Origin of the sequence: Microcoleus sp. B4-C2, from assembly GCF_036705265.1 — a bacterium.
Taxonomy (GTDB): Bacteria; Cyanobacteriota; Cyanobacteriia; order Cyanobacteriales; family Microcoleaceae; genus Microcoleus.
The window spans coordinates 1-51,475 of the sequence record NZ_JAUBUB010000041.1; the positions used below are offsets into that span (position 1 = coordinate 1).

44 protein-coding genes and 1 pseudogene are annotated in these 51,475 nt (G+C 46.2%); 27 read left to right on the forward strand and 18 right to left on the reverse strand.

Going from position 1 to position 51,475, the window contains the following annotated elements; genetic code table 11:
• Positions 1–236 precede the first annotated feature (236 nt).
• Complete coding sequence (psbC, locus tag QUB20_RS13955; RefSeq protein WP_333102538.1) at positions 237–1,616, forward strand: photosystem II reaction center protein CP43; 1,380 nt, start codon at positions 237–239, stop codon at positions 1,614–1,616.
• Between the two features lie 569 nt (positions 1,617–2,185).
• Positions 2,186–6,043: a GAF domain-containing protein gene (locus QUB20_RS13960; RefSeq protein WP_333247017.1), complete on the forward strand. Its 3,858-nt coding sequence runs from the start codon at positions 2,186–2,188 to the stop codon at positions 6,041–6,043.
• A gap of 454 nt (positions 6,044–6,497) precedes the next feature.
• Here the strand turns inward: QUB20_RS13960 and QUB20_RS13965 are convergent, their stop codons facing one another.
• The 4 genes and pseudogenes from QUB20_RS13965 to QUB20_RS13980 form a co-directional block, all read right to left on the reverse strand.
• The gene (locus QUB20_RS13965; RefSeq protein ID WP_333247019.1) at positions 6,498–12,515 is read right to left on the reverse strand and encodes a response regulator; all 6,018 of its coding nucleotides are present in this window, start codon (positions 12,513–12,515) and stop codon (positions 6,498–6,500) included.
• A 352-nt stretch (positions 12,516–12,867) separates the two neighbouring features.
• Positions 12,868–13,209, reverse strand: a complete 342-nt coding sequence (locus QUB20_RS13970) for a hemerythrin domain-containing protein (protein ID WP_333247021.1) — start codon at positions 13,207–13,209, stop codon at positions 12,868–12,870.
• Between the two features lie 18 nt (positions 13,210–13,227).
• Positions 13,228–14,241 carry a PleD family two-component system response regulator gene (locus tag QUB20_RS13975; protein ID WP_333245251.1) on the reverse strand — a complete coding sequence of 338 codons (1,014 nt, stop codon included), beginning with the start codon at positions 14,239–14,241 and terminating at the stop codon, positions 13,228–13,230.
• Positions 14,242–14,754: 513 nt separating this feature from the next.
• Positions 14,755–14,931, reverse strand: a pseudogene (locus QUB20_RS13980) (IS701 family transposase); the annotation flags it as partial.
• A gap of 156 nt (positions 14,932–15,087) precedes the next feature.
• Between QUB20_RS13980 and QUB20_RS13985 the strand changes: the two are divergent.
• The 5 genes from QUB20_RS13985 (at position 15,088) to folP (ending at position 18,789) form a co-directional block, all read left to right on the forward strand.
• Positions 15,088–16,041: a hypothetical protein gene (locus QUB20_RS13985; RefSeq protein ID WP_333247024.1), complete on the forward strand. Its 954-nt coding sequence runs from the start codon at positions 15,088–15,090 to the stop codon at positions 16,039–16,041.
• Positions 16,042–16,140: 99 nt separating this feature from the next.
• A complete protein-coding gene (locus tag QUB20_RS13990) occupies positions 16,141–16,326 on the forward strand; it encodes a PCP reductase family protein (RefSeq protein ID WP_006633749.1) in 186 nt (61 codons plus the stop codon).
• Between the two features lie 75 nt (positions 16,327–16,401).
• A complete protein-coding gene (gene tpiA / locus QUB20_RS13995; RefSeq protein ID WP_333057405.1) occupies positions 16,402–17,127 on the forward strand; it encodes a triose-phosphate isomerase in 726 nt (241 codons plus the stop codon).
• Positions 17,128–17,256: 129 nt separating this feature from the next.
• Positions 17,257–17,817: a Uma2 family endonuclease gene (locus tag QUB20_RS14000; RefSeq protein ID WP_333247026.1), complete on the forward strand. Its 561-nt coding sequence runs from the start codon at positions 17,257–17,259 to the stop codon at positions 17,815–17,817.
• A gap of 102 nt (positions 17,818–17,919) precedes the next feature.
• Complete coding sequence (gene folP, locus QUB20_RS14005) at positions 17,920–18,789, forward strand: dihydropteroate synthase (RefSeq protein WP_333247028.1); 870 nt, start codon at positions 17,920–17,922, stop codon at positions 18,787–18,789.
• On the opposite strand, the gene QUB20_RS14010 is transcribed toward folP, so the two are convergent.
• Positions 18,780–19,616: a stomatin-like protein gene (locus QUB20_RS14010; RefSeq protein ID WP_333057376.1), complete on the reverse strand. Its 837-nt coding sequence runs from the start codon at positions 19,614–19,616 to the stop codon at positions 18,780–18,782. The genes folP and QUB20_RS14010 overlap by 10 nt on opposite strands.
• A gap of 191 nt (positions 19,617–19,807) precedes the next feature.
• On the opposite strand from QUB20_RS14010, the gene QUB20_RS14015 reads away from it, so the two are divergent.
• Positions 19,808–20,563: a tetratricopeptide repeat protein gene (locus tag QUB20_RS14015; protein ID WP_333247031.1), complete on the forward strand. Its 756-nt coding sequence runs from the start codon at positions 19,808–19,810 to the stop codon at positions 20,561–20,563.
• A gap of 96 nt (positions 20,564–20,659) precedes the next feature.
• On the opposite strand, the gene aroB is transcribed toward QUB20_RS14015, so the two are convergent.
• Complete coding sequence (aroB, locus tag QUB20_RS14020) at positions 20,660–21,754, reverse strand: 3-dehydroquinate synthase (RefSeq protein ID WP_333247033.1); 1,095 nt, start codon at positions 21,752–21,754, stop codon at positions 20,660–20,662.
• Between the two features lie 77 nt (positions 21,755–21,831).
• On the opposite strand from aroB, the gene petL reads away from it, so the two are divergent.
• Complete coding sequence (gene petL / locus QUB20_RS14025) at positions 21,832–21,933, forward strand: cytochrome b6-f complex subunit PetL (RefSeq protein ID WP_006633742.1); 102 nt, start codon at positions 21,832–21,834, stop codon at positions 21,931–21,933.
• A gap of 151 nt (positions 21,934–22,084) precedes the next feature.
• On the opposite strand, the gene QUB20_RS14030 is transcribed toward petL, so the two are convergent.
• The 3 genes from QUB20_RS14030 to QUB20_RS14040 form a co-directional block, all read right to left on the reverse strand.
• Positions 22,085–22,426, reverse strand: coding sequence for an HNH endonuclease (locus QUB20_RS14030; protein ID WP_333057379.1), 342 nt, complete (start codon positions 22,424–22,426; stop codon positions 22,085–22,087).
• Between the two features lie 29 nt (positions 22,427–22,455).
• Positions 22,456–22,776 (reverse strand): hypothetical protein, encoded by a 321-nt coding sequence (locus tag QUB20_RS14035; protein ID WP_333247035.1) that lies wholly within the window; start codon positions 22,774–22,776, stop codon positions 22,456–22,458.
• A gap of 335 nt (positions 22,777–23,111) precedes the next feature.
• Positions 23,112–23,345 (reverse strand): hypothetical protein, encoded by a 234-nt coding sequence (locus QUB20_RS14040; RefSeq protein WP_333247037.1) that lies wholly within the window; start codon positions 23,343–23,345, stop codon positions 23,112–23,114.
• 132 nt (positions 23,346–23,477) lie between these two features.
• Here QUB20_RS14040 and QUB20_RS14045 point away from each other — a divergent pair, with 132 nt between their 5' ends.
• The 9 genes from QUB20_RS14045 to QUB20_RS14090 all read left to right on the forward strand — a co-directional run bounded on the left by QUB20_RS14045 (position 23,478) and on the right by QUB20_RS14090 (position 35,616).
• The gene (locus QUB20_RS14045; protein WP_333150720.1) at positions 23,478–23,690 is read left to right on the forward strand and encodes a helix-turn-helix transcriptional regulator; all 213 of its coding nucleotides are present in this window, start codon (positions 23,478–23,480) and stop codon (positions 23,688–23,690) included.
• 452 nt (positions 23,691–24,142) lie between these two features.
• Complete coding sequence (locus tag QUB20_RS14055; protein WP_333057383.1) at positions 24,143–24,733, forward strand: chromophore lyase CpcT/CpeT; 591 nt, start codon at positions 24,143–24,145, stop codon at positions 24,731–24,733.
• 111 nt (positions 24,734–24,844) lie between these two features.
• Positions 24,845–25,993 carry an NAD-dependent epimerase/dehydratase family protein gene (locus QUB20_RS14060; RefSeq protein ID WP_333057384.1) on the forward strand — a complete coding sequence of 383 codons (1,149 nt, stop codon included), beginning with the start codon at positions 24,845–24,847 and terminating at the stop codon, positions 25,991–25,993.
• A gap of 683 nt (positions 25,994–26,676) precedes the next feature.
• A complete protein-coding gene (locus QUB20_RS14065; protein WP_333247039.1) occupies positions 26,677–27,810 on the forward strand; it encodes a glycosyltransferase in 1,134 nt (377 codons plus the stop codon).
• A 582-nt stretch (positions 27,811–28,392) separates the two neighbouring features.
• Positions 28,393–31,053 carry a GAF domain-containing protein gene (locus QUB20_RS14070; RefSeq protein WP_333247041.1) on the forward strand — a complete coding sequence of 887 codons (2,661 nt, stop codon included), beginning with the start codon at positions 28,393–28,395 and terminating at the stop codon, positions 31,051–31,053.
• A 151-nt stretch (positions 31,054–31,204) separates the two neighbouring features.
• The gene (locus tag QUB20_RS14075; RefSeq protein ID WP_333247042.1) at positions 31,205–32,347 is read left to right on the forward strand and encodes a hybrid sensor histidine kinase/response regulator; all 1,143 of its coding nucleotides are present in this window, start codon (positions 31,205–31,207) and stop codon (positions 32,345–32,347) included.
• Between the two features lie 430 nt (positions 32,348–32,777).
• A complete protein-coding gene (locus tag QUB20_RS14080) occupies positions 32,778–33,614 on the forward strand; it encodes a GUN4 domain-containing protein (protein WP_333247044.1) in 837 nt (278 codons plus the stop codon).
• A 710-nt stretch (positions 33,615–34,324) separates the two neighbouring features.
• Complete coding sequence (locus QUB20_RS14085) at positions 34,325–34,915, forward strand: YdcF family protein (protein ID WP_333247046.1); 591 nt, start codon at positions 34,325–34,327, stop codon at positions 34,913–34,915.
• A 161-nt stretch (positions 34,916–35,076) separates the two neighbouring features.
• Positions 35,077–35,616 (forward strand): GAF domain-containing protein, encoded by a 540-nt coding sequence (locus tag QUB20_RS14090; RefSeq protein ID WP_333247048.1) that lies wholly within the window; start codon positions 35,077–35,079, stop codon positions 35,614–35,616.
• 109 nt (positions 35,617–35,725) lie between these two features.
• Here the strand turns inward: QUB20_RS14090 and QUB20_RS14095 are convergent, their stop codons facing one another.
• Positions 35,726–36,364 carry a lysophospholipid acyltransferase family protein gene (locus tag QUB20_RS14095; protein WP_333247050.1) on the reverse strand — a complete coding sequence of 213 codons (639 nt, stop codon included), beginning with the start codon at positions 36,362–36,364 and terminating at the stop codon, positions 35,726–35,728.
• Positions 36,365–36,498: 134 nt separating this feature from the next.
• Between QUB20_RS14095 and QUB20_RS14100 the strand changes: the two genes are divergently transcribed.
• Positions 36,499–36,639, forward strand: coding sequence for a hypothetical protein (locus tag QUB20_RS14100; RefSeq protein WP_333291420.1), 141 nt, complete (start codon positions 36,499–36,501; stop codon positions 36,637–36,639).
• On the opposite strand, the gene QUB20_RS14105 is transcribed toward QUB20_RS14100, so the two are convergent.
• Positions 36,620–37,564, reverse strand: a complete 945-nt coding sequence (locus QUB20_RS14105; protein ID WP_333247052.1) for a phosphate ABC transporter substrate-binding protein — start codon at positions 37,562–37,564, stop codon at positions 36,620–36,622. The two genes, QUB20_RS14100 and QUB20_RS14105, sit on opposite strands and share 20 nt — an antisense overlap.
• A gap of 369 nt (positions 37,565–37,933) precedes the next feature.
• Between QUB20_RS14105 and QUB20_RS14110 the strand changes: the two genes are divergently transcribed.
• Positions 37,934–38,140, forward strand: a complete 207-nt coding sequence (locus QUB20_RS14110) for a transposase (RefSeq protein ID WP_445299402.1) — start codon at positions 37,934–37,936, stop codon at positions 38,138–38,140.
• A gap of 596 nt (positions 38,141–38,736) precedes the next feature.
• Here QUB20_RS14110 and fabD read toward each other — a convergent pair.
• The 4 genes from fabD to QUB20_RS14130 form a co-directional block, all read right to left on the reverse strand.
• The gene (fabD, locus tag QUB20_RS14115) at positions 38,737–39,618 is read right to left on the reverse strand and encodes an ACP S-malonyltransferase (RefSeq protein ID WP_333177985.1); all 882 of its coding nucleotides are present in this window, start codon (positions 39,616–39,618) and stop codon (positions 38,737–38,739) included.
• Between the two features lie 497 nt (positions 39,619–40,115).
• Positions 40,116–41,117 (reverse strand): beta-ketoacyl-ACP synthase III, encoded by a 1,002-nt coding sequence (locus QUB20_RS14120; RefSeq protein ID WP_333247054.1) that lies wholly within the window; start codon positions 41,115–41,117, stop codon positions 40,116–40,118.
• 164 nt (positions 41,118–41,281) lie between these two features.
• Positions 41,282–42,331, reverse strand: coding sequence for a phosphate acyltransferase PlsX (gene plsX, locus QUB20_RS14125; RefSeq protein ID WP_333057397.1), 1,050 nt, complete (start codon positions 42,329–42,331; stop codon positions 41,282–41,284).
• A 386-nt stretch (positions 42,332–42,717) separates the two neighbouring features.
• Positions 42,718–43,791 (reverse strand): RNA-guided endonuclease InsQ/TnpB family protein, encoded by a 1,074-nt coding sequence (locus QUB20_RS14130; protein WP_445299401.1) that lies wholly within the window; start codon positions 43,789–43,791, stop codon positions 42,718–42,720.
• Positions 43,792–44,119: 328 nt separating this feature from the next.
• Here QUB20_RS14130 and QUB20_RS14135 point away from each other — a divergent pair, with 328 nt between their 5' ends.
• The 7 genes from QUB20_RS14135 (at position 44,120) to QUB20_RS14165 (ending at position 49,355) form a co-directional block, all read left to right on the forward strand.
• Complete coding sequence (locus tag QUB20_RS14135; RefSeq protein WP_333247058.1) at positions 44,120–45,454, forward strand: D-alanyl-D-alanine carboxypeptidase; 1,335 nt, start codon at positions 44,120–44,122, stop codon at positions 45,452–45,454.
• Positions 45,455–45,535: 81 nt separating this feature from the next.
• Positions 45,536–45,820 (forward strand): 30S ribosomal protein S16, encoded by a 285-nt coding sequence (rpsP, locus tag QUB20_RS14140; RefSeq protein ID WP_006633724.1) that lies wholly within the window; start codon positions 45,536–45,538, stop codon positions 45,818–45,820.
• Positions 45,792–46,295, forward strand: a complete 504-nt coding sequence (locus tag QUB20_RS14145; protein ID WP_333057401.1) for a KH domain-containing protein — start codon at positions 45,792–45,794, stop codon at positions 46,293–46,295. The genes rpsP and QUB20_RS14145 overlap by 29 nt, the downstream gene beginning before the upstream one ends.
• Before the next feature lie 374 nt (positions 46,296–46,669).
• Positions 46,670–47,623: a PhoH family protein gene (locus tag QUB20_RS14150; RefSeq protein ID WP_333157196.1), complete on the forward strand. Its 954-nt coding sequence runs from the start codon at positions 46,670–46,672 to the stop codon at positions 47,621–47,623.
• A gap of 123 nt (positions 47,624–47,746) precedes the next feature.
• Complete coding sequence (locus tag QUB20_RS14155; RefSeq protein ID WP_333057403.1) at positions 47,747–48,151, forward strand: ChuX/HutX family heme-like substrate-binding protein; 405 nt, start codon at positions 47,747–47,749, stop codon at positions 48,149–48,151.
• 254 nt (positions 48,152–48,405) lie between these two features.
• The gene (locus tag QUB20_RS14160; RefSeq protein ID WP_333247060.1) at positions 48,406–49,191 is read left to right on the forward strand and encodes a DUF6816 family protein; all 786 of its coding nucleotides are present in this window, start codon (positions 48,406–48,408) and stop codon (positions 49,189–49,191) included.
• Positions 49,188–49,355, forward strand: coding sequence for a hypothetical protein (locus tag QUB20_RS14165; RefSeq protein ID WP_333247062.1), 168 nt, complete (start codon positions 49,188–49,190; stop codon positions 49,353–49,355). The genes QUB20_RS14160 and QUB20_RS14165 overlap by 4 nt, the downstream gene beginning before the upstream one ends.
• A gap of 203 nt (positions 49,356–49,558) precedes the next feature.
• On the opposite strand, the gene QUB20_RS14170 is transcribed toward QUB20_RS14165, so the two are convergent.
• The 3 genes from QUB20_RS14170 to QUB20_RS14180 form a co-directional block, all read right to left on the reverse strand.
• On the reverse strand, positions 49,559–49,783 hold the full coding sequence (locus tag QUB20_RS14170) for a type II toxin-antitoxin system HicA family toxin (RefSeq protein ID WP_333058538.1): 225 nt from the start codon (positions 49,781–49,783) through the stop codon (positions 49,559–49,561).
• 2 nt (positions 49,784–49,785) lie between these two features.
• Entirely contained in the window at positions 49,786–49,995 is a 210-nt protein-coding gene (locus tag QUB20_RS14175) for a type II toxin-antitoxin system HicB family antitoxin (protein ID WP_293133322.1), read from the reverse strand.
• Positions 49,996–50,056: 61 nt separating this feature from the next.
• Positions 50,057–51,364: an NB-ARC domain-containing protein gene (locus QUB20_RS14180; RefSeq protein WP_333247064.1), complete on the reverse strand. Its 1,308-nt coding sequence runs from the start codon at positions 51,362–51,364 to the stop codon at positions 50,057–50,059.
• Between the last annotated feature and the right edge of the window lie 111 nt (positions 51,365–51,475).

Consider the following 51,475-nt stretch of genomic DNA (forward strand, 5'->3'; position numbering starts at 1 on the left):
GCTTGGATGGCTCCGACAGACCAACCTCACGAAAACTTCATCTTCCCTGAAGAAGTTCTGCCTCGCGGTAACGCACTTTAAAAAAATCAGGATTTGGATTTCAGATTAATTTAGTTTTTTTAAATTAATCTGAAATCCAAATCCCTACTCCCTGGCGCAGGCGCGGTACTCCCGTGCCCTACTAGGGAACAAAAAACCCAAAATCCAAAATCTAAAATCGTTGGAGGTTCTACCGGGTGGTAACGCTCTCTAATTCCTACGCAAGCGGTCGCGACCAAGAATCCTCCGGGTTCGCTTGGTGGTCTGGCAACGCTCGTTTGATCAATCTCTCCGGCAAACTGCTGGGCGCCCACGTCGCTCACGCTGGCTTGATCGTGTTCTGGGCCGGTGCAATGACTTTGTTTGAAGTCGCTCACTTTATCCCAGAAAAGCCCATGTACGAACAGGGCTTAATTTTGATGCCCCACGTCGCTACTTTGGGTTGGGGCGTAGGCCCCGGCGGTGAAGTCACTGATATCTTCCCGTTCTTCGTAGTCGGCGTTCTTCACTTGATTTCATCTGCTGTTCTCGGTTTGGGCGGCATTTATCACGCCGTTCGCGGCCCGGAAGTTCTCGAAGAATACTCTTCGTTCTTCGGCTACGACTGGAAAGATAAGAACCAGATGACCAACATCATCGGCTATCACCTAATTTTGTTGGGTGGCGGTTGCTTGCTGCTGGTAGCTAAGGCCATGTTCTTCGGCGGTGTCTATGACACTTGGGCTCCAGGCGGCGGGGACGTGCGTATTATCACGAACCCCACCCTGAACCCGGCTGTGATTTTTGGCTACTTGGTTCGCTCTCCTTTTGGTGGCGAAGGCTGGATTGTCAGCGTCAACAACATGGAAGACATCATCGGCGGTCACATCTGGCTTGGCCTGATTTGTATCGCTGGCGGTGTTTGGCACATTTTGACCAAGCCTTTCGGCTGGGCTCGCCGCGCCTTAATCTGGTCTGGCGAAGCTTACCTGTCTTACAGCTTGGGTGCTTTGTCCCTGATGGGCTTCATCGCTTGCTGCTTTGTCTGGTTCAACAACACTGCTTACCCCAGCGAATTCTACGGCCCGACGGGCCCGGAAGCTTCTCAAGCGCAAGCTTTGACCTTCCTGATCCGCGACCAACGCTTGGGTGCTAACGTCGGTTCTGCACAAGGCCCCACCGGTCTGGGTAAATACCTGATGCGCTCTCCTACTGGCGAAATCATTTTCGGCGGTGAAACGATGCGTTTCTGGGATTTCCAAGGCCCTTGGTTGGAACCCTTGCGCGGTACTAACGGTTTGGACTTGAACAAAATCAAGAATGACATTCAGCCTTGGCAAGCTCGCCGCGCGGCTGAGTACATGACTCACGCTCCTTTGGGTTCTTTGAACTCTGTGGGCGGTGTGGCGACTGAAGTTAACTCGTTTAACTTCACTTCTCCTCGTTCTTGGCTGTCCTGTTTCCACTTTGTGATGGGTTTCTTCTTCTTGGTCGGTCACTTGTGGCACGCTGGTCGCGCTCGCGCGGCTGTCGCTGGCTTTGAGAAGGGTATCGATCGCGAAAATGAACCAGTGCTGGCTATGCCAGACTTAGACTAATCGATCGAATTTATTTCTGATTTGATTGTCTAGTTGAAAAAGGCTCCTGCTTAACGGCAGGAGCTTTTTTTTGATCTAAAAATATCTCAAAAAGCTGCGGATTGTCGATCGACTGTTCTCCGAACCCGCTAGCTGCAGATACAATCCTAGACCTAGAAACCCGGTTTCTGAGTTAACCTGTTGAATTCCATGCTGTTTCTTTCCGTCAGCTCGTTCCTCAGCCAGGTTTTGCATCCAGGACTGAGATATTTCGGTGCCACCTTCATCGCTGGCGGTGAATAACTCTACAAGTCTTGAAACTTGACAATTTTAATCTTTTGGGGTATAGAGCTTGCAACGCAGGCTCTACAAAGTTTATATTTAAAGTACCAAAGTTTTAATCCCACACAAATGGAAAGTTGCACTGAAAAGTTGCAATTTTAGGGCAGATCGCTACAGGTGCAAAACTAATCGACGATCGCCATCAGGATATTTATATTTTATTAAATGGCTGTGCTTGCCGAATTTTTTAACAGGCACAAAACTTTTGGGCCGCTTACTATTATTGCTAGGAAAGCAAAAGATTAATAATGGACTCATTAAAGATCGAAAATGTCAAGGTGAGGTTCGATCGAGCAAATTTGCTCGAACGCATCGCCAACCGCATTCGCCACTCTCTAGAACTACCCGAAATTCTCAGCGCAACAGCAGCCGAAGTTCAATCCTTCTTGGGAACAGACAGAGTAAAAATCTACAAATTTCATAGCGACGGTAGCGGTGAAGTGATTGCCGAATCAATTAACGGCAACCGCTTGCCCTCCCTATTGGGTTTGCATTTTCCAGCAGACGATATTCCCCCTCACGCCCGCGAACTGTTCGCCCAACTACAGGTGCGATCGATCGTCGATATAGATTCCGGGCAGCTAGGCCAAAGTCCGCGCCGCGAGGCGGTTTCCGGCCAACTGCTGCCCGACGAAATGTACTTTCGTGCAGTTGACCCCTGCCACGCTGAATACTTGACTGCACTGGGCGTCAAGGCTTGCTTAGTAGTACCAATTTTTCACGGCGAAGAATTCTGGGGGTTGTTGGTATCTCACCACTCCGAGTCCCGGAGTGTGGCAGAAAACGAACTCCAAGGCGTTCAGATGGTGGCAGATCAGCTTGGCGTCGCCATAACCCAATCAACCCTCCTCGCCCGAGCGATGGCGAAAGCTCAACGGGAAGCTGCCGTCAACCGCGTGGCCGCAGCCCTTAACTCCCAGCCAGCGATTGAACTCCAAACAGCTTTGGCAGAATCGGTAGCAGCACTAGATGCAGCCGGCGGCAGGCTGTGCATTTTCGCCACGCCATTCATTTCCGACAGCAGCCCGGTTACGAATCTAGTTCCCTATTCGGATAACTCCACTGGCGAACTCACAGTCTACACTTGCGGCTCAGGGCCGAAGATGCCAATTTCGGCAAAATACCCGCAGGTTGAGCAATACAGCGTCTGGCACGAATATTTTAAATCCGGCCAGCAACAGGTTTGGGCAATTCCCGACTTGTACCAAATTAGCAGTTTGAGAAGCCTGCAACCTGCATTTCGATCGACCAAAATTCGCAGCATTTTAATCGTACCGCTCAGAGCCCGCCAGCAAATATTCGGTTACTTGACCATTTTTCGAGAAGAATTTGACACCGAAACTCTCTGGGCTAGACAGTTTGATAGCGACGCGCGGCTCGCCCAATCTCGGATATCTTTTGAAGCGTGGAAAGAATCAAAAACTGCCCAAATTCGCGAATGGAAGGGTGAAGAAATTGAATTGCTCCAAATTTTGGGCACGCACTTTTCTAATGCTATTAACCACTACCAACTCGATCAACAAATAGAGGAACTTAACACAAACTTAGAAAATCAAGTTCAAAAGCGCACCGCTCAACTACAGCAGTTGACCCAACAGCAGCAAGTGCTGTTTGAAGTGGTGGCTAAAATGCGGAAATCCCTCGACTTGAACAAGATTTTTAGCACGATGTCCCAGGAAGTGCGACGAGCTTTAAATGCCGATCGAGTGGCAGTTTACCGCTTCGATTCCGCATCAGAATTTAAGGACGGCGAATTCGTTGCCGAAGATGTTTTGCCAAATTTTGTGTCAGCAATGGCAGTCAAAGTGGACGATCGCTGCTTTGGAGAAAACTACGCCAATCTCTATTCTCAGGGGCGAGTTCACGCCATGTCTGACATCAGACAGGCCGGACTGCAAGATTGCTTTCACAAAGTCTTGGAGCAATTTCAGATCAAAGCTACTTTAGTTGCACCGATTATGAAAGGCAACGACCTTTGGGGGTTGCTGTGCGTACACCAATGTTCGGCTCCCCGCAACTGGGAATCTTCCGAAATTAAGTTTGCTACCCAAATTTCCGCTCAGCTCAGTATCGCCATAGAACAAGCAGATTTGCTCGCTCAAACTCAGCAGCAAGCAGTTGAGTTGCAGCGGGTAGCAGAGCAGGAGCGAATACTGTTTGAGGTAGTTGCTAAGATTCGACAATCTCTCGATTTAAATACAATTTTTCGTACTACAACTACAGAATTGCGACGGGTATTAAAGGCCGATAGAGTTGGCATTTATCGCTTCGATCCTAGTTTAAATTTTAATGAAGGCGAATTTATTACCGAAGATGTTTTGCCTGGGTTTTGTTCGGCAATGAATGTAAAAGTTCGCGATCATTTTTTTAGCGAAAAATATGCCAAGAAATATAGTCAGGGACAGATACAAGTGCTACAAGATATCGAAAATGCTGGACTTTCCGACTGCCATGTTGCTCTTTTAGCTCAATTTCAAATTAGAGCTCAGGTGATTATGCCGCTGATGAATGGCAGCGAACTTTGGGGTTTGCTGTGCGTGCACCAGTGCAGCGGTTTGCGCCATTGGAACACTTCGGAAATTCAGTTTGCTACGCAAGTGGGAATTCAGTTGAGTGTAGGATTAGAACAAGCAGATTTGTTGGCTAAAACGCGGCAGCAATCAGTTGATTTGCTGTGGGCATCCGAGCAACAGCGGATACTGTTTGAAGTGGTGGCTAAGATTCGAGAATCTCTCGATATCAACGCGATTTTTAAGACGGCTACTCAAGAAGTTTGTCAGTTTATGCAAGTCGATAGAATAGCGGTTTATCGCTTAAATCCTGATTTTAGCGGTCAATATATTGCCGAGTTTGTAAAAAATGGCTGGATGAAATGGGTAGGGGAAGGTATCAATACGGCTGGGCAAGATACTTATTTGCAGTCAAACCAAGGCGGCAAGTATCTGAATAATGAAACTATAGCCGTTGACGATATCTATCAAGCTTGTCACTCCGAGTGTAATGTCGGTATTTTAGAGCAATTTCAGGTGAAGGCTTATGCGATCGCGCCGATTTTTGTAGGACAAGAACTTTGGGGTTTATTGACAGCATATCAACATTCTGGGCCCCGCTGTTGGGAAAGTTCAGAAGTTAACTTTTTAGCTCAGATTGCCAATCAGTTAGGCGTAGCTATCCAACAAGCCGATTTGCTCGCTCAAACCCGACGCCAAGCAGAACAAATCGCTCAAAGTTTAAAGGATTTGCAGCAGACTCAAGCTCAATTGATTCAAACTGAAAAAATGTCTGGTTTGGGGCAACTGGTAGCCGGGATTGCTCACGAAATTAACAATCCGGTTAATTTTATTTACGGCAATCTCAATCACGCTAGTGAATATACTGCTAGCTTACTGAGCTTGCTGGAACTTTACCAGCAGCAATATCCCGCTTATAGTCCTGAAATAGACAAATTGAGTGAAGATATTGACTTGGAATTTCTGCTAGAAGATTTGCCAAAATTGCTATTGTCAATGAAGGTGGGAGCCGATCGCATCCGTCAAATAGTTCTGTCTTTAAGGAATTTCTCTCGTCTTGACGAAAGTCAAATGAAGGCGGTTGATATTCACGAGGGCATTGACAGCACGCTGTTAATTTTACAGCACAGGCTGAAATCTAATGCGGACAGTGCAAACATTGTGCTAGTGAAAGAATACGGCATTTTGCCTCGAGTTGAGTGTTATGCGGGACAGTTGAATCAGGTATTCATGAATGTAATTGGGAATGCGATCGATGCTTTGGAATCGCACAAGTTGCGCGCTGGTCAATCTGTAGCTCCTCAAATTAAAATCTCGACTGCTGTCGGTCAACTTAATGGTACTATTCCTAGCGCGCTGATTCGGATTTCTGATAACGGTACGGGAATTTCGGAATCTATGAGACAACGCATATTTGACCCTTTTTTCACGACTAAGGCAGTGGGAAAAGGTACTGGATTGGGACTGTCAATTAGTTACCAAATTGTGGTAGAGAAACACGGCGGTGTTTTAAAATGCCATTCGGAAGTGGGGAAAGGTACTGAGTTTGCGATCGAGATTCCGCTTCGACAGCAGTCATTAGTCATTAGTCATTAGTCATTAGTCATTATTGTTGTAAAATCCAGCAAACAGTCAACACTCAACAATCACGCAGGGTGCAGCCGGAATTGATATAATTCATCTGGGTGCATCTGTGTTTATCTGCCCTCATCTGCGGTAAAAAAAAGAGAATTTATGAACCGCCCCGGACAAGGGATGCACGCTGATTCACGCAGATGCAGAGAAGAGATATATGATATCCAATCCGTTAGCATTGAAATAGTAAATTCGAGTTCACTGTTCACGGCGTTGACTGTTAACGGCGTTGACTGTCAACCGTCAACAGTCAACATCATGTATGAGTGTTACCAAAAATGATATGAATAATTCCGATGCTAAAAGATTTGGAATCAGGATCGATCGTGCGTATGCGATCGCATAGCCCGGTTGCGGCATCGCGGATGACAGTTGCCTAAGTCCTGGTACAAAAAGATGCCTATTTAATTGAGTTTCATAGATTAGTTTCCCTCTTTTGTAGTTCTTGTTGGAGAGTATTCTTGACACGATCGTACTCATCCTCGATTTCAGCCAATAGGGTTGAGGCTTGATCTAGTTCACCAGAGGTACTCATAACTTCTAACCTGCTACAAAGCTCGGCGAGAGGAGCTGCGCTTAGATTTGCACTACTGCCTTTGAGGGTATGAGCCACTCGCTTTAGGGTTTGAGTATCCGCTTGAGCGATCGCTAATTTCATAGCTTGTAGCAACTTTAGAGATTCCTCAAAGTAGCAATTCGCCAGCAAGCTCAAAATCTGGCTTGAATCTTGATCGATGCTGCTACAGAAGGCTTGCAGTTCTGTGAGGTTAACCGCTGGCATCTCAATTTCTGGCTTGTTGCTATCTGATTCCTCCTTTTGGGCCTCCTGCTGCGGTTCCGGGCTGGGTGGACACTGACTCAGCGCTTGGTGAAGAACCTCTACTCGAATTGGTTTACTGATATAGTCATTCATGCCAGCATCAAGACAAACCTGGCGATCGCCCTGCATGGCATTCGCCGTCATGGCAATAATCCTGGGACGAGTATGAGCCGGCCACTCCTGGCAAATACGACGGGTGGCTTCTAGTCCATCCATCTCTGGCATTTGTACATCCATCAGCACGACATCATAAGGCTGGCGATTCAGGGCTTCCAAAACTTCCAATCCATTGGCCGCAACATCGGCCCGGTATCCCAAACGCTCTAACAGCAGCAGTGCCACCTTCTGATTTACCAGATGATCTTCTGCTAAAAGAATTCGCAGTGGGAGTCTCTGGGCCAGTTTCATATCATCCTGAACAGATATAGGAAGTTGTTGTTGAACTTTTTTCGGTTGAGCTTGTAGCACATGGATCAGTATTTGATAGAGCTGGGATTGTTTGATAGGTTTGCTTAAAAAAGCGGCAAAGTGGGTGGAAAGCGCTGAAGAACTCGCTTCTGGGTAGCCCATTGAAGTCAGCAACACGAGGGGTAAACGGTGGCACTTAGGATGCTGGTGGATGGCTGAGGCGAGTGTGAGACCGTCGATTTGTGGCATTTGCATATCTAAAATAGCCACATCAAAGGTTTCTCCACTCTCAAGCCAGTTGAGCGCTTCGACAGCCGATTGGGCAGCTAGACTCTGCATCCCCCAAGTCTCTGCTTGCAACGTCAGAATTTGTCGGTTAGTGGGCTGGTCATCCACGATTAATAAACGCTTGCCAGATAGTTCTGGTACCATTTCCATCGGTTCCGCTAACTCAGTAGCCACAGAGGATGCCACAATCGTGAAGTAGAACGTAGAACCCATTGTGACTCGATTAAGGTTAGCGGCTTGCCATTTTTGTGAAGGGGTTCCTCCGATGTTGCCTCGGCTTTCAACCCAGATCGTGCCGTTCATCGTTTCACTAAGTCGCTTACTAATCGCCAAACCTAAACCAGTCCCTCCATACTGCCGAGTCGTCGAAGCATCTACTTGACTAAAAGACTTGAACAGTCGATCGAGCCGATTGGCTGGAATACCAATGCCTGTATCTTGAATGGCAAACTGGATTTCATACAAGCTTTCTGACAAGTTCCCTGGCTCAGAAATTGTTTTGTCAGAATCAACTAGAGAGGCTTCTACGGAAATGGTAACTTCCCCAGTTTCAGTAAACTTAATCGCATTGTTGAGCAAGTTAACTAGAATCTGACGCAGACGGGTGACATCACCCAAAATCAACTTAGGAGTCTGGGGCTGGATGAAGTAGCCCAACTCAATATCCTTCTCATCTGCTTTAACTGCAAGTTGGTCGATCGCACCTTCTATGCAATCTCTCAAGCTCAAGGGATGCTTTTCTAGCTCCAGTTTGCCCGACTCAATTTTGGAGAAGTCCAGGATGTCGTTGATGATACTCAGAAGCGTATCCCCACTATTGCGAATCGTCTCGATAAAGTCTCGCTGTTGAGCCTTGAGTTCTGTATCCAGCAGTAGTCCCGTCATACCAATAACCGCATTCATGGGAGTGCGAATTTCATGGCTCATCATCGCCAGAAACTCACTTTTGGCTCGGTTCGCAGCTTCTGCTTCCCGTCTAGTTTGCTCCAGGGCAAAGTTTTTGAGAGTTAATTCTTCTCGTTGTCGAGTTTCTTGCTCTAGTAATTGGGCTTGAGCTAGGGCAATTCCTACTTGAGCCGCGACTGATTCTAGCAACTCGATTTGATCGGTAGTCCAATGACGGTAGCGATCGCACTGGTGCAAACAAATGGCACCATTCGGTTCTCCTTGGTAAGAGGTTCGCACTGCTAATGTCGATCTCAATTTGAGACTGGTACAAATTGAATGAGCACAGGTGAGCAATGATTCGCAGTAGACATCCGGGGAGGCGATCGCTTCATCTTGAGCCATCAACCGTTTTGTATAAGCAGGACTGGCCACCAGAATGTCATGCTCCCCGCTGGGGGCACATCCCACTGCTAGATACTCTGCAACGACAGGAAACTGAGGCAGTGGATTGTCCTGGTATGTGCTAATTAAGCAGCGACTCACCCCAAAAGTTTGCCCAATCTGAATAGCAGCCGTTGCAAATATCTGCTCAGCATTAAGGCTTTGACGAATTTCTTGGGTAATTTGCTTCAGCAGTAGGGCTTTTTGCAACTGTCGTTGTAGTGCTTCTTCTGCCTGCTTGCGATCGCTAATATCCTTCATGAAGCAATGATGTCCAACAAACACATTTTGCTCGTCATAAGCAGAGACCATCACCACTTGTTTATAGAAGCTAGAGCCATTTTTTCGCATTCCCCTAGCTTCGGCTTCGACTCTGCCCTCTCTCAACATTTGCTCATAAGCAGCCCCCATCTTCTCAACATCTTCAGGATGAACGGTTCTTTGCCACTCCATCCCTAGCATTTCCTCGGGCTGATATCCACAGATGGCAGCATAAGTCACATTGACAGAGATATAGCGTCCTTGAGGGTTCAGCCGAGAAATCCCTGCCACGGCATTTTCTAGCGCCGCACTCATTTGTTGCAGTTCCGCTTCGGCTCGTTTGCGATCGCTAATTTCAATTAGAATGCAACCCACTGCTATAGGATGCTCTGCATCCTTGAAAATGGGAAACTGAGAAACGAGCCAGTAGCGCTGGGCACCTGTTCGACTGGTTACTTCTGTGCTAATTTCCAAGTTTATGGAAGGTTTTCCTGTCGTTAAAACCTGTTGTAACAGTGCATTTACACCAGGAGCAAATTGCCCCAATATCTCATCGGTTGTCTTACCTAAGTGAGCCTCCACAGAGAGGCCATTAATTTCAGCTAGTGCCTCATTGATTTGTAAAAATCGAAACTGCCGATCGTATATACACAGCCCCACCCCTGCTAGGGAAGCTCCTTTAAAGAAAGCATTCAATAATTGCTCTCTGGCTTGAATTTCCTGCTCTAACTGTTTGCGGTTCGTAATATCGCTTTGAGAACCAGTCATGCGGACAACTCTGCCCGCTTCATCCGAAAGCGCTTGCCCTCGAGCCAAAATCCATTTGTAGCTCCCATCCTTGCAAAGCACTCGATGTTCTGTAATATAAAAGGGAGTTTGGCGCTGAAAGTGATCTTGAATTGCTTGCATCACCCATCCGATATCGTCGGGATGAACTCGCTTGCTCCATTCCTCTAATTGATTGGGAATTTCATGATCCTCGTAGCCCAACATCTCTTTCCAGCGAGCCGAGAAGAATACTTCATTGGTGTTGACGTTCCAATCCCATACCCCATCATTACTACCGCGTAGGGCGAGTTCCCACCGCTCTTCACTCGCTTGCAGAGCGACTTCTGCCTGATGCCGTTCAATTTCACTACCAATCCATTGAGCCATCAGCTTCAATAATTCCACATGGGCAGATTTAAAGCTGTCTGCACGGGGAGATTTACTAGAAAAGCTGAGGGTACTGTAGACTTTGCCTGCAACTAACACTCGTGTTCCAATATAAGCTTCTATGCCAAGGGCAAGATAGGCAGGATGGTAATGCCATTTGGAGATTCCTATATGTTCGATGTTTAGGGGTTCATTTGTGTCTAAAGCTTCACAGCACAAAGTTTCCTTAATATCAAAGACATCACCTGGTTTCAGGACTCGATCGGGCGATCGCGCCACCATCACCTCATAAGTATTATCTTGCACACGAGCCAAGATGCCACTTTCTAGCCCAAAATTCTGACATCCCATCTCAATCAACGCTTGGATGCGCTGCTCAAAATTGAGATTTTGGGTAGCAGTGACTTCATATAAAGCTCGTATCGCCGCCTCTCTTGTTCTTAGTTCAGCTTCGGCTTGTTTACGTCTCTTAATTTCAGCTTTCAGGGAGAGATTGATTTTGGATAATGTTTGTGTTCGTTCTTGAACCCGCTGTTCTAATGTAGCGTTGGCGTGTTTAATCTCCCTAAATTTTTGATTAAGCACGATTCCCATCAATTGAAAATTTCTAGCAAGCTCATTGATTTCTGTAACAGAGCTATGTTTCCATTCAAATGTTTCTTCTGAAAGCTTGTTGGGTAAGTCAGTAGTCGCAATAGCTAAATAGGATAATGGCTTTACCAGTCGTTCGCTCACCAGCGTGGCAAACAAAAATGCCAACATTGTGATGACGAGTAGAATGCTAAAGTCAGCCTTGTAACGATTTTGTAATTTTTTTACATAGGGAGCGGCTGGAATTTCTAAGCGTACTCTCCAGTCCAGCTCGGAGCTAATTGTAAATTCCTCTATATACAGAGAGTTTTTCCAACGGATCATCGGATTGTTGCCATTGCTAGGAAGCCACTGCTGCAAGGTTCCCTCTAAGGTGCGAGTGCTGCCGTTCTTTGACTCCTCAAGACTGGTCCAAAGCTTTTGGTCGGATTGATTACTCGCAATGACTTTGTTGTTTTGATCTAGCAATGTAATGCGAACTTTCTGATTGTTTCTCTGGAAAATGTAGAGAGATTTTATCTTGCTCAATCCTAATGAACCGTGGATCACTCCAATAAAACGACCTTGAACTTGCAGGGGAACATTTAATCCTACATGAGGTTCATCCATTAATAAATCTTTGTGGATAGAAGTCATCCAAGGTCTCGATCGCTCTTGAGCCAGGGTAATCAGATATTTATGTTCTCTGCTTTCTTCGAGCAACCGCCGACGGGTTGGATTAAAAGGAGAAGAAGCCGCTAAAATTGTTCCCGATTCATCGGCAGCATAAATTTTGTCGAAATCTGGCAACAACTGCTCGATCAGGCTAATTTGTTGTTGTAGCTGTTCGGATGATTGAATCCCTGTATTAGCAGCAGTGGTGGCTTCAGGTATGAGCGATTCTTCAGCTAATGTATTCAAAGCTAAGAGATGTCGCTGATGCCATCTAGATATGGCGCTAGTGATAGTTTTTGCGTTGGTTTGTAACTCCGTTTGCACCGTGGTTTGGATTTGACTAACAAAGTACCTACCATCAAAAACTAATAGTATCACTCCTGGAATAAATACAAAAGCTACCAACAAATGAAAAATTGTTTGTTGTAAAGAAAGGGCGATATATTTTGAATCACTAATCCACCGATAAATCGGCGCATAGGAAATGATTAAACTGGCAACTAAGGCATTGAAAATGCCGTTTACTGCTTGTTTGCACATAACGAGGATAGCCTGATTCGCATCCATCTGCATCATTTGACCGTAGAAAACCCAAACGAGGGGCATTCCAATTAAGAACCAGTAAATTCCATCGAATAACAGGATATTTGGCTGTTTGCACTTCTTGCAAAGAAACCCTACAAACAGAGTCTCCATCACCAAAATAATCGTGGCGTATGGATGATGCCAAAGGATATAAGTATAGCTGCCTGCAATTAGACCAGCCAAGCCTCCCCAGCCCCAGCCGAAGTAATAAGTAATAATTAGTATGGGAATACTGCCAAAGAGGAAATCAACCCCAAAGAAAAGAGACAAATTGCAATGGTTGCCCAGAAAACCGGCAGCAGTGAGAAGGGCGATCGCACCAAACCATCTTTGATCACGCACTCAGATCGACCCTCCCATAAACTTCTAGAATTGCTACTTGCTGAATATGAACTGATTCTGATAAAAAATCTTCGTAGAGGCACTCTCGTTATTTCCCTGACAGTTTCCATGAAGGTCGCAGAACCGCTTATTTAGGCTTTAAGACTAAAATCAAGGCTTACTCATGTAGGAGTTGAGTTCTCGATCGACTTTTTTTAATATGGTTCACGAACCAATCTATAGCAATCCTAAATGATTCGTGTAATTCTTGTAGGGGCAAACCCCCCGTGGTTGCCCCGATGCAGGTTGGGGTAGGCACGGGGAGTAGGGGTAGCACTACCCCTACATATTTTTACAAATGATGCGAGGATTGCTATAGCAATTGTTCATTAAGCTTAATGACTAACGAAAGGCTCGATCCTTTGATTTTCAGCTCTTGTTTAACTTCACTCAGTGCTTTAATAAATTTGGTATGCGCCGCTGCATTGTTAGATGCAACCGGGCATTTGTATCTTTGCCTAAAAAAATCTTCAAACTCTAATTTTTGTGCTATGTACAAGTCTAAAAAATCTACAATACCTTTTATTTCTTCCTTGCCACGGTTTGCCAACATGGCATTCACTAAGCTATTGAGTTGCTCAATCAATTGTTTATGGTGGTGGCAAATTTTTGGAATAACAATTATTAAGCAATCCTTCCAAATGACGAGAGGCATAGTTTTTACCCTGATGATTTAACGGGTGAATTCATTGACTGTATGAATCTTGGTGCAAAAAGTATTACGACCTTTGTCTTTGGCTTGATAAAGTGCTGCATCGGCAGCAGCAATTAAAGTTTCAGGCCGACTCTCTTGGGTAGGAATTACACTGGTAATACCGAAGCTGAGCGTAATGCAATGATGCGGAGAACTCTTATGGACTATTGCTAAAGCTTGGATGCGCTCCTGCATTTGCTTAACGATTTGGACGGCTCCCTCAAGCTCGGTGTCGGATAAAATCACTACAAATTCTTCACCTCCATAACGTGCTACTAAATCTCCAGCTCGATTAATACTGCGATTGAGAGTTGCCGCAACTTGCTTTAAACATAGATCCCCTGCTTGGTGTCCATAAGTATCGTTGTAAGGCTTGAACAAATCTATATCACACAAAATCAGTGACAAAGGAGTTTGCTGCCTCGTCATGCGTCGCCACTCCTCCTCTAGCTGTTGGTCAAACTGACGGCGATTGGCAATCTGAGTCAAACCGTCAATTGACGCGAGGTATTTTAATTGTCGATTGGCGGCTTCTAGCTGTTTGTAAAGTAGGGTTTGTTGCTGTTGCAAATGGAATTGCTGAATCAACCGTCGTACTCTCTGTCGCAGAACAGCCCAGTGAATGGGCTTAGTGATATAGTCAGCCGCTCCCGCTGCAAACGCTCGATCGACAGATTCTTTGTCTTCTAAGCTAGTAATCATCAAAATAGGTGGGCGATCGCTCTCAGGCACTTCAGATAATTTTTGACAACAAGCAAAACCATCCATAGTAGGCATCACTGCATCTAGCAGGATCAAGTCTGGATGTACTTCCTCATAAGCTGCTAGCCCTGTCAACCCATCCGTAGCTTCGGCCACTCGGTATTTTTCCTTCTGTAAATACAGTCGAAGTTGTAAACGCATCAAGGCATCGTCATCCACAATCAGAATTAGAGAGGACGGTTCCGTAGATGGGTTAGTTGAAATGGCTGACTCTTCTAATGATTGATACATACGTCATGGTGTATCTCAAGCTTTGGAAACATTCTAGCCTAGCATATTTTGAGCTTGGGATGGAAAGTGAAAAATTGACCAATATGTCATAAATTATACACCAGCTAAGCGACCGCAACAAAATTATAGGGAGTGTCGGGTTTGTTAAACTAACAGCCACAGTCTACTTAAAATTTATCGCTTTTTTTGGGGATATAAAGTCTGGTAACTTGCGCTAATTTTTGTAAATATGTAATTATTTTTGGGGCGTTAAACAGTTTTTACAACGCCGAGCGAGCTTTGACGAACGATCGCCTGTTATCCCGCGATCGCTCGTGGGATAATATGCTATATTTCTCAACTTAATTCAGCCTTTTTCGGGTGCATCAAATTCCTCCGTCCCACGAGCGATCGTCCGAGCTATTTTTGGGGAATACATCTGATGGTCACACGATCCCGTATAGATTCGCCCTTGGTTGAGCGTTTGTTCGCACCAGGCAGCTCTGACTGCAAAAAGGCGTAAGCTTTGTTAAGAAACATTTATAGCGTTTTGCGCGCTCTCGGATAGGTTGTTTCTCTGCTTTCTCCCAATAATCGCCCCAAATAGTGTCTAAACTCCTGTCTTTGGGCTTGAGTAGGAAACACATCGTCAAAGCGTTGACACTATCTTTCAAAGCATGGGATCATGGATGTCCCAAGTGTTGATCTCATCAGATTCCATCAGGAAAGACACTAACCTCAAAAGTTGACTCTATATATCTTAGCTTTATTTCTCACTCTATTTTGGGCTAAAGTCCCACTATTAAAAATAGAAGCTATACTATAATCACTGGAAACAGTAAATTAACTTAATGGAGCTCACTGACTATGGAAGTAGCACTGCCTGATTTTTCTCAAAGCTTTCAAAAAACGAAAGAAGTTTGGACTGAGCAAGTCGAAAAAGCAGTGAATTCTACTTCAGAAGCAACAGCACAAGCTAAATATTCTCTCTCCGAAACTGCGTCTCAGGCAAAAGAAGCTCTTACTCAAACTACAAATTCTGCCGTTAATACTGTTAATCAAGCTACGAACAATGCTTTAGGTACTGTAGCGGAGAAAACCGAAAAAGCCAGACTTTCTATATCGGAAGTTGCGAATCAAGCAGTTAGTCGCCTCAGTGAAAGTACCAACAAAGCTGTTAATGCTGTTTCTCAGTCCGCGGCAACTGCTAAAGAAACTATTAATCAAACTACTAACTCTGCGCTCAATACTCTGAATCAAAGCACTAGCCAAGCTGTAGAGAGTGTAAATCAAGCTACAGAAAAGGCTAAGGCTTCATTAGAAGATAGCATTAACAAGGCGGGAAATATGAGCGATGCCGCTTCAGATGCCATCAAAAATGCTATCAATGGTACTGTTAAAGATTGGATTGACTCTCACCCTGTAGTCTTCTGGTTGGTGAGTCATCCGCTGATATTTTTAGCAGTGATACTGCTATTTGTATTCATTATATTGGGTCTTTTTCAGGCTTTAAGTAGATTTTTTGCTGGAGGATGGTTATTTGTTCTGCAAAGCCCTGGAAAATTTATGCAAGGGGTTTTGAGTGTCGGCTCTAAATCTGTAAGTAATGTCGGTGGAGTGGCTGTAAACTCATTAGTTTCACAGAATCCCGAATACAAAAATAATTCAGGTTTACAATTGAGGGGAGTTGCATCAAACAGTTTGGAGTCTCAAGAACGACTTGCTAATATTTTGACAAGGTTGGAGGCAATTCGAGAAGAGCAGAATCAGCTTTTACAAGAAGCGTCGGCTATTTTAGGCAACAAATTTAAGGCAGAGTGAGAAGGTGTGGGCCGATCGCACTTATGGTAAATTTAATACATCCAGGCTTTCCATCAAAGCCAGATCCATGAAGGCTTGTAGTCGATCGCTCAAAACGCCATGCCCGATTCCGAATTTTCCGATGATTTAAAATGGACGCCAGAAGCCAAGGCGAAGCTGAAAAATATTCCCTATTTTGTCCGGGGACAAGCTCGCGTCCGCATCGAGCAGTTGGCGCGCGAAGCCGAAACCGAAGTCGTCACCGTTGACTTAGTTGAGCAAGCTCGTATTGAGTTTGGGCAATAAGGGCTCGAAATGTACCCTAAAGCTTTACACTATAATTTGCCTGATTTTGATGTTCACAGAGCTACTGAGTCACCCGTGCGGAAAATAGTTATTGCTGGCAACTGGAAAATGTACAAAACTAGGACTGAATCCCTAGAATTTCTTCAAGGATTCATGTCCTGCCTGACGGAAACCCCAGAGGAACGGGAAGTCGTGCTTTGCGTTCCCTTCACTTCCTTGGCTGTCCTCTCGAAAAATTTGCACGGCAGCCGGATTAGACTCGGTGCTCAGAACGTTCACTGGCAAGAGTCTGGAGCTTTTACTGGGGAAATTTCCGGGCCAATGCTTAGTGAACTTGGTGTCCGTTATGTCATCATCGGCCACAGCGAACGGCGCCAATATTTTGGGGAAACTGACGAAACGGTGAATTTGCGGCTGAAAGCTGCTCAGAAATACGATTTAATTCCGATTCTGTGCGTTGGGGAAACCAAGCAGCAGCGAGATGCAGGGGAAACTGAATCTCACATTTTTTCTCAGTTGGCAAAAGATTTGGTTGGTGTTGACCAGCAGAAATTGGTAATTGCTTACGAACCGATTTGGGCCATTGGCACTGGCGATACTTGCGAAACGAAGGAAGCTAACCGAGTTATTGGTTTGATTCGCAGTAAATTGACTAATCCTGACGTGCCAATTCAGTACGGTGGCTCTGTTAAACCGGAGAATATTGATGAAGTTATGGCGATGCCTGAGATTGACGGGGTTCTGGTAGGCGGTGCGAGTTTGGAAGCTGCGAGTTTTGCTCGAATTGTCAATTATCAGTAATTAGGTAATTGCTAATTGCTAATTGGTAATTGTTAATTGGTAATTGGAACAAGGCAGCGGGAATTAAACAGCGATCGCCTACAATTGTGATGTGCCGTTCAGTGTTTCTCGGATCGGGAGAATTAACCTATGACTGCGATCGTTAAACCCAAACCCGCCTTAGACGAGTTCCTCAAACTTCCTGAAACTGAACCGGCCTCAGAATTTCTTGAGGGAGAAATCATTCAGAAGCCGATGCCTCAAGGTGAACACAGCGTACTTCAAGGTGAACTCTGCAAGACTATCAATCAAGTAGCGAAAACTCGGAAAATTGCCAATGCTTTTCCCGAGTTGCGCTGCACTTTTGGCGAGGCATCAATCGTGCCAGATGTAGCAGTATTCCGATGGGAAAGAATTCCTTTTTTGCCGTCGGGTAGAATTGCTAACCGCTTTGACATTAATCCTGACTGGTCGATAGAAATTCTGTCTCCAAACCAAAGCCAAACAAAAGTGCTGAGTAACTTACTCCACTGTTCGCAAAACGGCACTGAGTTGGGGTGGTTACTAGATCCAGAAGAAGAGAGTATTTTGGCAGTATTTCCAGGACAAAAAGTAGAACTGTACAAAGGTGCAGCTCGGTTGCCAATAATTGATAAAATTGAATTAGAATTGACAGTTGATACTGTTTTTAGCTGGTTGAGTTTTGGTTGAATTAAAAGTTGATAGTGTAGGTTGGGTTGAGGAACGAAACCCAACACTCTCAAGATGAAATTATTGTGAGACGGTTGTCCCGCCTGCCAAAAAGTATAATTTATGACAAATAACCCAGAAAAAATTACCATTAGAAATAAAGTTTTCGAGTGGGGAAAACGCACTTATTTAATGGGCGTTTTGAACGTAACCCCTGACAGTTTTAGCGACGGCGGAGATTTCAATACCCTAGAATCTGCTTTGGCGCAAGCGGAAAACATGGTAAAATGTGGAGTTGATATTATTGATATTGGCGGTCAATCTACTCGGCCCGGTGCAGTGGAAATATCATTAGGAGATGAGATCGATCGCGTTATACCTGTAGTACAAACACTGCGACAAAAAGCCGATATTTTTGGCTCAGTTCCTATTTCAGTCGATACTACCAGAGCGCAGGTTGCGAAAGCTGCGGTAGAGGCGGGAGCGGATATAATTAACGATATTTCGGGAGCGACTTTTGACTCGGAAATGCTGTCAACGGTTGCTCAGTTAAAAGTGCCAATAATTTTGATGCACATTCGGGGAACTCCCCAGACGATGCAACAACTGACAGATTATCGGGATTTAATCGGGGAAATTGGGGAATTTTTCGAGAGTCGAATTGCGGCGGCAGTTGCTGCGGGAATTGACAAATCTCAAATAATTCTCGACCCTGGTATTGGCTTTGCCAAGACTTACAGTCAAAACTTAGAAATTCTGCGAGAGTTGCGAAAATTCCGTGTTTTAAACTGTCCGATTTTAGTCGGAGTATCGCGAAAAAGCTTCATCGGTCACATTTTGAATCAGCCAGAAGCGAAACAAAGAGTTTGGGGGACAGCGGCGGCTTGTACAGGTGCGATCGCAAATTTGGCAGATATCTTGCGAGTTCACGATGTCAGAGAAATGCACGATGTTTGTCTGGTTGCCGACGCTATCTTCAGAAATCAGTCTTGAGAAGTGGGAGTATCAATAACTTTCATTTCCCCGCCCTCAGAATGAATCACATCGGGCATAGAACCCATCAGCTCGCCCAAAGCTTCTGTCATGCTCCTGGGGTCCATAAACAGAATTTTGGCATTGTCGCTTTCGCCCAATTTTTGTTGAGCATCCAAGTATTTTTCTGTTACTAAGTAATTCAAAACTTGCTTGCTATTGGGATGGGAGTCTAAAGCTTCAACTAAGAGCCTCATATACTCCTTAGTGCCGATCGCCTTATTGACCATTGCTTGCCACTCGCTCTTAGTGGCGCGCTCCAATTCCATAGCTTCTTGCACCCTTTTCGGAGGTGTAATGCTTTGAATTTCTACGCGAATTACTTTGACGCCCCAAGGTTGAGTAGCTTCGTCTAACTTCTTGAGTAACTTTTTATTCATGTCATCTCGGGAACCCAAGATGTCTTGCATTGGCAATCGACCAATTTCAGCGCGAAACGTGGTTAAAACTAAGTTGGCGATCGCATTTTCAATTTGATCTATTCCATAATAAGCTTTCTCTAAAGTCACAACCCGCCAATACACCACGGCATCGACTTCTAGAGCCACATTATCTCCCGTGATTGCTGACTGAGGTTTAATATCTAAAACTCTTTCACGGGTTGTGTCCACGCAGACGACTTTTTCGACCAGGGGACTGATAAAGTGGAATCCTGGCTTGAGGGTGCGCTTGTATTGACCCAAACGTTCCACTAAAGCTTCGTCGCCACCGCTGACTATTTTGACGCTTGAGTTAACAGCGTAGCCGAGGATGAGCGCAAAGAGCATGGTAAGAATAGACTGCCCCATTTCTATTTTCCTGCTAAGGTTGACTGAGAATCGATCGAAATTCTACTCTAATTTAACTCAAACTCGGCCCCGCAGTGCTAAAATATCTCGACTGTTAATAACTAACTATTTCATCGGGTGGGCCCCATCGGCTCCGACTCTTACGGCCCTAGTGAAACCCAGGATATCAACAACACGTTTCGACAAAAGACATGAAAAACGATCGAGAGTTTCCCTGGTTAAAACCTTTGAGGTGGATTGCCCCAAGCATTTTGGTGGGTGCAGGAATCTGGAGTGTCGCAGTGGCCGAACCGGCCGGGGCTGAGACAATCGCCCTGCAACTCTCGCAAAACTTGCAGCCCCCGCGCCGAGGCCCTGCTGTTCGGGAAGTTATGTCCTACGAGATGAAGGGAGACGAACTCAGGATTTGCAAGCAGGAAGGCAACTCCGAGAAAAAGTGCCAAGTTGTAGGTAAAGGCTACACCGTGGGTTTGAGAACTGCCAACGACCTTTACGGTCAAGGAAACGCTGTCAATGCCGAAGCTTTGTACCGACAACTAATCGCTCGCTATCCCAAAGAAGCGGATGCTTATTACAAGTTGGGAACTATGCTGTCGGGGCAAGGTAAAATGAGCGAGGCGATCGTTCTATTCCAAAAAGCAATTGAAGTAAACCCCAAGCACGCCAAAGCTCACAACGATTTAGGCGTGGCGATGGCAAGTCAGGGGCAGTTGCCCGAGGCAATTGTTCAGTGGAGACAAGCCGTTAAAATTAACGATCGATATCCCGATGCTTTAAACAATTTAGGAGTCGGTTTGTACCAGCAAGGAGACAAGGAAAACCAAGCGGAGGCGGTAGCCAGCCTCAAAAAAGCTAAGGAGTTATTTATCAAGCAAGGTAGAACTCAAGCTGCTAACAGAGTAGAGAAAATTTTGGAGGAAATTAATTCGCGATCCAGCGAATCCTAAACTCAACCGCCGATCGCCGATTGAAAGAAAAAACATCTTGGGCGATCGGCATGAATCAGCGTTCAGCGGCGGTTAAACACCCCCAAAAACGAGAATCTAAAGCATTTCCTTCAAAACTTGTATAATCAAATCCCCATCCACCCGATCGCTCACAGCAGCCTCACCCAAGCGCACCGGCAGCACAAACCGCACCTTGCCATCCTGCACCTTCTTATCGAGTTGCAAAGTATGCAAAATTTCCTCAACATCCACACCCGCCGGCAATTTGGCAGGTAAACCCGCTTTTTCAATTAAAGCAGACTGGCGGCGATCGCACTCTTGCTCCCACATTCCCAACTCCACAGCCAATCGACTTGAGGCCGCCATACCGATAGCCACTCCTTCCCCGTGATTGATCACCTTGTAATTGGTCAAACTTTCCACAGCATGACCGATGGTGTGTCCGTAATTCAAAATCGCCCGCAAACCCGATTCCTTCTCGTCTTTGCTGACCACCTCAGCCTTAGCTTGGCAAGACCTGCTCAAAATTTCTGCCAACAAATCCGCCTTCACATAGCGCATTTGATCCAAACGCTTGCAATTCTCCAACTTCCCGAAAAGTTCAGCATCCCAAATCACCCCGTACTTGATGACTTCCGCCATCGCCGACCGAAACTCCCTCGCCGGCAGAGTTTTGAGTACATCCGGGTCAATCAAAACCAAACGTGGCTGGTGAAAAGCCCCGATTAAATTCTTCCCTAAAGGATGATTTACCCCCGTTTTGCCGCCGATAGAAGCATCAACCATCGCCAGCAGCGAAGTCGGAACCTGCACGACATTAATTCCCCGCAGCCAAGTCGCGGCCGCAAAACCCGTCATATCGCCAACCACCCCGCCGCCCAAAGCCACCATGGTCGAGGAACGTTCTAAGCGGTTTTCCAAAGCCGCACCGTAAATTTTCTGTACCGAATTTAAAGTTTTGTACTGTTCTCCCGGTGGTAAAATGCAGCTACTGACTTCCAGACCTGCTGATTCGAGGGCTGCTGTTGCTCTTTCGCCGTACTGCCGAAAAATCGACTGATTCGACACCAGCAGCACTTTTTTGCCCAAACTTAAATCGCCCATCAGACTGCCGAGTTCGTCTAAACCGCCCGATCGCACGCAAACATTGTAAGATTGTGGCCCCAAGTCAACTTTAATTATGGATTGCATATTTATCTAATTTAGATATTAGATTTTAGATTATAGTTCTTATATGTCTTTTTATTGATTGTTTTGGAGAAATTGCAATGACTCTTAGCGGAGCAATAACTTATTTCGGGATTTTTGGCGGCATGATCGGCTTGGCGACAGTGCTGATGTTTGGTCTGCGGGCTGTCAAACTCATCTAATTTGCTAATTTAGATGTCTCAACCAGAGGATTTAATCTCTGGCAAAAGTATCAGTTCGACAACGTATTTGCGCCAAAAATCTCTAGGTTTATCTGTAGATTGACGGCGCAAATGCTTCATTTCATAAAACTTTTGGATTGAACGATCGTGCTTATTCTAATTGACGAGCATCTTCAGCAGGTGGATGCCAACCACCTTCTACCCAAAACCTGCGCGATCGCCGAATCGAATCCTCTTCATCATAACGTTCATCATTAAGGTCAAGCCGATTGCAAGTTGCTCGACCTATGGGAGTTTTAGGGACAATATTTAGGCCATCTGCTGTCCAGATAAAATGTTCTGACCACTGCTGCTGACGAGGATTAAATAATAAACATTCTTGCTGAGTTTCCTGGTCAATTCCGTTGGTAAAATTGTAGTGGCGTTCGTTGCAGCGACGGCAAGCTAATGCTAAATTTTCACTGTCATCAGATCCGCCTAGAGATTTGGGCATGAGATGATCTATGGTAAAGCGATCTGGGCTTAGATATTCTGGAGAGTGGCAGTATTCGCAGAGATATTTAGCTCGTTGTCGCATAAATTGTCGAGTGCGATCGCACACCATTTAGCTTGGGTGGAAAGTTGGGCGTTAATCAAGGTAAAAATTCGGGATAGTTCGATGATGCCAGCTAATTCTGGAATTTCATCGACAGTTAACAAATCTAGTCTTTTTCTCTCTAGCAGTTCTTCCATGCGAGATTGGAGATCGTCGGTAAATCTGAATAAGTAAATATTCCCAAATTCTACCATTTTGATGCCTTGGGGCATCAAAGAAGAAGGTTTTACCATTAATTGAGTATTCATAGGAATAACAGATCTCAGATCCTCGTGGAATATTGTAGCTTATCCGTTGTTAAGGAATGAGAATTAAATAACTTACAATGCGTGATGGTTCTTGTGGGATGGGCGTCCCGCCCGTCCAGCAATGGCGGGCGGGACACCCCACAAACCTGTGTAAATTATTTAATTCGCGCTTCTAAGTAATTTAAGGAAAGAGCGATCGCACTTGCTATAAAACACGATCGCTCCTGATTAAGTAATTGGACCGAATTAATTACACACTGATTCTTTGCTGATTCTTTACTAGACAAGGCTTGTAGCCGAGAGTGTTGTGTAATTAATTGTGTCCTACTACTTAATTACAACATTCGTTCTAATGGAGTCGATCGCACTTGTGGCAATTTCTCAGCCCCTGTGGTATCAAAAACGATCGCGTGTTTAGCCTGCGGCAACAACCCCCGTAAAATCTGTATGTATCCCTCCGCATCGCCCCGACGGTGGAACCGAGCAACCACCAATCGCTGCATATTTGGCAATTGTCGCACGATACACCAGGGATGAGTGTTTAATTTGGGCTTGGATGTTGGTATCATAGGGTAATCGTTCCCCGCAAACGCGGGGTGTGATAGAAAAGGCGATCGCCCTTAAGTTTTCGAGGCTAGGAGGGCGATCGTTTTGAATTTTTTACAGTTTAAGGTTAAATCTAACCTGTTGTCAAGGGCAAAATGGGGCGAGTTAGACTAAAGATTCGAGAGTTGGCAGAAGAAAAGGGCTGGACGCTGCAAGACGTGGCAGATCGCTCAGGGGTTAATTACAACACGGTTAAAGGGTACGCTAGACGCGATGATGGGATGAGTATGGTCGATCTGAGTGCCGTTCAGAAGATCGCCCTTGCTTTTGATGTCATGATTGAAGATTTGGTCGAGTTTTTGGAATAGTAAGGGCGCTCGCGCTAATGGGATATGTTAGATTGCGGATTCGAGAACTAGCTGAGCAAAAGGGTTGGACGTTCAAAGAAGTTGCCGATCGCTCGGGAGTCAACTACAACACTGTCAGAAGCTAGGGGAGGCGCGATGCTTTGAATACAGTCGATCTTTCTGCTGTCTACAAAATTGCCCGCGCCTTCGACTTGACAATGGAAGATTTGGTCGAGATTTTGGAAGATTGAAGGCGCACCAATGGGGCGAGTTAGACTAAAAATTCCAGCGCTGGTAGAAGAAAAGGACGATCTCGCTAATGGGATACGTTGATTAATGCCGTACTTATCGCCACCTTTTCTTTACTGGTTCGTAAAGCATATAACTACCTTCTATAGCCGATCGCCCGCTATCCCCTAAAATAATTTCTACTCCCTCAATCCAAAATCTAAAATCTAAAATCGAAAATCGATATGTCTCATTCCACCGATATCGTCACCCTCGCCCGCTGGATGGCCGCCGACTTCAGCAACCAAGCCCAAGCCTTTGAAAACCCGCCATTCTTCGCCCACATCCGCGTCTGCATGAGGCCTTTGCCGATCGAAGTTCTGGATGGGATCAGCTTGTACCTAGAACAAGCCTACGATATTGAACTGCACGTACCGTACCGAGTCCGAGTTTTGAAATTAGTCCCAGTGGGCGATCGAATCGACATCGAAAATTATGCCATAGAAAACGAAGAACAATTCTACGGCGCGGCCCGCGACCCGCAACGGCTGCAAGAAATCAAAAAAGAACAACTGACTCTACTTCCTGGCTGCACCTTTATTACGCAGTGGACGGGCAACAGCTTCAAAGGGTCTGTCGAACCCGGAAAAGGCTGCATGGTGGTCAGAAAGGGCAAAAAAACCTATCTAGACAGCGAATTCGAGATTGACCAAGACAAATTTATTAGCCACGATCGCGGGCGCGACCCAGAAACCGACGCCCACGTCTGGGGAGCCCAGGCTGGCCCCTTTGAATTCACCCGCCGGGCCAGTTTCGCCGACGAAATTCCGGGTTAATCCAAAAAAACAGAGTCCTTCCTGGGCGAACACGCGCTTATTAAAGGTTCAGAATGCACCAATACCTGGTACATTAACCCAGTATTGGCAAGCAAGATTCACCGTTGATTTATGAAAGTCCTGGTTATTGGTGGCGATGGCTATTGCGGTTGGGCAACCGCACTCTACCTTTCTAACAAAGGTTACGAAGTTGGCATCCTCGACAGCTTCGTGAGGCGGCACTGGGATCTGGAACTGTGCAGCGACACCCTCACTCCCATCGCACCGATTCAGCAACGACTCCAGCGATGGCAAGATTTAACGGGCAAGTCGATCGACTTGTTCGTCGGTGACATCACCAACTACGATTTTCTCAGCAAAAGCATGAGAAAATTTGCACCAGAGGCGATCGTCCATTTCGGCGAACAGCGTTCGGCACCTTTCTCAATGATCGATCGCGAACACGCAGTCCTCACCCAAGTCAATAACGTCGTCGGGACACTCAACCTGCTGTACGCCATCCGCGAAGACTTCCCCGATTGTCACCTAGTGAAATTAGGGACAATGGGCGAATACGGCACGCCGAATATTGACATTGAAGAAGGCTACATCACGATCGAACACAACGGTCGCAAGGATACACTACCCTATCCCAAACAACCAGGCAGTTTCTACCACCTGTCAAAAGTCCACGACTCCCACAACATCCATTTTGCTTGCAAAATCTGGGGTTTAAGAGCCACCGACTTAAATCAGGGCGTAGTCTACGGCGTGCTCACAGATGAAACCGGCATGGACGAACTGTTGATCAACCGTTTGGACTACGACGGAGTATTCGGGACAGCATTGAACAGATTTTGCATCCAAGCTGCGATCGGTCATCCTCTGACAGTTTATGGCAGTGGCGGACAAACCCGCAGCTTCTTAGACATTCGGGATACCGTGCGGTGCGTGGAATTGGCTCTAGCCAACCCCGCCGAAGCCGGACAATTCCGCGTCTTCAACCAATTCACCGAACAATTCAGCGTCGGCGACTTAGCCTCCTTGGTGCAAAAAGCAGGCATGGCAATGGGATTAAAAGTAGAAATCAACAACATCGAAAATCCCAGAGTCGAGAAAGAAGAACATTATTTCAATGCCAAAAACACCAATTTGCTAGACCTCGGTTTGCAACCGCACTATCTCTCAGATTCCCTGCTCGATTCTCTGCTGAATTTTGCTACAAAATATCAGCACCGTGTCGATAAAAACCAGATTTTGCCGAAGGTTTCTTGGAAGTAAGTTCAGACCTCTACCTGCGGGGAAAGAGCTTTTTAACGAACCGCGAAGGCGCGAAGGGCGCGAAGTAAGAGAAAAGAAGGGAAGAGAGGAGAAGGGTTCGCAAGTTCTGAATGGAGTTTGCTGTATATTACGATAATCTATCTTTTTTATCTCTTTCTCTGTGTCCTCTGTGTCCTCTGCGGTTAATTAAAAAAAATCCATAAGGTTTTTAATGCTGGCTTTTTGGAAAAAAATGTCGTAGAAATTCGCAATATTATTCTGTTGCTTTTCGTTGTTCTGCCGAGATTTTCAGCCAGTGCAGTTCGTTATTATTATTTAATACCGGAATGGGCTGCACTAACCGCGAGTTATCAAAATTACCGCGCCTGTTAGCGAAGCGCCTTATGCTGCGGAAAAAGAAATGTTAATTGCTAAAACTGCACAGGAAATTCACAGAATTAATTGCTTTGCCAAAGGTGTGGGATTGCTTTTAGGTGGGATAATTTTATCTATTCGCATTCAGGGAATTTGGATCTTACCCCAAAAACCTCTCGCTCGGAATTAGCGGTAGTGCAACAGAAAGAAGAAGTGTAGAAAAGCAGCCGATCGCACGCCATGACTTACGCCCCCCGACACAGTGTATCCTGTTACCGATGACCTTGGCCTCTGGCTATGATTATCGGCTCCCTAAGTAACTTATTTTTATGAAAATTGCTCTGTTCACTGAAACATTTTTGCCGAAAATAGACGGCATTGTGACGCGCCTGATTCACACTGTAGATCACTTGCAGCGATCGGGCGAACAAGTTCTGATATTTTCTCCAGATTACGGAATTAAAGAATACAAAGGCGCACGAGTTTACGGTGTGGAGGGCTTGCCTTTGCCGATGTACCCGGAATTGAAAATGGCACTGCCTTCTCCGGCTGTCGGCCGCCAATTAGAGCAGTTTAAACCGGATATTATTCATGTTGTCAATCCCGCTATTTTGGGATTGGGCGGTATATATTACGGGAAAAAGTTCAACATTCCGATTTTGGCTTCTTATCACACGCATTTGCCCAAATACTTGCACCACTACGGTTTCGGAGTCCTCGAACCTTTATTGTGGGAACTGCTCAAAGGAGCTCACAATCAAGCAGAATTGAATCTGTGCACTTCCACAGCAATGGTGGAGGAATTGAGAACTCACGGCATTGAACGAGTAGATTTGTGGCAGCGGGGCGTAGATACTGAAATGTTTGTCCCCGAATTGGCAAGTCGAGAAATGCGATCGCGCCTTTCTGAAAATAACCCAGACAGTCCCCTGCTGCTGTACGTCGGCCGCCTCGGTGCAGAAAAAGAAATCGAACGCATCAAACCAGTCCTCGCAGCCATTCCCGACGCCCGCCTCGCCCTAGTGGGAGACGGCCCGCACCGGCAAACCCTCGAACAATATTTTGCCGGCACTCCCACCAATTTTATCGGCTACCTCAAGGGGCAAGAACTCGCCTCTGCTTACGCATCGGCCGACGCCTTCATTTTTCCCTCCCGCACCGAAACCCTGGGCTTAGTGCTCCTAGAAGCAATGGCTGCGGGGACGCCCGTAGTGGCGGCGCGCAGCGGCGGAATTCCCGATATTGTCACCGACGGTGTTAACGGATATTTATTTGACCCCGCCGATGAAGAAGGAGCACTCGCGGCCGCCAAGCGTCTGTTTGCCAATCCCGAAGAACGGGAAACCCTGCGCCAAAACGCTCGCAAAGAAGCAGAACGCTGGGGTTGGGCCGCCGCCGCCGCACAACTGCAGCGCTACTATCAATCGGTGGTATTTGCCCAGTCTGTACCCAGAGCGGCCTAAATGTCGGGAACTGTAGTACCTTTAAACATCACCGCCAGCTTAGCTTCGCTGTTCGATCGTCAGTTGGAGTGTTGTCGGGATGTTTTCAAAGACCGATCGAACTTTTTTGCTGTATAAATTACCGTCGCTATCCTGCTGTTGCATTTACCATTAAACTATGAGTAAGCTCTGTAGGAATGCCTTGCGCGCTGCTTTCATAGCGCCCTTTACCTGACCGGATACGGTCGCCGAGTGCGCTAAAACTGTCACACCGCGCGCTGCTGTCGAGTACAGAGCGTCAAATACACACTGCACTCTCGATCGAACTAAAGCCTGTCACCTAATTTTCAGGCCTTCAGTTTTGCTAACTCAAGTTCAGCTTGAATTGACGAACCCTCATCAGTATCGAGGTTGTAAAAAAGATCGATCGAGCATACATAACAAGCAAACTGAAGTTGCGTGCGCCACTTTTGAACTCACGATTCATCAAAGCGACAAGCGAGTGCCGATGCGCTTGCAAACAAATTCAAGAGTTTGCACCGCCGCCGAATCTCGCGCAGATCGACCTGCGGTCAGTCTACCCCTCTGAGCAAGCAGTTAATCATGACATTCTCCAATACTGGTAGCGTTCTGGCTACACTGACTCAAGTCAATTTTATGGGGGCATTGACCTCCCGTGTTAAGAGCTTGCCAGTTCCTGAATTAGTGTGCCTGCTGGACTTTATCACGGCTGAATTTCAGCAATTTATCCGGGCGATGGACCTGATTAACAATGAAGCACTCGAAAGTCTCTTAGAGCAACTTTTAGATGCCTTCACTGTGAAAATTGGTCAAATTTTGCAAGCAGACCGGACAACAATTTTTTTGGTTGACTCCAACAAAAATCAACTGTGGCACAAAACAGTCGATCCACTTACGGGCGAAGATGTAGAAGTGCGATTGCCGATGGATGCAGGCATTTTAGGCTACGTAGCAACAACCGGAAAATCGATCAATGTCGCCGAAGCTCGATCGCACGAGTATTTTAATACCGAAGTAGACGAACCACCGGGCTACCACATCGAGACCATCCTCTGTATGCCGATTTTTAGCAGCAAGAGCCAACATGAACCCGTAGCGGTGGTCAGACTGTTAAATAAAGCTGGCGATGCCCCCTTTAGCGAGGAAGACGAACAGCAGTTCCAGGCTTTTGCAGATTCGATCGGGATTATTCTCGAAAGCTGTCAGTCTTTCTACGTCGTCGCCCGCAACCAGCGAGGGGTTGCCGCACTGTTGAGAGCCACCACTACTTTGGGTCAAAGTCTTGACTTGGAAACAACTTTGCGCTCTGTCATGGATCAAGCTCGCGACTTGATGCAGGCCGATCGCAGCACGCTATTTTTGTTAAATCGGGAAACCAACGAACTTTGGACAAAAGTCGCCAAGGCTGACGGCAAAACGATGGTAGATCTCCGCATTCCTGCTAATAAGGGAATTGCTGGCTACGTGGCTTCGACCGGTCAACCTCTAAATATTACAGATGCTTACGACGATCCCCGCTTTGACCCCTCTACAGACGGGCAAACGGGATACCGCACTCGGACTGTCTTGTGTATGCCGGTGCATAACGCTAAAGGTGAGCTGATCGGGGTGACTCAGCTAATTAATAAGAACCAAGGTAGTTTCACCCCTTCCGACGAAGAGTTTTTGCGAGCGTTTAATTCCCAAGCGGGAATGGCGCTGCAAAATTCTCAACTGTTTCAAAACGTGATGGTGGAAAAGCAGTATCAAAAAGATATGCTGCAAAGTCTTTCAGATGCAGTAATTTCCACCGATTTACAGGGGCGAGTTGTAACTATCAACGAAGCAGCCCTAGAATTGTTGGGCTGTCCGGTAAATCAAGCTAAAAGCAAACACAATCCCCAGATTTGGGAAGATAAACTGGTGAATCGCTATGTTTGGGAAGTTGTGCCGATCGAAAATTTGCAATTTCGACTCGAAGACAGTCTCAACCATGCTGCCAGACATTACGTTCCCGAACAAAGTTTAACGGTGGGACTGTTGGTAGAAAAAACGCTAAATTCCCAACAAAAAGAAGAAGAAGAACAAGAAGAAAGTTATATTTTGGCCGTGCCCGATCGCACTGACCCTAATTTATATTACGCTTGGGGCGAAAACAGCGCGTGGACTGAGGAAGTAGCGCTGGCAGAATTAGCTAATGCCCAATCTCTATTTGCGCTGCGAAATTCTGCCCTGTATCACCCTTATTGTCCGCTGCCCATCCCCGCCTCTCGAATTAAACTAATTGAACGTAGTTTGAATTTGACTGTCAACCCGCTGATCAATCCAGAGGGCGGCGTGCGCGGCGGTTTAGTGGTACTCGAAGACATCAGCCACGAAAAGCGGATGAAAAATACGATGTACCGCTACCTGACTCCTGGAGTCGTAGATAAAGTGATGGCCTTGGGTGAAGGCGCCCTGATGGTGGGCGAACGCAAAGAAGTGACTATTTTATTTTCCGACATTCGTGGCTACACCACGCTGACCGAAAATTTGGGAGCCTCCGATGTGGTATCCCTGCTGAACCAATATTTTGAGACGATGGTGGAGGCCGTTTTCCACTACGAAGGCACTTTAGACAAGTTTATCGGAGATGCTTTAATGGCCGTGTTCGGCGCGCCCCTGCCGCTGAATCCCCCGGAAAGCCACGGTTGGATGGCGGTGCAGTCGGCTTTAGATATGCGCCGGCGTTTGAAAGAGTTTAATGATTCTCGCCCCGGCGAAGATCCATTTCGCTTCGGAATTGGAATTAGTTCCGGAGAGGTGGTTTCGGGAAATATTGGTTCCCAAAAGCGCATGGATTACACGGTAATTGGGGATGCGGTGAATTTGAGTTCGCGATTGGAACAGCTTACAAAGGAGTACGGATGCGATATAATTTTGAGCGAATTTACATACAGTTTGTGTCGCGAAGGAATTTGGGTGCGAGAGTTAGACAAGGTGCGGGTTAAGGGCAAAAATCAACCAGTTGGTATTTACGAGTTGCTGCAAAATAGTTCTGAACCAATTGATGGAGAAACCGTTCGGTTTTTGGAACTTTATAGTAACGGTAGGGATGCTTATATTGCTAGAAATTTTCAGAAAGCTATTAGTTATTTTGAAGCGGCTTTAGCAATGCGACCCAGCGATCGACCTGTGGAAGTTCACCTCGACCGATCCCTGAGCTATTTGGAAGTACCCCCGCCCGATGATTGGGACGGTGTGCATACGATGACAACTAAGTAGTAGATTATATTACATCCGACTGATAAAAAGTAAAAAGATTTGATAAAGTTGTGAGATATTCCTTATGACAGAGTTAACAAGTGTAAAAATGTGAAATCATAGGTTGGATACCATATTAAAGTTGAAAAAATATTTCCAGGCTAGCAATTAAATGAGTTATTTATCTGTTCCCAATGCCACAAAAGCCGATCGGATTCTGGTTGTAGATGACGCACCAGATAATGTTTTGTTGGTGCAGACAATCCTGGAAGAAGAAGGTTACGAAATTAGCACGGCAGAAAACGGCTTTTCGGCCTTGAGTCAAATTGACAAGTCACCCCCGGATTTGGTACTGCTAGACGTGATGATGCCGGGAATGGATGGTTACGAAGTCACTAAACGAATCCGAGAAAATAAGGAATTGCCCTTTATGCCGATTTTGCTGATCACTGCTCACGACAGTGCCAGCGTAGTGCAGGGATTGGACATGGGAGCAGACGATTTCATCCGCAAACCAGTCGAAATGGACGAACTGCTGGCGAGGGTTCGATCGCTCCTGCGGCTAAAACACAGCGTAGACGAGCGCAATTCGATCGCCCTCCAGCGCGAAGATTTTGTCTCCCGACTCGCTCACGACTTGCGAACACCCCTGGTAGCAGCCGATCGAATGCTAACTTTAATGCAGCAGGGAGCTTTGGGAGAAATTTCCCTTCCCATGCGCGAGGCTTTCGGGACGATGGTTCGCAGCAACAAAAACCTGATCGCGATGGTAAATATGTTGCTGGAAGTCTACCGCTACGAAGCAGGCCGCAAATCCCTAAGTTTCGCTGCCGTGGACTTGCGCCAGCTTATTACTGAGGTAGCTGAAGAACTAGCTCCCCTAGCGGATGCTAAAGGTTTGTCGGTAAATTTAGACTTGACAGAAAGTGCAGAAAGTGCACCGATTGCGAAGTATCCGGGCGATCGTCTGGAGCTACACCGTTTGCTGACAAATTTAATCGGAAATGCAATTAAATTCACCGACAACGGCTCAATAGATGTCAGCTTAAAAGCTGCTAATTCCCCTGCTTATACTAGCTTCAAAAACCAACCGCTGGCATGGGTAATTATAGACATCAAAGACACCGGTGCCGGCATTTCTCCCACCGAACAAGCAAAGTTATTTGAAAGGTTTAGCTCGGGAACTCATAAGAAGTCCAGTACAGGTTTGGGACTACACCTCTGCCGCCAAATAGTCGAAGCTCACCGCGGCACGATCGAGGTAAAATCCGAGTTGGGCAAAGGCAGTTTGTTTACTATTCGCTTGCCTTGTTAGAGCGGTAAGCTGTCGCGCATTTAAATTGTATATTCAGGGCGGGCGGGACGCTAGGGCCCCTACTCCCCACAAGACTTTGATTTTTTTTGACATACAATTTAAAGGCCGCAACAGCTTATAAATACAGCAGATTCGGTGGTTCATGAAGTACAGTATCCGCCTTAATTGTTGGTACATTGTTATGTAGGGTGCGGATCTGCTCATGTTTAATGAAACTTGCAGATTGACTGGTGGCGACGCACCGATGCTTAGGACAAGATTGTGTGTACCGCATATACATGGAATATGCTGTCAGTCTAACTTTGGGGTGCGAAAAGCGAACATTAGTACAGATAAACTGTAATTGTAGGTTGCAAAGTGTGTACCTAATCGAATTATGGTTAATTTACCAGATGTCATATAATTACTTGGCAACCGAATTGATGGCAATATGTCTAACTGTCCAGTGTGCGGTGCTGAATACATAGAAGAAAAAGCAGAGTTTTGCTCGATTTGCGGCTGGGATTTGACTCCCTACCCGCAACGTGCTAAGCCTTCCAAAACTTATTTAAAAAAAGAACAAGTTAGATTGCAGTGGGCCAAACAAATGTGGGAATTGGCCCGCAATCAACAAAATTGGTTAGCTAAATTTGATGAGTTGCAGGGGGAAGTGCAGCAAGGTGCGATCGCCCGCACATACATTCAATCTCAGTTAGAAGGGGTTCTGTACCGCCTCGAGCAACTAAACCCCGAATTGATTGTCAGCACTCTACTGCGACTAGAAGACAAAATCGGCGCCATACCTGACTCAACTGCGGCTATCTCGGAAGTGGGGATGGACTACCGCCAACTGACAAAGCTATTAGAAACTGGAAAATGGCGCAAAGCTGATGAACACACTTGGGAAATCTTGCTGCAAATCGCTGTCAGAGAAGACGAAGGCTGGCTGAGTGCAGCCGATATTGACAGTTTTCCTCCTACAGACCTTCGCACGATCGACCAACTTTGGCAACAATACAGCAGCGGGCGGTTCGGGTTGAGCGTGCAGCAGCAGATTTGGGAAAGTACCGGGGCTAACTATACTGAATTTTGCGATCGAGTCGGCTGGCGAGTCAAGGAAAATTGGAAATATTACAGTGAGCTCTCCTTCAACGAAGATGCTCCCCCCGGACATCTCCCCGTCACCGCATGGAGACAGCGCGCCTGTTACGGTGCTGGTAAACTCACCGCAGCAGAAAACTTGGCCCGCATCGCTGCGAAACTCGCAACTGGCGATCGGCAATCATGAAAAAAAAAATCAAAATCGACATTAACTGCTATAATCAAAACGGTTTAGCAACTGGGGCTGTGGCTCAGATGGATAGAGCAAGCGCCTCCTGAAGAATCGGGCACCCTGCGAGGAAACTCTAGGAGTGAATGTGGTCAAATTTGGTGAAACCTAAAGAGTTTATGGGTTCCTATGACTCTAAGGCAATACCAAGCCAAGCCTGAGTTCAGGGCGATTAAACAATCGCCTATATGGAAATCAGGAAGGTTTAGAGACTAGACGGTCACCACCTAAAAGCTGCAAGCATATGGTGAAGGTATAGTCCAGAGAGTGGGGAAACTCACACAAATCTGAAGCGCTAGGTCGCCGGTTCGAACCCGGCCAGTCCCGTTAAAAATCAAGAAAAATTAACAGCAGGAGGGGAAAGCTTAAGTTTTGCCCCTCTTTTTTGCATATCCGCTAAGGAATTGGCTCCCAGATTTTATACCAACCGCCAAGGCGATTGGTATAAAATCTGAAAGCTAAAATCTAAAATCCCCCATTGAAGCCGCACCACAAGCGTAGAGTCAATCTAAAATCTAAAATCTAAAATCTAAAATCTAAAATCTAAAATCCTATGATCCGCCGACCCTTTTTTAATTTTTAATTTTTAATTCCTGTTAGTGGGCTATAGGTGCGGTATTTTTTGTTATGGTTCCTTTGTCAGTTACATAAAATTTTTATAGGTTTAGATGTGGTTAAGAATCAATTCAAACACGCAGCGTTACAAGCGTTTGAACACTTCACGCAGTTTTTGGTTCCTAGTAGGACTTTTGATGGCGTGTTGGTTGGGCTATCAGCAGGTTAAGAGCGAATTTCAGAGACCCCAAGCTTTGTTAGTTCTAGGTGGGGCTACTGAGCGAGAGGTGTTTGCCGCCAAATTTGCTCAGGATCACCCTGAATTGCCGATTTGGGTGTCGTCTGGGAGCAATCCTGAGTTCGCGGAATGGGTATTTTCAGAAGCGGGAATTGAGTCCGATCGCCTGCACTTAGACTACAGAGCGGTGGATACGGTAACAAATTTTACCACCCTGGTAGATGAATTGAAAGCTAGAGGGATTGAGAGCGTGTATCTGATCACTTCTGACGATCATATGCGGCGAGCTCAGATTATCGGCGAAATCGTACTCGGTAGTCGAGGCATTACCTTTAAGCCTGTGGCAGTTCCGTCTGGGCGAACCCCCGAACCGGTGCAAAAAGCTGTTCGCGACGGCGCTAGGGCTATTCTTTGGCTGACAACCGGTTATACGGGTGCTAACTTCAGCCAAGCCAGAATTGAATAAACAAAGGAAAGCATTGAGCAAGTTTTAATTTTTTTCCCATTTTCTCTGGTTTTAAAACTTCTCTCCTATAGCGATTTAAGGCACCGCGAAGACGCTGATTACAAATGCGTAAGAGAAGGAGTAGTTTAAAATTAGTAGATGAATTTCAAAAGCTAAAGTTAATGACCGACCAAATTCTGCCGCAAGTTCTGGAGCAAATTTTGAGTGACAGCAAAACGCCGGATGCTGTTTTTTCCGCTTTGGTGCCGGCTTTAGGCGAGGTGTTAAATTGCGATCGGGTCTTTCTCTACCTCCGCAATCCTGAAACGCAAAGGGGCAGAGTACCTTACTGCTGGCGTCGCAACTCGAACTTTCCAGAGATTGGCGACGCGGAATGGAAAAAAGAACCAGAATCTTTAGGGGAAGAAGACCCTTTGTTTGCAGCAGCTTTGCGAACTGAACCGTCAATTTTTGTTGAGGATGTTGAAACAGCAAATCCTGAAGTTGTCAACAAAAATTTTGAGGCCAAAGAGTTCGGACATCGAGCTTTGATTCACGCTCACCTTTGTGCGGACGGCTTATTGTGGGGGGTTTTGCAGCCTTGTATGTTCGATCGCCCCAGAGTTTGGACTGACTTCGATCGCCAAGTTATCGCAGCAGTTACAGAAAAAATTTCGCCTCTAGCTGTCACTTATGTCAGAGGCATCGTACAACCGCAATAAAATAGGTTTGTAATGAGGAGTCTTCGTACTCACTACAAACCTGTAACGATGTTTTTTATCTATCAAACCAGCTTTCTTCGTAAGTTCTACAAAACATCCTCCAAGCAAATCAGCGCCCCAAATCGTGCATCGCATTAATTTCCGTTGCACATCTTTGAGTCAACGCTTGCAACTCCTCGCGATCGGAAGAACCGGGCGCTTCAATTAGCTTGCCAATTCGCACCGTCAGCGGCACCGGACGCGGCATTCCCGAACCTTTCGACGAAATCGCGTGAGTTCCCCACAAACTAACAGGTAACAGCGGCGCTTTTGCCTTAGCCGCTATCAGTGCAGCACCTAATTTCGGTTCAGTAATTCTGCCGTCTGGCGTGCGAGTTCCCTGCAAAAATACACCTGTCGCCCAGCCATTTTCTAAAGAGTTGATAGCCGATCGAATTGCACTGCGATCGGCACTTTCCCGCTTGACTGGATAAGCACCGTAAAGCGTAATTGCCTGCTTCAAAATAGGAACTTTAAATAACTCTTCCTTTGCCATAAATGCGACGGGCCGCCTCATGCAATTCGACAAAATCGGCGGGTCAAAATCGCTGGCGTGATTGCTGACTACTACCACCGGCCCTTCTGTCGGAACATTTTCTGCACCGTAGATGCGGCCTCGAAAGTACAGGTGCAGCATGGGGCTGACAATTGACCATTTGAATAAATAGTAGAGAAGTAAACTTTCGACTGGTTCGCGACTTTTGCTCACAGAAAAACCTTAAATTTTAAATTACATCGAATATTAGCCTATCAGTTCAGCAATCAAAAAAGTAGCACTACACGGATTTTGACACGGATACACGGATAGGCCCAGCGATCGGACTATTTAGCTAATTGGCTAAGTTGACTATCATCACTGTATCCGTGTTTATGCGTGTCGTGCTGTTAGATGATTCGGCGGTTGAAACCGCTTTGCAAGCTTGTGTAGCGCCCGAATTTATTCTGGCGAATTCTTTGCAAAGGCTCAATTTCCGGCCAGCATAGCTTTTTGTCCTTCCGAAGAAGTTGCGTAGCCCAAGAAATCCTTAACTGCTTGGCTAGGAGGATTTTTGTAAGCGTAGTACAACTGCCGCTTGTAAGGATAGTTACCTGCATCCGTTGTCGCACCGTTGACGGGAACAACGCGCACCGTTCTCTGATTGACTACTTGAGCGAAAGTCGCATAGCCTATGCCGTTGTTGCCTAAAGCTTGCAGCAGAGGAGTTGTCGCATCTCGATCGAGCGTACTAATATTTGCCGTCGTACCAAACTCGCCACCTCCGAGCACTTGTTCTTTAAACGTTTGGTGAGTGCCGCTAACTGCGGGTCGATTTATCACTTTAATCGAGCCTGCAGGGCCGCCGACTTTCGACCAGTCTTGAGCATTTCCCTTGAAAATATCTTGAACTTGAGCCGAGGTTAAACCTCCTTTGAAGGGGTTGTTAATGCCGACTACAAGGGCGATCGTATCTAGAGCAACAGGCACCGCTGCCAAACCCTGACCTTGTTCTTGAGCCGTCAAAGGCTGCGATACCGCAGCTATATCGGCTGTTCCTGCCACCAAATCTTGAATTCCCTTTGCAGAACCGTTAGCTTTGGAATCAACTCTAGTGCCAGGAAACTTCGCTTGAAATCCATTCTTAAGGTTGAGGTTGATTGTCACCATACTGGTAGAACCTTGAATCCTGACAGTCGTGCCCGCAGGTACGGAAGCTGGAAGCGCAAAGGAAGTAGCTGCAACAGGCGAAGCAGCACCGCCCACTACTGGCGCGACGGGAAGTGGGACGCCATCGCCTGCGGGTGTGGGAGTGGGGGGATTGTTACTAACATCTTGCGACGCTGGTTTGTTGAGAAAAAAGAACCAGCCACCACCGGCTAGCAAGAGAAATAACAGGATAAAAACTATGGGGGGAGGCCCGCTCTTAGCCATAAAATTGTCCTTAGCTGGGAAGTTCTTTGTTGTTGGAGTCGTCTAACATTTGTAGCCTGCGATTAACTTCATCGTCTAAGGTCATATTTTCTAATTCTGCCTGAAGTCTTTCTTGGGGGTTCTCAGATATTTCTGCTAAAGCTTGCTGTTTGAGGTTGCGGCCGTGGACGGCGTTTTTGGCTTGCTCAAATTGCGATCGAGCTGAATCGATACTGAGGTCGTTGTTGACTTTGGATATGGCTCAGAGGGCTTCGTTAATCTCGGCCATATCTTTCATATTTTGCATATCGGTTTTGTAAGCTTCCAGACCCAATGCTGACAAGACTTGAGGCGATCTTTAGGGATTTGATGGAAAAATGACAGGGAAGGCTGGTAGAATTCAATGGGGAAAGCGATCGTGTTCATTTGTTGTTACAGTACACTGCACAGACCGAACCAAGTAAATTGATTAACAATTTAAAAACCTTGTCTAGTCGGTACTTGAGAACATATTTCGCTCCTGAAATCAACCAATTTTATTGGAAGGATGTGTTATGGACAAATGGCTATTTCATCGCTTCATATCAAATCCGTTAGCATCGGAATAGTAAATTCGAGTTCACTGTTCACGACGTTGACTGTCAACCGTCAATCGATTTTAGATTTTAGATTTTAGATTAAAGAATTGACTTGCGCGAGATAAATGCGGGGGGCTTGAGGATTTTCGATTTGGGATTGATTCCACGGATAAATCACGTGGCGGGTACCACCTTTGAAATTCGTGGTCAACAGTCAATATCATGTATGAGTGTTACGGGAAATTATATCATGTGGTGGCGTGACTGTTGAACAATTGAAAAAATACATTAATGAGCAAGATAGACCTGCTGAATAAAGAGACTTCTTGTGCTTTGATGTCGTCATCCACCCGTTCATAACCTCATATCAAATCCGTTAGCATCGGAATAGTAAATTCGAGTTCACGGCTTTGACGGTTGACTGTTGACGGCGTTGACTGTCAACCGTCAACCGTCAACCGTCAACATCATGTATGAGTGTTACCGGAAATGAGATCGCAAGCATAGCTTTGAGGTTATGAACGGGTGCAATCAGGAGTCTTGCGCGCCTTTCATCCCACACTAACCTTCGCTCGGTATAGTGTGGGGATTCCCGTCTGTTTAGCTAAAAATAGATTAAGCGGGCAAATCTGCAAAACTGCTCACATTTACCAGCGCTAAATCGGGACAAGTCCGTTTGATCAAACCTGTGAGAACTTTGCCGGGGCCAATTTCCACTACGCGATCGATTCCTTGTTGGGGCAATTGCATGGAAATTTCTCGCCAGCGCACGCCTTTGGTCATCTGCTGAGTCAACCGTTGCTTTAAAGTGGCTGCGCTGGTAGTGGCTGACGGTTCTGCGTTCGAGAGCACTAGCATTTTAGCATCGGAAAACCTGGCAGACTTTAAGGCTAGTTGAAATTCGGCTGCCACCCCGGCCATCAGGGGAGAGTGAAATGCACCGGAAACATTCAATTTAACGGCGCGTTTGACTTTGATTTTGGCAAGCAAATCTTCTACTGCTGCGGGCGTTCCAGAAATCACGACTTGTGCTTCGCTGTTGTCGTTTGCCAGCACTACGTCTCGGCTGTATTGAATTTGCAGTTCTAGTTCCTGCCTGTCGAACCCGATCAAAGCCACCATTTGACCGCCGGAGGCAGTGTCCATGAGTTCGGCGCGGCGTTTGACTAAGCGCAATCCGGTTTCAAAGTCAAAGACGCCTGCTGCGTAGAGGGCAACGTATTCTCCTAAACTGTGACCGGCAACTACCGCTGGTCGATCGCTTTTTTCTCGCACTAAGTCGGCCAAAATACTTTCTACTACGAACAAGCAAGGCTGAGTGTAGAGCGTCCGAGATAGTTTTGCTTCTTCTTTTTGGCAAACTTCCGGGACCGACCAGCCTAAAATTTCTTTAGCGAGCTCAAATTTGGCTTTGGCTGTTGGCAAGTTTAATAAGTCTGCACCCATCCCGATCGCCTGGGAACCTTGTCCGGGAAATACCCATGCTGTTTTAGTCATTTTTCCGGTAATCTGCTAATTGGTGGTTGCTAATTGGTGATTGCAAAAATTCTTTCTTTCCCGCTTCTAACTTCGCTCGCTGGTATCCGCTATCTTTCGGTTAACGAACTATCTACTCGCGACTCACAACTATAACATATAATTGCGATTTTAACCAGGTTTATATTTTTTTTGCTACTTTAATTTAATTAATAGCCGTAACAAAATTTTTAACCTTCAAGCCGGGGAAAGTCGATCGAAGAATAGAGGATTTTCAATCTCAGGGCGGGCTTGTCAAGAACTCCTGTCCCGAGGGAGTACGGCTGCGCCCCTTGCCCTATGTATGGCTTGTTAAAGGATTTGTATTATGCAACGGTCGCACTCCCCACAATCATTAGCCAAAGTTTAAAGCCGCCAAACATTATACCAGTTCCCAAAAAGAATGAAACTGCTTTACCAGCTCCAAACCCATAGTTCCTCAGTAATTCCCAATCTAAAATCTAAAATCGAAAATGGTATTACCTTCCCCATTTAAAAATCGCAGCCCCCCAAGTCAAACCTGCACCGAAACCAGCAGCAGCAATAGTATCGCCCGCTTTAACTTTACCCAGACGCACGGCTTCGTCTAAGGCAAGGGGAATTGAAGCCGCTGAGGTATTGCCGTAATTTGCCAAATTACTGATTACTTTTTCGGGGGGAATCTTTAGCCTTTGGGCAACTGCATCGAGAATCCGCTGATTGGCTTGGTGCAACAACAGCCAGTCAATTTCAGCAGCGCTGACATTTGCCCGAAACATAGCTTTTTCTATGACTTCCGGCACTTTTCTCACGGCAAAGCGATAGATTTCTTGACCATTCATTGTGATGGGTTCAAATCCGCCAACTGCGACGCTGACGCCCTCAATTAATTCTTTTGACTCGGCTTTGTAAGCCAAATTGAGAGACGAATTTTGTGTGCCGTCGCTGCGAATTTCAAATCCCAAAAAGGAATCGACTTCTGAAGCTTGTAATACCACCGCACCTGCACCGTCTCCAAATAGAATGCAAGTACCCCGATCCGACCAATTCACCCAGCGAGATAAAATATCTGCTCCGATAAGCAAAACATTTTGATACACCCCTGTCCGAATAAACTGCGAGGCTGTCACTAAACCAAAAATAAAGCCCGAACAAGCTGCTGTCAAATCAAAAGCCACAGCTTTTGTCGCGCCCAACTGATATTGAATTTTACTGGCAGTGCCAAACAAATCGTCAGGACTCGAAGTCGCCAAAATAATTAAATCGATATCTGTCGGCGAAATTTCTGCCATGGCGATCGCCTTTTGAGATGCCTCTGTGGCTAAATCGCACAAAGAAGTGCGATCGTCCGCCAGCCTGCGGGAGCGAATACCCGTCCGCGCGCCAATCCACTCGTCATTCGTTTCTACTATCTGACTCAAACCGTTATTATCCAGCGAAACCTGCGGTGTACAAGAACCGCTACCCGTGACGGCAATTCCGAACCCTGATTGCTGCAACATTCCTCTCCATTTACTCGCTGTTCGATAGAGAAATTAAAAATTAAAAACTACCAATTAAAATTATTTTTTAAACTGCTGAAATTACTTTTTTTTAAGCAAAACAGTTGGTTTAAGCTGACATTTTTAATTTTACATTTTTAATTTTTAATTCCTACTTACTGCCTCTAGTTCACAGCTTCTTGTTCCAGAGCGCTTTGGTTATTGGACGATCGAATTCGCTCCAGCACTTGGTTGTCAACAGCCTCCTTCGCCAAACGAATGGCATTGAAAATTGAAGCAGCTTGAGACGAACCGTGGCTGATAATGCAAACTCCAGCAACGCCCAACAGCAAACCGCCGCCGTGTTCAACGTGGTCTACCCGCTGCTTGAATCCTTGCAAGCTTTTTTGCAGCATAGGGTCGTTAATTTGATGTTGGAGTCCTTTGACCAACTCTTCCTTAAGCACTTGGACTACGACTTCGCCCACCGCTTCGGCAAACTTCAACAACACGTTGCCGACAAACCCGTCGCAGACAATCACGTCGAACTTCCCAGACAGCACGTCGCGGCCTTCGGCATTGCCCACAAAAGGAATGTTCGGGTTGTCCACCAATAACTGGTGAGTTCGCACGGCTGCGTCGTTGCCTTTAGAAGGTTCTTCGCCAATGTTGAGCAGGCCGATTTTAGGTTCGGCGACACCCAGCACACACTGGCTGTAAATAGTTCCCATAAGAGCGAACTGCTCCAAAAATTTGGGGCGGCAGTCCACATTAGCGCCAACATCGAGAATGAGTACAGAGCTGCCCGGTATCATTGTCGGCAAAACCGCACCGATCGCAGGGCGATCGATTCCGGGGAGCCGGCCCAATCTGAGCAGGGCAGCAGCCATTGCCGCGCCGGAGTGACCGGCGGACACCACAGCATCAGCTTGCTGCTGCTTTACCAAGTTCATCGCTACGTTAATCGAAGCGTTGGGCTTGCGTTTGAGGGCACTCAAAGGTTCTTCGTGCATTTCCACCGCTCCTTCAGAAGGAACGATTTCTAGCTGACCTGTACAGACGCGGCCGATCGCGTCTTGTTGCCGGAGCGAGTCTTCTATTTGCTGTGGGTCGCCCACAAGCAAAATCTCTACGCCTAATTCTTCTTGTGCCTTAAGCGCTCCAGCTACAACTTCGGCGGGGGCATGATCCCCACCCATAGCGTCTATTGCAATTCTTGCGCGTGTCGATCCCATTGACCAATGTTTGAGAAACACTAAAAATTCTACCAGGAATTGAACCTCCCCACGTCTAAAGCCGGGGGATTCTTGCCCACCAATCAAGGCGACAACGGGACATTCAAGTATCCCTCTACTCACTCAAACAGCTTAAAGCTGAGATTGCGTATACTTTCTGAGTCCTTCGTATGTTTAAGTTTGAACGCTCCATACCCTGCCATTATTTGCCCTTTAACTATTCCAAATCAAGTTGGATCTGTCCGTTGCTGGGATTGCTCCATACTAGGGTACTTCAATGCGCTGCTTCGTAAAACTTACCCAAACTTGACTAAAGCCATCTTTAGTCGCAATTCAGAACTCACTTCCTGCGCTGTTGGGTGGTCGGCCATCCCAAGATAAGCAGGCTATCCCCCAATAGCCTTGGGTTCCCAATTCAAAATATTCAAGCTAGCATTCAAATCGCGATCTATTGACACGCCGCAAGCAGGACAATCATAAGTCCTCACTTGCAAAGGCATATCTTTTTTATGCCCGCAATTGGCACAAATCTTAGAACTGGGGAACCATCGATCTACCAGCACTAAGCTTGCTCCATACATTTTGCACTTATACTCTAGCTGTCGCCTGAATTCGTAAAACCCTAAGTCGGATATTGCCCCTGCCAACTTGTGATTTGCCAGCAATCCTTTAACATTCAAGTCTTCTATCTTAATTAACTTGAAAGTTTTCGCTAAATAAGTCGTCAACTTGTGAAGGAAGTCTTTACGAATGCAGGCTATCCGTGCGTGGAGTCTGCCGATCTTGTTGTAAGTTTTGCGTTGGTTGCGAGAACCTTTTATTTGTCTTGACGCCTTGCGCTGTAAAGTAGCAAGCTTGGTTTTCGCTTGCTTGAGCGGTTTTGGCGCATCAAACACTTGACTGTTTGACAGGGTGGCCGCATATTTGACACCTACATCAATTCCTACAGAACTATCAGGCTGTTGAATTGGCAGGCGTTGGGCATCAACACAGAAAGAGACGAACCAGCGATTTCCTTCTTTTGAAATGGTAAAAGTTTGAGATGCAAATCCACACGGGAGTGGCTCGTGAAGCCGAAAAGTCCCCAAAGTAGGAATCTTGATGGTGTTACCAGCACTTAGCAAAACTTTGCCATTAGAAGAATCAACCGTGAATGATTGCCCGTCTCGGCGGCTGGCAAATTTCGGATGGCCGGCTTTCCCCAAACGATACCGACTGAACGCTTCTTTCAAGTCAATCAAAGCGTTTTGGTAAACACGAGAAGACAACTGGTTCATCCAAGCGCATTCAGGTTGTTTCTTGACGTGGTTGGTAAGAACTTTCTTGACTTCGCCGATAACCTTTGAGTCAGAAAAATTGCCCTCACCGTACATTTGGACTCGCAGGCTCAATCCTAAATTGAAAACAACTCGCCTAAATCCTGCGTGTTTTGCCATCAAGGTCGCTTCGCTGTTATTCAATTTGAGCGCTCGCTTGACGGCAAACATGGAACTTCTTCTCGGCAATCAACTGTAGATAAGTTTAGCAAACTATTTGGCACTTAAGTCCGACTCTGATAGAACTTGTTTTGTCACTACTTTACTATTTTTGACGGCATCTTGAAAAAATCAATGAAATAGTTTACATGACCGCAAGCACTTTAGTCCGGAAACCCCGGATTCATCCGTGGAGCGAAAAAAAAGCTCCCCATCCTCATCACTTGCCCCCGGATTTATCAGTGGGAGCGCTTTCTTCAATTCTTTAATCTCAAATCTAAAATCTAATATCGATTGACTTTAGGAGTAAAAAATGCTGGATTTATTTAGCTCAGGGATGATGTCTCTGTGGCTGGACATGGCTGGAGTAGGCAGTGCCGCGCCTAATGCTGCGTCAGTGCTGGCTTGGCGGGGAGGGATACCCGGGTTAGTGGTGGCCGAAGATTTGGCTTTTGGGCGAATAAATGCGGCAAATCCCGACTTGCCAGCAGAAGCGACGGTGCGGGAATATTTAAAAGAGTTGAAAGACAAGAACTTGATTGAGGGCAATCAGGGAATTTGGGTGCAAGCGGGAATGATGCCGCTGGTAAGTCAGCAGGGCAAGACGCTGATGCCTGGGGCTTCGCTGACTAAGATTGCGACTTCTCTGGCGTCGCTGGAGACTTGGGGCCCGGATTATCAGTTTGAAACGCGGTTCCGGGGAACTGGGCCGATTAGGAATGGGGTGTTGCAGGGAGATTTGGTGGTCAGCGGCGGGGGCGATCCGCTGTTTGTGTGGGAGGAGGCGATCGCCGTGGGCAATGCTCTCAATCAAATGGGTATCAATCGTGTGGCGGGGAATTTGGTGGTGACAGGCAATTTCCGCATGAATTATCAGTCCGATCCTTTGGTGGCGGGGGAGATACTGCGGCAAGCTCTTGAGGGTAGCAATTGGCCTGCGGACGTGGTGGCAATGTATTCTAAGATGGCTCCAGGAACTAGAAAGCCGCAAGTAACGGTGGCCGGCAACGTCATTGCTGAGAAATTTCTGACTTCGGGGCGTTTGCTGCTGAAGCGCCGATCGCTCCCTTTAGCCGAAATTCTCAAGCAGATGAACGTCCACAGCGACAATGAAATGGCTCAGATGCTGACCGACGATTTGGGCGGGGCAAAAATAGTGCAGCAGCAAGCGACTTGGGCCGCGGGGGTGCCGGAGGAGGAACTTCAATTAGTTAATGGTTCGGGATTGGGAGTGGAAAATCAGATGTCTCCGAGGGCGGCTTGTGGGATGATGCAGGCGATCGCGCGCAACCTTCAGACGACTGGGCTGACAGTTGCTGACTTGTTTCCGGTGTCCGGGCGCGATAAAGGAACTTTGGAATACCGACACATTCCGCGATCGGCTGTGGTGAAAACTGGTACTTTGGACACGGTGATTGCTTTGGCGGGAGCCATACCCACGCGCGATCGGGGTTTAGTTTGGTTTGCAATTATTAATCGCGGCACCGATTGGGACTCTTTGAGAGAGCAGCAAGATATATTTTTGCAAAAATTGGTGCAGCAGTGGGGAACTGCATCGATTTTGCCAGTAGCAATTACACCGCACATTGACGGCGCCAGACCTGCCTTGGGGGCAGCAAATCGTAGCGATATTTTGGTCGGAGGTTAAGAAATAGGGGTTGAGTTGGGGTTCGGGGAAGGAGCACTGACAAAATAGCTTAGAATTGGAACAAGACTATTGTGCAAGAAGATGATCAAACTGCGATTGAAGAGATACGGGAAAAAACGCGAGACCAGCTACCGAATTGTAGCGATGAACAGTTCTACTCGCCGCGACGGCCGTCCCCTAGAAGAGCTCGGCTATTACAACCCCAGAAATAACGAAACCCGGCTGGATGTTCCAGCGATTGTCAAGCGCCTGCAAGAAGGCGCTCAGCCAACTGACACCGTGCGTGACATCTTGAGAAAAGCCCATGTATTTGAACAAGTCGGAGCCGGAGCTAACGTTGAATCCAGCACAGCAACAGTCAGCTAGTCCCAACTATGCTGGACTGGTTAAGTTTTTAATTGGGCCTTTTTTAGAGACCCCCGGCTCTTTGCGGGTTGATTGCGAACTGCACCCGCGCCAATCGCGGGTCTGGGTTAGGCTGGCTTTTGAAGATCCCGACAAAGGCCGGGTTTACGGTAGGGGCGGACGCAATATTCAGGCGATTAGAACTACGCTCGAAGCGGTGGCGCAGACGGCTGGTCAGTCCCTCTACTTAGATATATACGATGGCGAAGCGGGCGATCGTGGATCTGGCCCGCCTAGGGGCGATCGGGATCGCCCGGATCGCGATCGCCCGGATCGCGACCGCCCAGATCGTGGCTCGCGGGAGCCGCGAGGCGACTTCCGACCCCGGACGCCACCTCCGTCGCCGAGTCCCTTGGCTAGCAGAACTCCGAGAGAACAACCTCGCCGTACTAACACACCTACGTTTAGAACGAGCAGAAATACTCCCGGTTATTAACTAACTGCAGAACCCAGAAAGAATTTTAGATTTTAGATTGCCTGTTGTAGAGTTTGTATTACAAGCCCCGTTTGGTTTGAAATTGCCGGTTTTGCGATCGGAAACAAATGTAAAATTTTAAATTTCAAATGTCAGCGGCATCAGGTTCATCTAAAATCTAAAATTTCAAATCTAAAATCTAAAATTGCCTGACTTAATAGAAGGGAGATTTGATTTGTGCCTCAAGCACCAAACTCATTTGGGAGCTAAATCTAAAAGACGCCTTAGATACTAGGTAAAACCTAGTAACGGGCGTCTTTTTGTTCGCAAATAGTGACTGGTTGAACGTTGAGTTGTTAACTTTTAATTGCTTATTTGGAGGAGATTATGTTGGCATGAATGAAAAACTAACAATAGAGTTACCGAGCACTCAAAGTGCAATGTCCCTGGCCGGTAATCAAGAAGAAAATCTGAAAATGATCTCTAAGCAAACCGGTGCTACCCTGGTAATGCGAGGGCAGGAACTGCTGATTTCCGGCACAAAAAGTCAAGTAGAATTGTGTCATAAATTAGTGCGATCGCTCTCCGACTATTGGAAATCCGGCAAAAATATTACCGGAGTTGAAATCCAGACGGCGCGCCAAGCTTTGGATACCAACCGCCAAGGCGATTTACAAGACTTGCAGCGAGATGTTCTCGCCAGAACCCGCCGCGGCGAAGAAATTAGAGCCAAAACCTTCAAGCAGCGGCAATACGTCCAAGCAGTACGCACGCATGACCTGACATTTTGCATTGGCCCCGCTGGTACTGGCAAAACATTTCTAGCAGCTATTTTCGCCGTGCAAGCGCTTTTGAGCAAGCAGTACGAACGGCTGATTTTAACAAGACCAGCCGTGGAAGCTGGCGAAAAATTAGGGTTTTTGCCGGGAGATTTGCAGCAAAAAGTCGATCCATATTTGCGCCCGCTTTACGACGCCCTGCAAGAAATGATCGACCCTGAAAAAATGGCCGATTTAATGGAAAGAGGCTTGATCGAAGTAGCTCCTTTAGCTTATATGCGGGGGCGCACTCTCAGCAATGCTTTCGTAATTTTGGACGAAGCTCAAAATACGACGCCGGCTCAGATGAAAATGGTGTTGACTCGTCTGGGCTTTCGATCGAGAATGGTAGTAACGGGGGATATCACTCAAACAGATTTGCCGCCAAACCAACAGTCGGGATTGTCAGTCGCCCAAAACATTCTACGCAACGTTGAGGGCATTGCTTTCTGCGAATTCTCTCAGGCGGATGTGGTGCGACATCCTCTAGTGCAGCGGATTGTCGCTGCTTACGAACTGCACGAAACATAGTCATTAGTCATTAGTCATTAGTTGTTGGTTGTTAGTTATTGTTGTTTTTAATTACCAATAATCAATGCCCAAGGCTCTTCGGCCCAATGCCCAATTCCCAATACCCAATTCCCCAATTAAATTATGCCTAACCTGAAAGAATTCTTAGAAGCTTGCGAACAATTGGGAACGCTGCGTTTAATCGTGACTAGCAGCGCGGCTGTGCTGGAAGTGCGCGGTTCAATTCACAAGCTGTTTTATGCGGAGTTGCCGAAGGGTAAGTATGCCAATATGCACGCCGAAATATTTGAGTTTCACCTAAATATGGACAAAATAAAACAGGTGAAGTTTGAAACGGGCGAAGCTAAAAGAGGCAATTTCACTACTTATGCAATCCGTTTTCTCGACGAACAAAATGAGGCTGCTTTGAGCGCGTTTTTGCAGTGGGGAAAGCCGGGGGAATACGAACCCGGACAGGTGGAAAATTGGCACGAATTGAAGGAAAAATACGGGGAGGTTTGGGAACCTGCACCTGTTGAGGCGCTTTAAAAAATCGGCTTTTCCACCTTTGAATTGCATATTGGGGGCGGGTAGGATGCCCAACCCCTACTCCCCACAAGCAGAACATCTAATTTTGTGAAACAGGCATCTTGCCTGTTTATGAAAATGGTATAAAATATGATGTTTAAGTCGTTTGTTGTCTAATTTTTGAATTTATGAACCGCAGAGGGCGCAGAGAACGCAGAGAAGAGATAAAGAAGAGAAAGAGAGACAGAAAATTAGTTGTTTGAATGTAATTGGGTATGAAGGTATTTTGGAGTTTTTGTCTGGTTTTGCTGGTGTTGCTGTGGGGTGGCGGTGCGAGGGCGGGGGTTTTGGGCGATCGCATATCAAGTTTTCCCAATTGGGAAAGCAAGCCTCCTATCGCTGTAGCTAAGGGAGATTTGGTATATCCCGACTGGATGGCGGGTAATTGGAATGTTGCTAGCACTTTGGTAGATTTAGCCACTCCTTTAGCGCCAAATATTGTCACGCCAGGGTTTGAAAGCAACCGCCAGTATTTGCAGCAGCCGATATTATTTAAAGTGCGATTTCAAGCTGAAAAAAATCTTGGGTTAATTTCTAATTATACATTTAAAAAGGCTCAAAAGATTGTAGCCGATCGCACTTTTAACGGTTTGAATATTGCCAAGGCTTATTTAGGCGATGGTGGCGTACTTTCGGTGAAAGTCGATCCGACCAATCCCAACCGCCAAATTACTGTTTTGAAAGGTGAACGCCAACTAATTTCGATTGTTACCAGTCGGGGAACTGAGACGCCGAATCCTCGCGAGTTTGTGTCTACAGAGATTTCTGAGCAGATTTTTCGGGGAGAGTCTGATATTTATTTAAACGAGGTGGAAACAACAACGGCTTATCGAGTTGTTGGAGGCGGGAAAAATGGCGATTCTGCGAGTAAAAGAATTGAGGCGGATCAGGTGACAGCGATTTATTTGTCGCCCCAAGACCCGGATTATTTTGCTGCTGGGGGGCATCCTGTGGCTTTGTACCGATATCGGTTGGAGTTGGTGGGGGCATCTTCCTTGTGACAGTGACGAGTGGTGGAATTGATACGCTGGAAATCTATCGTCGGGTGGGTGTGCAGGAGGTTTGGTTTTGGGAGGATGGTGTAATTTCGGTTTATTGTTTGCGTCCAACGGGGTATGAGTTGGTGAGTAAGAGTGAACTGTTGGCGGATTTGCGCTCGATCTAGTTCTATTCGCGCATGGCAGATCAATATGATGCGGTGAATGCTTTTATGCGATCGTTGTAGAAGTCCAGAAGTGCGATTAAAAAAATCATGCTTTCTCCTCACATTTTGCCTTTGCGGAAGTTTGTTTCCATGCTGTTTCGGTTCCGAATTTCGGTAGTTTTGCAGCAATTTGGGCAAAAAGTAGTCACGTAGTTCACCTCAACTCACCGTGACTCCAACATTTCCTCAACTGTCAAGCCAATATCAATTGCAATCCGCTGAAGCAATCGAGGTGATATATCACGCCCTTTATGAAAAGGAACAGTAGTTCCTCGCCCATCTTGGTGACGGAACTGCTTATGTGAGCCTTTTTGACGCACCTCTACAAAGTCAAGGTTCTCTAGTATGCGGACTATTTCCTGTGGTTTCAGAACTGGGATATTGCTCATGTTTATCGGATCACAATCTGTTGTGTACCTATAAACTCAGTCTGAATGACGAGAGTATCATCTTCTAGGAGCATCTCAATTACCTCACGCAGATTCTCGTGTAACTCATCCAAGGTTTCTCCCTGGGAATGCGCCCCAGGAAATCCAGGAATATAACCAACGTAAAGCTTGGTATCAGAATCTTTTTCGATTATAGCGGTAAATGTTTTCATAAGATTCGCTTTCTATTCGTTAAATGTAAGAAATGTAATCTCTCATAGATTATATAATATTTCACCTGCACTGAATGTATGCTTTGAATACGGGATTGAGGAAAAAGAGCGATCGCCCTCCTACTAACATTTTTTCCACTAAGCCGCGTCGCGCTAAAGATTGTATGGCTTGCCACAATTCTGATTGGGATAATTCACTATCAGTAGCTTTTCGGGAAATATCTACAGTTTCATTTTGAGTGGCTAACCAGTATAACGCCTTTTTTTCTGAGTCGGATAAACGCTTTAGGTGAGATTCTAAGATGGGTTGTAAGTCACCTAAGAATAAATCATTTACATCCGATAAAAACAGGGAAACGCTACCATCAAATAACTCCCCAATAGTTGCAGCCATGATATTTAACCAGGAAGGATGACCTTGATAAAGGGCGATCAAGTCTGACCATTTTTCGTCATCGACTAATCCTTTTTGTTGAAAAATTTCTGCGGCTTGTTCTCCTAACCCTTGGAGGTGTAAGCTTCGGGTGGAGAGGTTTTCGGCTTCTAAATTCGCGATTTCTTGGGGTTTTTCCCAACTGAGGAGGATTAAACAACTCTGATGAGAGGATGTGGCAATTTGTTTAAAAACTTTGCCATAATCTTCATAGCCTGCTAAATATTGACCTGCTAATTGACTGCTACTAAAAATATTCTGTACGTCATCAAGAATGACTAGACAGCGAGAAGATCGGAAATAATCGATGATGGTGGGTAATGGCGGTTGTTGCGATCGCCCAAAAAATTGCTTGAGTTCGGTTTGGAGGGTTGAAAGTGTGGGAGTGTTGGTGAGGCTTAACCAAATAATATAATCAAATTCGGTTTTAGTTTGTTCGATGAGTTTGAGGGCGATCGCACTTTTGCCAATTCCACTTAAGCCGTAGACGGTAATCAAGCGGGTGTGGGCTTGTAAAATCCATTGTTTGAGGGTAGAGAGTTCTGAAGTGCGATCGTAAAAGTAAGGGAATTCGGGTGCGTCTGTTAAATCGATTATTGGGGATTGACTGTTGTTTTGGGGAGAGTCGGGGGGATTGGGCGATCGCGGTTTAGCCTCTTCTGCATCTTGCCGTTTTTCTCCACAGATATGGATATGACTTCTATTAATTTTACTATTAACAATCTGTGAAGAATTAGGAGAATTGTAAATACTGGATACTGCTTTTCTTTCTAAAATAGAGCGAACATTCACCTTGTTGATATCTTCTCCTAACATATCTGATAAAGTCTGCCATAATTCGGCAGCTATATTTTTAACATGGGACTTACTGCGATGGCATTTTTTAGCAATTTCTTCATATTTTAATCCTTGCCAAGCCCCTTCTAGGATAGCCATTTGCAGAGAATCGAGGCGTTTGGCAGCTTTTGTAAGAGACCTCCACAAAAAGAATGATCCAATAGCTATGTGGGTTTAGCGAAAATTTCTACAAACCATTTGTGAAGATTG

What these genes read in the sequence shown, in the direction of transcription:
- QUB20_RS13960 (WP_333247017.1), top strand. Translation starts at nt 2,186, where the DNA reads ATGGACTCATTAAAGATCGAAAATGTCAAGGTGAGGTTCGATCGAGCA.
- QUB20_RS13970 (WP_333247021.1), bottom strand. Translation starts at nt 13,209, where the DNA reads ATGCCTCTCGTCATTTGGAAGGATTGCTTAATAATTGTTATTCCAAAA.
- QUB20_RS13975 (WP_333245251.1), bottom strand. Translation starts at nt 14,241, where the DNA reads ATGTATCAATCATTAGAAGAGTCAGCCATTTCAACTAACCCATCTACG.
- QUB20_RS13985 (WP_333247024.1), top strand. Translation starts at nt 15,088, where the DNA reads ATGGAAGTAGCACTGCCTGATTTTTCTCAAAGCTTTCAAAAAACGAAA.
- QUB20_RS13990 (WP_006633749.1), top strand. Translation starts at nt 16,141, where the DNA reads ATGCCCGATTCCGAATTTTCCGATGATTTAAAATGGACGCCAGAAGCC.
- QUB20_RS14000 (WP_333247026.1), top strand. Translation starts at nt 17,257, where the DNA reads ATGACTGCGATCGTTAAACCCAAACCCGCCTTAGACGAGTTCCTCAAA.
- folP (WP_333247028.1), top strand. Translation starts at nt 17,920, where the DNA reads ATGACAAATAACCCAGAAAAAATTACCATTAGAAATAAAGTTTTCGAG.
- QUB20_RS14010 (WP_333057376.1), bottom strand. Translation starts at nt 19,616, where the DNA reads ATGGGGCAGTCTATTCTTACCATGCTCTTTGCGCTCATCCTCGGCTAC.
- QUB20_RS14015 (WP_333247031.1), top strand. Translation starts at nt 19,808, where the DNA reads ATGAAAAACGATCGAGAGTTTCCCTGGTTAAAACCTTTGAGGTGGATT.
- aroB (WP_333247033.1), bottom strand. Translation starts at nt 21,754, where the DNA reads ATGCAATCCATAATTAAAGTTGACTTGGGGCCACAATCTTACAATGTT.
- petL (WP_006633742.1), top strand. Translation starts at nt 21,832, where the DNA reads ATGACTCTTAGCGGAGCAATAACTTATTTCGGGATTTTTGGCGGCATG.
- QUB20_RS14030 (WP_333057379.1), bottom strand. Translation starts at nt 22,426, where the DNA reads ATGCCCAAATCTCTAGGCGGATCTGATGACAGTGAAAATTTAGCATTA.
- QUB20_RS14035 (WP_333247035.1), bottom strand. Translation starts at nt 22,776, where the DNA reads ATGAATACTCAATTAATGGTAAAACCTTCTTCTTTGATGCCCCAAGGC.
- QUB20_RS14040 (WP_333247037.1), bottom strand. Translation starts at nt 23,345, where the DNA reads ATGATACCAACATCCAAGCCCAAATTAAACACTCATCCCTGGTGTATC.
- QUB20_RS14045 (WP_333150720.1), top strand. Translation starts at nt 23,478, where the DNA reads ATGGGGCGAGTTAGACTAAAGATTCGAGAGTTGGCAGAAGAAAAGGGC.
- QUB20_RS14055 (WP_333057383.1), top strand. Translation starts at nt 24,143, where the DNA reads ATGTCTCATTCCACCGATATCGTCACCCTCGCCCGCTGGATGGCCGCC.
- QUB20_RS14060 (WP_333057384.1), top strand. Translation starts at nt 24,845, where the DNA reads ATGAAAGTCCTGGTTATTGGTGGCGATGGCTATTGCGGTTGGGCAACC.
- QUB20_RS14065 (WP_333247039.1), top strand. Translation starts at nt 26,677, where the DNA reads ATGAAAATTGCTCTGTTCACTGAAACATTTTTGCCGAAAATAGACGGC.
- QUB20_RS14070 (WP_333247041.1), top strand. Translation starts at nt 28,393, where the DNA reads ATGACATTCTCCAATACTGGTAGCGTTCTGGCTACACTGACTCAAGTC.
- QUB20_RS14075 (WP_333247042.1), top strand. Translation starts at nt 31,205, where the DNA reads ATGAGTTATTTATCTGTTCCCAATGCCACAAAAGCCGATCGGATTCTG.
- QUB20_RS14080 (WP_333247044.1), top strand. Translation starts at nt 32,778, where the DNA reads ATGTCTAACTGTCCAGTGTGCGGTGCTGAATACATAGAAGAAAAAGCA.
- QUB20_RS14085 (WP_333247046.1), top strand. Translation starts at nt 34,325, where the DNA reads ATGTGGTTAAGAATCAATTCAAACACGCAGCGTTACAAGCGTTTGAAC.
- QUB20_RS14090 (WP_333247048.1), top strand. Translation starts at nt 35,077, where the DNA reads ATGACCGACCAAATTCTGCCGCAAGTTCTGGAGCAAATTTTGAGTGAC.
- QUB20_RS14105 (WP_333247052.1), bottom strand. Translation starts at nt 37,564, where the DNA reads ATGGCTAAGAGCGGGCCTCCCCCCATAGTTTTTATCCTGTTATTTCTC.
- fabD (WP_333177985.1), bottom strand. Translation starts at nt 39,618, where the DNA reads ATGACTAAAACAGCATGGGTATTTCCCGGACAAGGTTCCCAGGCGATC.
- QUB20_RS14120 (WP_333247054.1), bottom strand. Translation starts at nt 41,117, where the DNA reads ATGTTGCAGCAATCAGGGTTCGGAATTGCCGTCACGGGTAGCGGTTCT.
- plsX (WP_333057397.1), bottom strand. Translation starts at nt 42,331, where the DNA reads ATGGGATCGACACGCGCAAGAATTGCAATAGACGCTATGGGTGGGGAT.
- QUB20_RS14135 (WP_333247058.1), top strand. Translation starts at nt 44,120, where the DNA reads ATGCTGGATTTATTTAGCTCAGGGATGATGTCTCTGTGGCTGGACATG.
- rpsP (WP_006633724.1), top strand. Translation starts at nt 45,536, where the DNA reads ATGATCAAACTGCGATTGAAGAGATACGGGAAAAAACGCGAGACCAGC.
- QUB20_RS14150 (WP_333157196.1), top strand. Translation starts at nt 46,670, where the DNA reads ATGAATGAAAAACTAACAATAGAGTTACCGAGCACTCAAAGTGCAATG.
- QUB20_RS14155 (WP_333057403.1), top strand. Translation starts at nt 47,747, where the DNA reads ATGCCTAACCTGAAAGAATTCTTAGAAGCTTGCGAACAATTGGGAACG.
- QUB20_RS14160 (WP_333247060.1), top strand. Translation starts at nt 48,406, where the DNA reads ATGAAGGTATTTTGGAGTTTTTGTCTGGTTTTGCTGGTGTTGCTGTGG.
- QUB20_RS14170 (WP_333058538.1), bottom strand. Translation starts at nt 49,783, where the DNA reads ATGAGCAATATCCCAGTTCTGAAACCACAGGAAATAGTCCGCATACTA.
- QUB20_RS14175 (WP_293133322.1), bottom strand. Translation starts at nt 49,995, where the DNA reads ATGAAAACATTTACCGCTATAATCGAAAAAGATTCTGATACCAAGCTT.
- QUB20_RS14180 (WP_333247064.1), bottom strand. Translation starts at nt 51,364, where the DNA reads ATGGCTATCCTAGAAGGGGCTTGGCAAGGATTAAAATATGAAGAAATT.